This is a genomic window from Nocardia sp. NPDC060259 (assembly GCF_042728775.1).
Taxonomy (GTDB): Bacteria; Actinomycetota; Actinomycetes; order Mycobacteriales; family Mycobacteriaceae; genus Nocardia.
In genome coordinates, this window is the sequence record NZ_JBHXAY010000064.1 from 1 (window position 1) to 40743 (window position 40743).

Consider the following 40743-nt stretch of genomic DNA (forward strand, 5'->3'; position numbering starts at 1 on the left):
GGCTCGGAGTCTTCGGACTCCGAGCCCTTCGCTGTATCTGCGCAGGTCAAGATTCGGTTTCGTCTTGGCGAACAGCCTCTGTAGACTCGCCATCACCTGTAGGGTGATGAAGGGGGAACGGAGTGCGACTCGAGTTCGCGAAAGCCGAGCTTCGCTCCCTCTGGGAAGTGGACAAGTTCCGGATCAACGGGCTGGACCCGGAGGCTGTCATCGCCTACCGGAAGAAGGTTCAGCTACTCCAGGCAGCCTCGAGCGAGATCGAACTTCGAAACTTCCGCTCACTGAATCTGGAGAAGCTGAAAGGCGATCGGCAGGGGCACTACTCGATCAGACTGACCCGAAAATGGCGCCTGATCCTACAGTTCAAGACCGATGACGAGGGACGCGCAGTAGTGATCCTCGAACTGTGCGACTACCACTGATCTGCCGTGAGGGGAGGCCTGAGAAATGAATGAAGATGCCGGGCTGCCTGCGCAGGCGTTTCCGGCTGGCGAGTACCTCCGGGACGAGATCGAGGCACGCGGCTGGACCGTCGCCGAGTTCGCCCAGATTCTGGGTAGGCCGACGCAGGCTGTTTCCGAGATCCTCAACGGGCACAAGGAGATCACTGCGGAGACTGCGATGGAAATCGCGGCAGCGACCGATACGGAAGCTGCCACGTGGCTACGGCTGCAGAACATCTACCGCTTGTGGACGCTGTCTCGCACCGCAGGGTCGGAGCGAACAGCCGTGGTTTCGAGGCGTGCCCGTCTCGCACAACTCGTGCCGATGCCCGAACTTCGGCAACGAGGGATCGTCCCCACCGGCGCGGGAATCGATGAGGAGGAAGCCGCGGTCTGCGAATTTCTGGGCATAGACGACCCGTTGTCGATGCCGGTCATCGAGTTCGCGGCACGACGATCCGACGAGGGCAGGCCGATTTCACCGGCGCAGTTGGCTTGGATCTCGTGCGTTCGGCGCACCGTCCGGCTGAATCCGTCGGAGGTAGCTTCGCTGGGAGATACTCGGAAACTCGCGGGCGAAGTCGTCCGGCGCGCTCGCGTACCTTCCGCACTCGCCAGCTTGCCTGACCTGTTCCGACAGTATGGAATTCGATTGGTCTACGTAGCGCCTTTCAAGTCGGGAAAGATCGACGGCGGCGCCTATCTGGACAAGTCGGGGGCGCCAGTAGTCGCACTATCCGGCCGCATTCAGCGCATCGACAGTGTCGTGTTCACACTGCTGCACGAACTTGCCCACGTGCACTTGGGACATCTGGCCAGTGGCATCGCCTTGGACTCGGACGTGTGCACCGCCACTCAGAACGAAACCGAACACGCAGCAGACAAGCTCGCCATGGAATGGGCACTGCCCGGCAGACTCGAGTTCTCCACACCGATTTCCAAACGCGCGGTCACCGCCCGCGCGGCATCCATGGGTGTACACCCGGGGCTCATCGTCGGCAGGCTTCAGTACCAGGGCAGACTGCCTTGGTCGCACCTACGAGACCTGACCCCCAACGTCAGGAGCTATCTGAGCGCCTGGGTGTGACGTTTCGAAGGCCAGGTCCCGAACCCGGCGTACCCTGGGAATTGCCGTCGGTCGGGGTGAGGCTCGGGGGTTGTGATGGGTGAAAATACTGCGCTCAGTGTGTATTTGCGCGAGCGACGGATGGCGGCGGGTCTGGCGCGCACCGAGCTCGCGGTGCGGGCGCAGATGGCGCCGCTGCTGATCAGTCAGATCGAGTCGGGCGCGCTGGTGCCGAATCCCGCTATGTTGCAGCGGCTTTTCGACTCGCTTGATGTGCCGCACTGGTATCGCAAGCACATTCTGGTACTCGCCTTGCCCGCTCTCGATTCCGGCACCGCGCCTGCCACACCGTCCGCGGAGGACCTGACCGATCTGGCCAGCCTCAACCATCCGGCCTGCCTACAGCGGTTCCCCACCATGGACCTGCTCGCCGCGAACGCCGACTACCAGCGCCTGTTCCCCGGCCTCGGCGCCGGCGTCAACATGCTCGAGTGGATGTTCCTCGACCCGGCGGCGAAGAAGGTCTTCATCGACTGGACTACCGAAGCTCAGCTCCTGGTCCACGCCTTCCGCATGCTCGCGCCGCTCGCGCCGACCCAGCGTGTCACCGCGATCACCGAATCCTGCGGTCAATCCCCCGACTGGGATCCCGTGTGGACCAGCGACGTCCGCCCCCAGGACATCGCCCGCAGGCACCTGCGCGTGCGCGAGCGCAGCACCGGCATCGAACGCCGCATGCTCCTGCGCATCTACGATCCGGCCTTTCCCACCCGCCCCTGGTGGCTCTACCGCCTGATCCCCGCGCGGTAGAGCTACCGCCGAAACGAAGAAACCGCCGCGGAGAGATGCCAGGAGGCACTCACCGCGGCGGCTTCGCACGCGTGTGGCTGATTACGGCAGCGGCTTGGTCTCGCCCGAGCCGGAGCTCAGCAGGTTGCTCAGGCCGGTAACCAGGTTCGCGGAGCCCGAAACGACCTCGTCGTCGGCAACGGCGGTCGGCAGCGGCTTGGTCTCACCGGAGCCGGAGCTCAGCAGGTTGCTCAGGCCGGTAACCAGGTTGGCCGAGCCCGAAACGGTCTCGTCGGCCGAGGCGACACCCGTGCCACCGAAGATGATGCCCGCCGCGATGGCGACAATGCCGAGGGTACGCATCTTGCGCATTGATAATCTCCTGAAGTTCTGTCACCGAACCGGAAATCGGCTGGCGCGAATATGTTTAGCAGACCAGATGTTCGGGTACATACGTGTCTATGAACACAAGTGAAACGTGAGGCGTCTAATTACCTTCGCTCACTTTCGCCGACCAGCGAATACTCCGCCAGAAGTAGACCTGCGTCACACCTGGAAATTTCGCGCATAACAATCGCCGTGCGGAAAACTATCGCCGGAATCCATCCCGAGCGCTATCGGGCAGATTTCCCCCTGCACACAGCACGGCGCCCGCCGAGTAATCGACGGGCGCCGGTGGACACCGACTCAGGCCAGCAGAAGGCTGCCCGAGGCCGAGGACATCAGACTCAGGAAGTTGACGATGTCCAGCAGTTCGGTTGCGGAACCGGCGTCGGCGATGATGGCGTTGTTCACATTCTCTCCTTCAGACGTATCGCCGAATTTATATCACGAGAGAATTACCGAATCCGCGCCTGAAGTGAACGGCAGGAAAACTCGGCGTATCCGAACTACTCGGCCGGAGCCTCACCTGAGCCACTGCTCAGCAGTTCCAGCAGCGCGGCCAGATCCAGACCCTCGGCGGAACTCGCGGGCTCGTCCGCGACCGGCTCGGCCTCACCCGAGCCACTGGACAGCAGCTCGAGCAGCGCGGCCAGATCCAGACCCTCGAGCGAGCCCGCCGGCTCCTCGGCGACCGGCTCGGTCTCCGCCGTGCCCGTGGTCAGCCCGGACAGGAGCGCATCGGCAGAGCCGCTGGTCGGCTCGTCCGCGGCGGCCGCGACTCCCGCGCCCAGCATCGCGATGCTCGCCGCCGCTGCCACAGCCGCCCCGAAGACACGAATCTTGCTCATTGTGAACCCCTCATCTTTCAGATTTTCGGCGGAGTATGTTCCGCCCATACGAGATGTCTAACAGCGGCCTGACGGCCCCCGGGAGACCGATGAAATGGGGGCAAGACAGCCGGAACCGAGCCGACGCTCAGCCGTCCTCGCCCGACCAGCGTCTATACGACATGTCAACCACCCGGCAACGACTCACGAGCCCGACCACCCTGACCGTTCGCCGATTTCCGAACCTGCCTGCCCGAACCGTCGATACAGTTCACAGCACTTCTGTGCCTATCGCTCGAGCCACAAGGCGCCGATGTCATCCGCCGATTCGAAACCTGGTGCGATACTCCGTCGGAGTCGTATCCAGCCGTCGCCGGAACGCCCGCGTCAATGTGTCGACAGTATTGAAACCACAAGCGGCAGCGACACGTTGGAGTGTTTCGTCCGTCGTTTCCAGCCGATGCCGGGCCACTTCCACCCGCGCCGATTCGATGTAGGCGGCAGGCGTCATACCGAGCTCGGTGCGAAAGATCCGCGTGAGTTGACGTTCGCCGACATGCGCGTGCTCAGCCAGATCCGTCACCGTGAGCTGACGCGCGAGATTTCCGGCGATGTAGTGGCGGAGGTCGTCGATGCGCCGCGTAGTCGAGACCGGCTCGAGCGAAACACTGAATTGGCTTTGGCCGCTCGGCCTTTTCAGATACATCACCAACTGCCGCGCCACCCGCAGCGCGATCTCGTCCCCGAAATCATCCGCGACGAGCGCCAGCGTGAGATCGAGACACGCCGTGAGACCCGCTCCGGTCCAGATGTTCTCGTCCCGGATGTAGATCGGATCGGCATCCACCTCGACCGCCGGATGCTCGGCCGCGAGCTGCTGCGCGGTCGACCAGTGCGTGGTGGCCCGCCGCCCGTCGAGCAGCCCGGCAGCGGCCAGAATATGCGCACCGACGCACACCGATGCCACCCGCCGAGCCCCCTTCGCCAGCACCGCCACCGCATCGACAACCTCGGGATCGACCACCGCCCGCACCCGGCGACTACTGTCCGTCTCCACCGCCCCCGGAACAACCACCGTGTCGATCCGCCGCCCCGAAACCTCCGCGAACGTCACATCCGGCAGCACCCGAACACCCGCCGAAGTGGTGACCGGCTCCATGCTCTCGGCAGCCAGCACCACCTGATACCCCGTCGGCCCGTCCATCTCCCGCTGCAACAACGAGAAGACCTCGGGAGGCCCGGTGACATCGAGCAGATCGACCCGATCGAACAACACGATCACGACAAGCCGACCCGCCGCCATCAGACCTCCTCGCCATGTCCGAATCTGCAGGTTACATGACATTGCCGACATTCCCGCCGATCCATACCGTGAAGATCATGACTTCGACGACCCTCCGCCAGCTCAACGGCTTCGACGAAACCCCCGCCACCCTCGCCGACTCCACCCTGATCCTGATCGACTACCAGAACACCTACACCCAGGGCGTCATGGAACTCACCGGCTGGTCCCCCGCCCTCGACGCCGCCGCCGAATTGCTCAGCAAGGCAAGAGATTCCGGCACCACAGTCATCCACGTCATCAACGACGGCGGCAAAGACACCCCCTACGACATCACCGCCGAAATCGGCCGAATCCACCCCAAACTCGCCCCCACCCCCGACGAAAAAGTAGTCGTCAAAACAGTCCCCAACGCCTTCGTAGGCACCGACCTCGGCGACCTGGTCGACGCCGCAGGCAACGACACCGTCATCATCGCCGGCTTCATGACCCACATGTGCGTCACCTTCACTACCGAAGGCGCCTTCCTCCGCGGCAACAAACCCACCGTCGTAGCCAACGCCTGCGCCACCCGCCCCCTCGGCAAAGTCCCCGCCGACCAACTCCACGCCAGCGCCCTCGCCACCCTCGCCGACCTCTACGCGGTAGTTGTCCCGACGCCTACTGACCTGAGCGCCTAGCCTTCGGCAGATTCAAGTTGGGCAAGAATCTCGCGGACGACTGCGGCTTCGCTGGGCAGCCGGTTCACGAGGAGGTTCCAGAGGATGTTGTGGTCGACGGCGTCATTATTGTGCGCGACCAGATTCCTCGTCGCCTTGACCCCGCGCCACGAAACCTCGGGATGCGCGACGATGAATTCCTCGGGCAGCCGGGCCACCGATTCGCCCAATCGGTGCAGCACCGCCTCGGCCGCCAGCCTGGTGATCTCGTCGGAGTCGTAAGCGGACTTGCCGCCGCTGACGATTCTGGCCGCCATCTCGCTGAAGGCGAGGAAGTCTCGCAGGCTCCTGGCTGTGCGTTCGCCGGTGTCCCGGCCGCTCACAGCGGCTTGGCCTCGTCCCGGATCGGGTGTGGCCCCGCGGGAAGACCACCTTCGGACACCAGATCGACATGGAGGCCGGTGAGCTCCTCCAGGTCGAGCATCAGCTCGGCCATATCGAGCAGATCCGCGTCGGCATCGAATCGCACCAGCAGATCGATGTCGCTCCCCGAGACATCCTCACCCCGCGACACCGAACCGAAGACACGCACACGGTTTGCCTTGTGCCGCAAGGCGAGCGCGATGATCTGATCGCGGTGCTCGGCGATCACGCGGGAGGGGCGCGGCTTGGCCGCGTCCCGCAGCCGACTCAACATCGTCGGCGAAGGCCGCCGTGTCCCACTCTCATAGGCGGCGATGTTGGACTGAGCGACACCGGACCGCTGCGCCAGCTCAGCCTGGGTCAGGCCAGCCATCGGCGCGGCGCAGGTCACGCACGGTTTCCATGACTCGATGATATCGGATGATATATCGCTCGGCCAGGGCCGCATGCCCTCGTCACGGCGTAACCAGGCAGAGGGTGAACTCGTCTGTGGTGTAGATGAACTCGGTTGCCCAATAGCTGGCGCACAGGTAGTCGTTCTCGTAATCCGAGTGCCCTTTGCTTCCCCTGGCCTTGGCTATGACCTTGCCGGTCGCGCGCGGGTCCGAGCAGGAGATCTTCTCGACATTCGGATTGTCGTCCTCGGTCCGGTTGCCGTGGAGGTTCACCACACAATCCCCGACTTCAGCACTGCTCGCCGACCGCTCCTCGGCCCTCATACCGGCGACCACCAGCAACGGCCCGAGTATCACCGGAATGAGTAGCCCGAGCATGCCGGCCCGCCGCCACAGTGGCTTGCCCGGATCGAGAGGCACCCGCGGACCACCAGGAATCGGAGCAGGCAACCGCCGCAAACGCTTGGCCGCCCCGATGTTCTGCAACATGATCACCGGATTCGCCACCACCGAGATCAGCCCATACCACCCGAGCAACGCACTCTCGACAGTCAACCGCCGATACGTCGCCGTCCCACAATCCCGGCAGAACGGTCCCGGCTGGGTGATGAACTGCATGAACACAAAGAATCCACGATGCGCCCGAATCGACGTGCGCACCGCGGGCGTAGCACCGCACACACAGCAATAGATCCCATTGGCCGTACTGAAGTCGGCCTGCACCGACCGAATCTCTCCTGGCGTCGACACGCCTACCCCTAAATCTCGCTCGAGCCCGCATAGACGCGGGCAACCGGCGATCGTAGCATCGACCAACGATCCAGATGGCATCGAATAGCGTCGCCGCATAACACTATTCGACAACCAAGGGGCCCACTACGACAAAAACAGCCCACACCCCATTTGGGGTGTGGGCCGTTTCAAGCCAGGACCTCGGGTCAGCTACGAGCCGAGCCTAGTTCGCCGGGTAGTTTCCGCCGGTGCCGAAGAGATCCCGGTACATCCAGAAGAACACGCCGTTGTCCGCGAAGAACGTAGTAGCACCGGTCATGCCGGATTCACTCGGCCAATCGTGCGGCGGCTCACCCGGACTGGACACCGGGTCGGGCAGGACCCCACGCCGGATCAGGGTGAGCGTGCCGCTGATCGACCGTCGCCACACCAACCTGCTGGGGCGGATCGAATTCCGGCAACAACCGCTCCACCAAACTCGCACCTCGTCATGTGCCGCCCGCTGCGACAGCACCTCCAACACGACCAGACATCATGCAGCACAATCGATCACGAAAATGAGAGCCGCACTCCCTTAGACCTCGCTGTTGCTGCCCGATAGCGAGTCGTCGATCTTATCGAGAAATCTCTGATAGTCCGGGTTGACGAGCTTTATGGAGACTGCCACCTTGCTGATGAAGACCGTCACCACAAGATTCGGACGGTCCCATCGCAAACCACGAGTAGGCTCGATCCACCATCGGTTTGCTTGTTCCCCGAAGGTTTGAAATACACCTTCAGCGATAGCATTGAAAGCGCTAACAAGCTCCGCTGCCGATGTCGAATCGACCGTGTCAACGCCCGCCACCTCGAATATGATCCGATTAAGCGACTCCCGGCCGGCCTTGCCACCGATAGGACCAATATTTGAATGCACATCGCGGAATTCAACGTCGAGATCTGTCGACAATCGCAGCGGTTCCGCGCCGATCTCGGCCACAGCCCAGCCGGCCGCGGAAGCGAACCTGATCAAATCGCCTTCAGTCCACGACCAATCAAATTCTCTCACTACCCCAAGAGCCCTCATTGCGCCATCAAGGTCGAATCGCATGATCGAATAGTTCCCAACGTTTGCAGCGGAAGACTGCACCTACATTGGCGCGCCTTGATCAGACATCATACGTCAAAGAACTCAAGTACTCGCGTCTAGCGATCGCCGCCTCGCCAGAATTGGTCAGCGACACGTTCACTGGCAGTGATTGATCGATCGTTCGATATCCATTCATTCACAGCCGGGTAGAAGCTGACGGCCATGGGAGTACCTCGCGTAATTCGGCCGGAGACGTAGATGTTGGCAATAGGACTCGAAATCAAGCCAACGGCTGCGCCACCCGCCCCCTCGCCGACTTCTACGAGGCCGATGCTTGGATGCTCATCGGCATCGGCATCGGCTACGGGGTCGGAGTGACGATCTCGTCGGTGTAGCGCGCGTAACGGGCCATATCGTTCTGCCAGACCACGCCGAGGTCGATGGCGTTCGCGGGCAGCTCCCGGTCCGGCGCCGTCGTGGACACCGTGATCTTGTGCAGCGCCGAGTCGTTGGGCCGGTAGCGCACAACGACATCCAGGCGGTCCCAGTCACCTCGTGGCTGGATGGCGTCGATGGCCACGAAGCCCTTGATGTATGCCTCGATTCCCCAGGTTCGCCCGCTGATCACCACGGTCTTCTCGACGTTCCACGACGGAGCCGGATTGGCGGTGTAGTACATGTACATAGGGCTGTCACCGAGGAGAGCTTTGCCGAGCGGAATGTTGCCGGGGAACTGATCTGCCGGCGTATCGGCAGTGTTGCCGATCGAGACTACCGATACCTCGTCGAGCGCCTGGTCGTCGATCACAACATCGTATTCGGAGGCGTGGCCCCACCGTCCGGTCTGCCGCATCGCGTCGATCTTGACGAAGCCGGGCATATAGAACTCGGCGCCACCAGTGGACGCGACGACGGTCAGTGTCTTCTGCATGTGCGAACTTTCTGTTTGGTCGCCGATCAGTGAAGGTCGGCGATGTCTGAGGCGCGGTCGGCTGCTCGCGGGCAGCTCGGCAAGCGCCGGGTGAACTCGAACAGCGAGGGAGCCCAACCCATCCGGGCCTGAGCTCCCTCGCTGAATATTCGGATGATGTTCGGATAGCGTGCTGACCGGTCAGCTCACTCGGACGTAGGTCCCCGCGCCACCGGAAACTGATGCCCGCCAGGCAGCCTGAACGCTGGTCTGCGTTTCAACCGTCACCACGTCACCGGCGTTCACCGGCACAGTTGCGCTCACTGTCAACGTGCCGCTGGTTCCGGACACCGCCGCACCGGTGGCCACAACCACACTGCCGACTCGCAACCTGGCCTGATAACTGCCCGACATCGCGCCACCGGCAAAGACCACCGCACACACCAATTGGGCTCCACCATCACTCGACTGGGTCTGCAGACCGTTGCTGGACACCGCTGACCCGGGATAGTTGGCGGTGTCCGCGATCCACCCCGGAACCACGGTCCAGTCAGTGGTATCACCCATCGTGCTGGTGCCGTCCTTGGTCATACCCGACGGCAGCTTGGCACCGAGGCCCGCAAAAACGTGCGGCATCGATTACTCACCACCCGTCGAGCCAGGTTCCGCAGGATCCGGCTCGTCCGAAGGAGGTTCAGTGGCGGGATCGGGTTCGGTCGGTGTTTCGGTGCCGGGGTCTGGCTCGGGATCAGTGGGTTGTTCGATCGCGCCGGGATAGCCGGACTCCGGACTCTGCCAGTACGGCGTCCCGTCGGGACTCTCCGGCTCCGGGCTGGATTCGAGCGGTGTCCAGAACACGATCGGCCCGCCGAGGAATACTGTCGGCATCACACGGTCACCCCCGCCAGACTCGCCTGCAAGCCCCGTCCGGCGGGATTGTCGGCCGTGGTCACATGGACCGTCACCCGGTCACCGGCGGCAAAGTTCCACGAGCCGTTCACGCTGGTGTCCAGCGCGTGGTTCGCTGCGGCGATGGTTGCCGAGGTACCTGCGACCGCGACGCCGTTCTTCCGCAATTCGACGACCAGGTTTCCGGTGCCTGCGGTCTCGCCGCGGTAGGTCACCTTGGACACGGACAGTGCTCGTTCGATCCGCAGCCCTTCCGGGATCGTGTTGCCCGCGCCGACGGCACGCACACCGATATGTGACTTGAATGAGATGTCGTACGCCTGGCCCGCCGCGGTGGGGGTGCGGGCGTTCGACAGTCGGGAGTCGTTGTCGGACACGGCCTGGATGGCGGTGCGTGCTGCGGCCTCGTCTGCGGCGGCGAGCAGGGTGCTGACAGCTGCACTGGTGCCCGTCACCTGGCCGATCGGGTGGGTGTGCGACGTGGGCGTACGCGCATTGGTCAATCGCGGGTCGTCGCCGGCGACGGCGGTGGTTGCGGTGTCACCGATCACCGGAAGGAAGGTCGTCGGTTTCCCGGAGATTCCACTCCACAGCGTTGTACCCGCGGGACCCCGCACGACAACACCCTGACCGTTCGGCGTCCAGCCGGAACCGGTGCGATAGATGTACAGCAGCCCATCGCTTTTGACGATGTACTGACTGCCATCCGGCGGAGACGACGGGAGCTGCGGGTAGGTGTCGACCTGACCGTCGATCTGGATGCCGTGACCCGCCGGCCCGACAACAACGGCGTTGCCGGACGTCGCGGGCACTGGGGCGGCCAGAGTCAGGTCGACCAGGCCGGTCGAGCCGTTGTCAGGGGTCTCCGGGTCCGGACCTGCCGAAAACTTCGGAACATGGAAGCTGAAGGAGTCCATAGGGATTCGTTCGCCGTCGTAGGACAGGTCGAACGAGACGCGCCAGGTCCACTCGGACGGGTTCGTCGCCGCGCTCGGCGCGACCAGCCGCACGCCACGCTTACCACGCCACGTCAGGTAACCGAACTCGTCGAGCTGACATTCATAGTGCTTCGGGAGCTGCACGTACGTGGCTGGCGCGGGCTGCGCGTCGCGAACGAGCACCTTCGGTGCGTCCGCGGTGAAGGTGATGGTGCCGCTCAGTGGCGGGAACTCGGGCAGGTCGCCCAGGTCGGGGCCGTCGATCACGTTGGCGAGGAATCGCCCGACGACCTTGCCGTAGTCGAGCGGAGGCAGATCAGCCATGGCTCAATACCTTTCGGGAGTATTGCGGGGGTGGGCCGGATCAAGCCGGCAGCGCACGAACCTGCAAGTGGGAGTAATTGCCGTTGACCGTGTACGTCCCGCCACCTTCCGCCCGAGACGCGACGACGTAGAGGGTGACGGTCTGATTGGCCGGCACGATTCCGAACTGGGCACCGGGCATGACCGGATACTCGAAACCAGGCGAGATCAGTACGTGCGCGAATCGCGATACCCAGTGACCCCAACCCGTGGCAACCATGTCGCCGTCCGGCGCACCGATGCGCACCGTGACATCGCACCGGGTCGGTGTATCGGACGCGATACCCACAGCGCCCTCGATCCACGGCCGCCAAGCGTTCGGTTGGGCCGGGATCGTGATGGCCGCCAGAACCTTGCTGTCTTCCTTCAGATTCTGTGCGGTGAGGAACTGGTTGTTGCCGATCGTCCACGGACCGCGCAGACGGGGTGCGGGGATAGGCCGGAATTTCCCGGCCGCGCTGTCGAAGCCAAGGACGTAGCCCTGGCCGAGCGGCTGGTCTTCGGTGACCAGAACGTCGGAGGCGTCGGCGATTCTCCCAGCGCTACCGGGATCGCCCTGCTCCCCCTGGGCGCCACGGGGAAAGGTGATCTCGAGCTGCTGGTTCGGCGCTGAACCCAGGATGCGGGCCGTTGCGGCGGACCCGGTCGCGCCTGCCAACCCGATACCGGTGAGCGCATTCACCGCTCCGCGTCGTCCCGGCTGCCGGAACGCATCGGCGAAGGCGATGAACTCGGTACCGGTCCAGTAGAAGATCGCGTTCTCGGAAACCACACGCCAGGCCTTGCGGGCATCAGCGGTGGTGAGACCGAGCGCTGTCAGCGCGGCGACATCGGCAATGTCCCCCTGCCAAGCCCACGGCCACGCCGCAGCGCCCTCCGGCCCTGGCCCGCCCGCGGGTCCTTCGCGCAGTTCGATCAACACTTCACGGTCGACGACTTCGACCGGGTTCACGGTGTAGGGCAAGCCGACGGAGTCGGCCACACCGCGCATGGTGATCATGACGTCCTTGTCGTACACGGTCGTCACGTCTTCGCTGTTCACAGCACCCCCACGGGCCGGGCCGTGCACACGATCTGCGCGTCGGCCATCTGGTAGTCGTAATTCGCCGAGCCCGCGCCGCGACGCACGACCACAACGAGCGTCGCCGCCTGACCTGCCGGGATGACGCCCACCGCGCTCGCCGGGGTCACGTTCCGGGTCGCCAGATACGGCTGGAACCGAACTCGTGTCCGCACACCCGTCACGTAGCCACTCCCCAACGCGACGATCTGACCCGACCCCGAGCCGATCCGGACCTCGGCGTCGATCCGCGTGGTGAACTGGTCGGAGTTCTCCAGCGGTCGGAGAACGACGCCACCGGTGATCATCGGGCGCCAGTCGGTGTCTTGGGCGGGAACCTGGAGTTGCGCCACGACCATCGACGCGGCCGAAACCCCCGACTGCGAGGGCGCAAAGCCGGGACCGCCGTCCCACGCGCGATCCTCGACGATCGTCCACGGCCCACGCAGCCCTGGATAGGGTTGTCCCGACCACTTACTCGTAGTCGCGTTCCAGACGGGCACAGCCCGGTCGGGGTGGGCACCGTCGGCGTAGTCCGTGGCCTGGCGGATCGGGCCGGGGCCGCCTTCTGTGCCCTTGCTGCCCGTAATACCCCGCGGCACAACGATGTCCAGCACGAGATCAGGCGCTGCACCGGTGACCGTCACCTGCAGATCGGAGTCCGGCGGCCCGGTGGTCACACTGCCGATCGACACCGAGCACGACTCACCATCGGGGCCCGGCGCTCCGAAGGCGTCTGGAAAGGTGTCCAGCCCCGTCCCGTTCCAGTACGCGAGCCCACCGGTCGAAAGCACCCGCCAGGCTTTGCCTGCATGGGCGCTGCTCAGCTTCGCGGTGAGGGCGGTCAACGCGGCCTGATCGGCGATGTCGCCTTCCCAGCGGAACAGTCGCGCGGCTTCGCCCGCCGGGCCCTGGGGTCCGACGGCGCCGGTCGTCAGTTCGAGGCCGCCGTCACGCGGCGTTCCCTGGAGTGCCTGTACGAGTCCGGGGGTACCGACTCCTTCGTCCAGACCCCGAACCGCGGTGGCGTCGAAATAGTTTCCTACCGAAGTCATTTCATCTCATTCCGTGGGCTCGGCAAAAGCGATGATCGATGCCCGTGTCGGCATGAACCCGACCTTGTCGGAGCTGGGACCGGTGCCGATTCGCTCAACCGACACGACGAGGGTGGTCGGCTGGCCGACGGGAACGGTCGCGAAATCGGACGTGGGCGACAGCACCCGGGTGGTGGTTCCGTCCCGCAGGCACGGGAAGACCGGCACGTACATCCAGGCACCGGGTGACCCGACGCCGAAAGCGGTGCCGGTTGCCACGATCGGCCCCTGCGAACTTCCCAGCCGCACCGTCACCTCGGCAGCTTGACTCGTCGTGTTCGAGTGCGCGTAGATGTGTCCGTACACCTGCGGTCGCCACCGAAACGGCTGAGCCGGAATCGTGAAGGTGCCGCCGTCGACGCGGCTGGCTGCGGCGATCTGCTCCGCGGGGAAGTCTTCCTGATACCAGCCCCACGGGCCGGAACCCAAAGGCGCGGGCGTCGATCGGAATCGCCGGGTGGCGCGGTCGTAGGCGAACACACCGCCGTGACTGGGGCCGGTCGCTTCCTCGTAGTCGTCGGCTTCGGTGATCGTGCCGGAATCTCCAGGCGGCCCGACCGGGCCGCGCGGACCTGCGGGCACCGTCGCCCGCAGCTGCTGATCGGGACCACTGCCGAGGAATTCCAGCGCCGGTTCGGTCAGTGTCGCTTCATGGACGGTGTCCAGGACTGTGATGCTGTTGGCTGCCCCTGCAGGGCCCGCCGGCCCGACGGCGTCGACCGAGTGCACCCAACCGGCGCCGGTCCACACATCCATGCCGTTGTCGTCGAGCCGGTGCCACCACTTGCCCCGGTCCTCGGGACCGAGTCCCGACGGTCGCGCGGCACTGTCTGCCAGCACGCCCATCTTTCGGAACGAAGTCCGCGGCCGCCCACGGCCTCCCGCGACACCGGCAGGACCACCGGGCAGCGGCAACTCCGCCACCTCGGGTGCCAGCTCGACCTCCGCGGTCACCAGCGGCAACCCGTCGATATCCGGCTGACGATGGACCCGCAGCCGTGCGGGAAAGCTGATGTCTCCCATTGAATTCTCCTTTGTTTCGGACTGCCTCAGAAGATGAGCAGGTCCAGGTCGGCGCCTACATCCGTCGACAGGTCCTTGATCGCCGAAGCCACACGGCCGAGCCGCTGCCACGCCTTCACGACGGAGTCCTCTTCGTCGGAGCCATCGCCGACGGTGATCTGCCAGCTCGCCGCGGTTTCGCGGTCGTCGATGAAGGTGAGCTCGGTGACGAAATCCGTGAAGACTTTCTGGCCCATGGCGAAGCCGATCTGGTCGCCGAGGCCGAAATCGCGGCCGATCAGATAGGGAGCGTTGTCCTGGATCGTCACCTTGTGGCTGGTGTAGCCACGGGTCAGATGCAAACCCTGCCGAGCAGCGACGAAGCCGTCGAGCGTGAACGCCTTGTCGCTGCCGGTGATATACAGCTCGCGGAAGGCGTAGGGTCCGGCTTTGCCCACCCGTTCCATATCCCGATAGACCATCCAGGCCAGGAACACATCATCGAGCTGGCCGCGGTAGAGCCAGTCCATGCCGATCAACGACAGCAGCGCCTTGATCGCCATCTCGATGCCCGCGTTGACCCAGCCCGGCGAGCGACCACCGACGATGATGTCGGTCGCGGTGGGCTTGTGCAGCGCCACCTCGGACGCGCCGATCCCGGAGTACTCGCCTTCGAAGTACCACACCCACGGCAGATTCCGCATGGTGCCGAACTTCCCCGGCGTTCCATAGACCGCCTCGTACTCCGTGGTCGAGTCGAACTTCGGGTACCGCATCGGCGTGGTGCCGTCGTCGGCGAATTCCTCGAACCACGAGATGATCCCGTCCAGCAACGAACCGGTGGGCCCGGTGACACCCGATTTGTCCACGGTCTCGAGGACCACAGTCGGCTTGTCGAGGTAGTACCACTCCGGTGCCGGCTGTTCGTCCTCACCGGGCAGGAAGAACCGCGCCGTCAACATGACGCCCGAATCCTCGAGCATCGGCTGGAACAGCTTGTCGGCCATGTCGAATCGGGCCGAGGCCGCGCTCCACCGGCTGGTATCGGTGCGCGGATCAACCGGCACGACCGTGATCGGGAAGGTCGTATTCCCCTGCAGCCGCATCAAATTCATCGTGAGATAGGTCGTCACCAGTGTCCGCACCGGACCGAACAGGATGTGGTGGCGCGGGAACTGGGCCAGCACCGGCGCGAACGGGCTCGCCCAGCAGCAGATGGTCGAGATGTGGTTCCAGGCGTGAATCGCCTCGATGTCCACCGTCTCGACCCCGTTGTCATCGCGGACGATCGACGCCTTGGTGATGTACCCGTCCCACCGAAAACCCCTGGTGTTCACAGTGATCGGCAGCGTCGTGTCGGCATGATTGCCGAACAGGTGGTCGAAGTGCACCATGTCCCGCGGACAGATCATCTTCAACCCGCCGGCCGAGTTCCGCGGAAAACTCATCTGCAGCGACAGATAGCTCCGCTCCTCCCCCACCTCCTGCATGTCCTTGTCCCAGTACCGGACCAGAACCTCTTGATCCCGAGCATCCTCCTGCTCGACCCGAAACATCTCATCCATCCGCCGCGATTCCGCGTGCGGGTCCCAAACACCCATCCTCCACCACCTTTCGTTGATTTGGGCATAAAAAAACCCAACCCGAACCGGGTTGGGTTTCAGCTGACCAGTTATGTTATTCGAGAATCTGTCGAACACGCTCCGCGTAGGACGCGCGAAGGAATTTCTTTATCGTGGATAGAAATCGTGACATTCGAAGCCCGACAAGGCGTTTGCACGGAACGGTTGAATCAACCTCTCCAGATACCAGCTAAAGTCCGTGAATTCCGTAGGACCGATAACCGCGCGGTGGTTGGGTAGAATGAAGTAGACAACCGTCGATTCGGCCGGAATGAGCAAAGAGCCGCCCAAAGACGAATCATCGAAATACACATCCACCCCCACCGCATCCCCAGCTTCGGAGTGCACTTGAAGGGCCGCCATGACCTCCTGAATATCACCCTCGGGCCTGGTTTCCCAATCGAAATCATCGTTCAAATGAAACCTGATCGACCCGTCCGAAACGAGCGACACCCCGGACTTCAGGAGAGACTGGATCAATTCAATTGCGTCTACAACTCCACCAAAATGGAAGTCGATATCTATCATTCGCCCCATAGCCCACTCCCACATTTGCTCAATCCGAACACCAAGGCACCTCCGCCTTCCGTCCATACTGGTGCTCGAATCGCTCAAGAGCTGAACGCAAATCACCCTGAATTCCGATTCGGACCAAGGCGTCCCAATACTGACGCACCACGTCTAAGACGTCGTCATGCGAGACAATTCCGGATCCGAGATTGTCCACATAATGATTCTCTACCGATACACCGTTGGAATCGACAGAAAGAAACCACGCATTGCCAGATCGTTCGAAGTCCGCACCGCCGAGCCGCGAAGATCTCCTGATCGCGTCAGCGACCATCACCAGACTATCGAGGCCGCCTTGAATATCCTGATACAACCAGGCGGCGATCACAGTTTCGGCACTGCCGATAGGGCCCGCGTCTCGGACCCAATCTCCATCCGCCACAAACAAGCCATCTCTAATCATCTATTTCCCCGGTTTCAGTAGGATCAGCGCTGTCACTTGTTCTTCAGTATAGGATACGCGGTAATTATGCGCCCGGTACTCAAATCAAAGTACCCACCTATCCGAAGGCCTCGATAGTACCCCTCCCAATAGTTGCCGTCCACACGCTTGACGTTGCGGCTCGCCGCTTCGACAGCACGTTGGACCTGCGCCTTGGTCCAACTATCGGGAAAGAATGTCGAAATGCCCCGCTTTGTTACCCATTCACTACCGGTCCACCGATCCATATGAACAGTTCCCTCGTAGACTCCTTGCCTATTCGGCGCCGTTCTATTAGTTACCCGCACACCATAGCGGTCTTTTCCATCTGGGCGATGGTGATACCCCGTCGCCCTACCTCCATGCTTCAGTTCACCTCTGTCTATGTGGAGCCAAGTCTCAGCATTAGGCCACAGGTTTGGACGTCGCCCAACCGGGCCACTGCTTTTCGGAGAACTTGTGTTGTTTGACGGAATACTATTCGTCTGCTTTCCCGAATATCCGACCTTGCCAGATCCAACACCGCTAGTTGCCGACGCATTCGAAGCAGACACAGAAGTTGTGCCAGGTCCAGAGCTCAAAGAACTGCTCAGTTGCGATCTCGGCGATGTGTTACGCGCACCCGCATTAGCTAATGTCTTCGCTCTGGCCTCGAACATCAGCAGCTGCTCAACCTGCATATTGAGGTCTCGAACTGCCTGTCCAATCTGGGCTTCGGACTTCAACGTTTGAGACAGCGGAACACCCATACCAGGGCGCAAGTAGACGTCGCGCGGCACACTTACCGCGACAGATATCGGGGATTGCGCCGGGCTGCTTGGTCGTAGCTTCGGCGCGTTCGCCGACAGTTGTGCCTGCTGAGGCCGGCCTGGTGCTGGGCTTGGCCGTAGTGCCTGAACTTGGGGAGTTGAAGATGGGAAGGTCGGATTCTTGGCCGCTCGCGCTCCGCCCGCAAGACCCGTGAGGGCATCGCCTGCGCCCAACCCGGCAACCGCGAGTTCCCGTCCGGTCAGAGATGCGCCATGGCCAGCGAGTTGGCTCCCGAAGTATCGGCCACCAATACCGACACCGAGTCGCGTACCGAGGATCGCCAATTCAGGGATACCGAACACGACCATGACCGCGTCGTAAACAAGCTGCCGATTATCTATCGCGTTTCCGGCGTCAAGGTCGAGCGTGTCGGTCGGCACGAATATGCCGTCAATGGAACCATAGGATGTGTACTTGATTCCTTTGGAATCAGAGTTTCCGATACCTCTGAGGTTTCCCTGTTCATCGAAATAGGCATCGAGTTCATACTTGGAACCGTCGGGCTTTCGTCCGTACCATTTCTGGATCGAGGTCCCATCGGGAACTCGGACCATGGGCCCACGACTCGTGATCGGATCTGTAACCCAGGTGGCGCTCGATGGGTCGAATTTGTTGCCATGCCAGGGTCCGCCGAGAGCCTTGTTGTATTTGTCAACCGCTGTTGTCGTACCATCGGGCTGTACCACCGCCCGGTTGCCCATCGCATCGGTTACGATGCTGATCGGCTGGCCATTGCTTGCGGGAACTGTCAGGATTTCGAGCGAAGAACCGTCGCTGCTGGTGTACTCAGTGACCGGTGTTCCAAACAGGCTCGGCCTGAAGTCGGCGCTGCTGGTGCTACCGTCGCTATGCCACATCGTGACGTGGCCGCTGGTCCCATCCGGGCTCAACTGAATAATCTGAGTAGGTGTAGATGATCCCGGCGCGGGTTCGACCACGATAATGTTCGACTTGTGGTAGTGCACCGAATGCGAACCATCGGGATTCGCCGTCCAGGTAATGAGATTTCCCTGCCCGTCGTCGACAGTTCGTATTCTAGAAACTCCGGACTTGTCGATAATCGTGGTATCGCGAGTCAAGCCACCGGTGCCTGGCACGATTTTGGAGTGGCTCTCAGATGCCGGCGCGCCGAACTTGTCTCGGACCTTTGTATCGATGTCACCGGTAACCGGGTTGTGGGTGCTGGTGATGGTCGTGTGGTCGTTTCCGATGGTGACGGTCGCGACTCCCGCGAAGCTGGTGGAATCACCCGGATTCACCGGTGCGTGCTGGGCGAAGTCCACAACATCCGGCAGGCCAGAGTTCAGGGTTTGGCTGACGACTGGCTGTTGCACACCGAGCATCAAGCTGGTCAACGATGACGGCTGGCTGACCGGTGTTGTGGCAGTAGGTGCCGGCGTCACGTCCGGTGCGGTTGTCGGCGCCGGCTGCGGGCTGGTTGTCGCAGGTGCCGATGCTGGATTGGTCGGTGCGGTCTGAGGTTGGGACGCAGACGGTGTAGGCGCCGCGGCAGGCACAGAGGGAACGGGTCCCGGAGCGGTTGGTTGCGAGGGGTTTGGGCCGGCGGCAAGTCCGTCGGCACCGCCGGCCTATCCGACAACCTGGGATCGTCAGTGGTCAGACCGGGGATCATCGGCAGGCCTTGATCCTCGAGCGGGGCAGCTACGAACCGCGCAGTCTGAACACGGTCTTGGGAACGGCTGTCCATGTCACGAACCCCGAGCACCCGCTCATACGCCCGCGCCGCCGAAGCGGCCGTCATCCCATTTCGGCTGTGCACCCGCTGTTCTCGGGAAGAACTCGCGTTGGACGTGGCTCCCAACGGTGTCAACGACGCTAGCCAGTCGGAGAATTGGGAATGGTCATACGCCACGACCGGCGCTGGCACCGGCATGGCGATACCTCCTTCGGAATGGAGAGAGCCCAACCCCTGCAAAGGGATTGGGCTCTCTCTCGATCGATCTTCAGTTGGAACGCAGAATCAGAACGGTCGTGACGACCGCGGTGTCACCGCCCCGATGATGCTCGACTCGGTGTTCCCGTCCTCGACCTTTACCACGATGTCGGTGCTGGTCCACGGGTCCAGCGAGGCGAGCCAGCGGCGGCCGGCGAGCTGGCCCCAGACATTGACGCCGACGGTATTGCCCTCTGTGTAGAGACGGGCCGTGCGATGGCGCGGATGGGTGTCGATGCGCAGGGTTTGACCGGCCGTCAGGCGCGGGGTCTGCACCATGCGCGGCTGGCCGGTGTCGCTGGGGACCGGGTCGAGGATCGACCAGCGCCCGGGGCCGTTCATGGTGTAGCGCGGCCACGCCGGCTGGTCGGCTGCGTTGCGCAGGCGGAGGACGCCCTCGCCGGTGCCCGAGGCATTGGTCCAGACCTGCGTCTCGTCGAAGTGGCGTTCGAGCGGGTCCATGGCGGTCGCCGAGATCTTGTACATGGCGAAACCGTTGCGCGCCGGATCGATATCGCCCGAAGGTTCGGGAGCGCTATCGAGCTGGAACTGCTGGAATCGCCAGCCCTGGTGACGGGTGAAGTAGCCGACCGTCACCGGCTTGTCGGTGGACCAGCCCCGGAACCACGCGTCGTGGACGGCGAGGAATTCACGGACCGGGTTGGATTCCCGGGCGCCGGCCGCGGTGGAGATGATGGCGAGGAAGTCCCACTCCTTCTTCCAGCGAACCGACCGGGCGAAAGTGGCGCCATCCTGGCGGGCACCTTCGGTGGTGAGCAGCTGAACGGGTGCGAACATGAATCCTGTTTGGGCTGAGAGCCTTACGCCCTCGCGCCCGGCATTCTGGCCCGCCAGATGCCAGACCCGGCCGTTGACGTCCCACACCACGATCTTGGTGTCCTGCGTACTGAGCAATTGGTGGGTCATCGCCCGAGCCCTCCTCCGCGTTGCTGCGCAAACGATTGACGGCGCTGGACGCGGGCGATGGACATCGCGACGCTCTTGGGGTCCATACCGTTGAAATTGAAAATGTCGCCGCGGGCGGTGTGCCCGCCGGGGCCCTCGGCCAGGTCCGTCAGACCGAAGCCGGTGCCGACGAGTTCCTTGGCGGTGCTCGCCACCCATTCGATGGGTTTGGCGACGAGGTCGACCGCCTTGCCCGCGACGACCGAGCCGGCGAGCGAACCGAGCACGGAACCGATCGCGGCACCGGCCGGTCCGGCGATTGCCGTACCCAGACCCGCGCCGAGGAAGCTGCCGACCTGTCCTGCCGCGTCCTGGGCAAGGCCCTTGGCGGCTCCGGTGACGCCCTTGACCAGGCCACCGGACGAGGCGCCGGACAGAAATCCGGAAATGCCCGCGGACAGATTGTCGCCTTCGCTGAAATCGAAGGCCTTCTGCTGCTCGAACGGCAGGAAGAATTCGTCGTCCGGATTGATGCCGAGTTGCTTGGCGAGCTCGCCGTCAGCCGCGAGCGCGTCAGAGATGGACGGGATACCCAGGGCACCGACCAGAGCTCCTACCGTAGAACCGGCCTCACGCAGGGCAGTGGTGTCGCTCAGACCGAGCGATTTGCCGAAGTTGCTCGCCAGCTCGCTGCCCACGATCGAAGCGCGATCGATATAGTCGGCGCCGCCGTATGTGCTCAGATATTGGGGTTCAGCCAGACTCGTCCCCGTGAGCCCCTCACTGAGACTCGGGGTTCGCGGTGTGGTGGACGCGCCACTCGCCGTTGTTCCTCCGGTGCTGAGGATTGTCACACCGCCAGATGACCCGCCGGACACGACGACACTGTTGCCGCCACCGGTCGACCCGCCGTCACCACCACCCCAGCTGGTCACCGTTGTCGGCGAAGCACCACCGGGCGCGACCGCGCCACCAGCCCCTCCGTCGACCGACATATCGGTCGGCATCGGCTCGATCTGGGTCTTCAGCGACATGGAGGCGGCGAACCCGCCCCCGAACCGGGATCCGATCGACTCACCGAGAGATTTGCCGATCTCCGGTGCCAGCTGACCGGCCGGTCCCAATGCGGGAGCGATCGCCTCGCCCAGCGCCAAGCCCACCCGTCCGCCGGCTTCTGTCGCCGAGGACATGATCCCCGCCGTCAGTGCCTCGGACAGCGACGCCAGTGGCGCCACCGATCCGGTGTTCGCGGTCGTCGACGGTTGTGCAAAGGCAGGCGCCACGTTCATGACACCCTGCGGCTGGACGTTCAGCTCCGCCGACAGGGGCGGAGCGGCACTGAGGCCCGATGAATCCTGCGGACTCAGATCAACTTTCACCGGGTCGTTGGTGCGTCGGGTGAGCGGCCCACCCATTCCGAAGACAGGCCCCAGCGCGCCGCCGAGCGCGGCCCCGACCGCACCTGCCGCGTCGATGGCCGCACCGCCGACGCCGCCGAGCACATCCGCGATCAGCCCGGTTCCGAGCAGATCGCGCCAACGCTGCGGATCACCCATCGATGTGCTGCCGACCAGTCCGCCGTCGGCGAAGCCCGGCAGCATCCCGGCCAGATAGCCAGGCGAGGGAACCCAGCCGGCGTTGATCGCTTCCAGCAGCGGTAGCGCGCCGGCCGTTGCGGCCGCGTTGACCACGAATTCACCGGGCGAAAGCCGGGCAACCACAGCGTCACCGCGGGAGGTGCCCTGCCCGCGTACCGGCCCGCCTGGTTCGTAGCCGGCCGGTCCACTGCCGTTGCCGACCAGGACGTCTGTGACCGGATCTTTCCTGGCCGGATTCAGAAGCGTTGTCTTCGAGGAGAACTTGACCAAGCGGGTCGTGGTATCCGTCTCGGCCACGTCGGGGCGGAGCAGGTCCATTGCCTGCCCCGCCACCCGTTCGGCGATAGCACCCGGCTGAGTGCCGAGAATGTCGGACAGCACGCTGTCCAGAACCCCCAGCGCACCCGCCCCGATCAGCCCGTTCGGCGGAATTCGACCATCCTCACCGAGGGTGACCGGGCTCTCGTCAGGGAGAGTGATCGTCGAGGTTCCGGAACCGGAGCCGCCTTTCCAGACGGCTCCGCTCGGCAGAGTGATCCGCTTTCCCGGAGCCGGTTGGCCGCTCGTGGTCATCGCAAGAACGTCCGGCAATGTCATCGCCGTTGGGCGTTTCTTCTTCACAATTGGTATCCACTTTCTGCGTTCGACCGCTCCGGGGCTGCAGCCACCTACTGTTTCCAGCCGAGGAAGTCGTTCATCTGATCGAGTTCCGTTGCCGTGCCGACACGTTCGCGATCCGACTTCCTGCCCGGACGAGCGATCGGCTCGGGTCGATTGCGCCCACGCCGTCCGTCGTCGGTACGGGCCCAGGCCAACCAACGCAGACTGTCTGCGACATCTGCCAGCAAGTGCTCAGCGGTTTGCCATCGACTGCCCTCCGGATACATCGTCCGAAGGAGCGCCGACTCGAGCGGAAGGTGCTTGACGATCGCTCGCAGGTCAGCCCAGCTGAGTACATCGGTGCCGAGCATCCGCAGCCGGAGCCCAAAGGCGATCAGGTCGTATTCGATGGCCTCGCTGTGCTCTTCGAGAAGAGCATCGAGGCTTAGGATTCCCCCAGGCTCAGCCCCGAGTGCGCGCGCCACGCCTCGAGCAGCTGGTGGTAGGAGTCCGGATCCATCTCGTCGAGTACTGCCAGCGCGTCGGGCGTCAAGCTCAGCTCGAGCAGGGTGTACATCGCGTCGACATCACCGAGTCGGCGGATCCGGCGAACGAGACCGGGCTTGAGGTAGGACAGCGACGGCAGGACGATATCGGCACCGTCGACGGTGTAGGTGAAGTCGTCCTTCACAATGGCCGGCTGGGCGACCTTGATGGGAGCAGCAGGAGAAGTCATGGGTAGCAGACCCTTTCGTTGTTCGAGTTGAGCGGGTTCAGAGATAGGAAGGGCCCAACGGGCGGCGGGCGGGCCTGCGCATAGGTGTTTTACCCGCCGCCGTTGGGGGCTTTAATCAGGCAGTCTTGATGCCGTCGTCGAGGTAGCGGTACGCCTTGACGCCCGAGTCATCCTTGAATGCCTCGACATTGATGGTGAAGCCGGCCAGTTCGTTGGACACGAACTTCTTCTCGGTGATGGACGAGATCTTGGCGTTCGGCAGAACGATGCGCAGCTTCTTGTCCTCGGTCTTCATGTCGAAGACCCACGAGCGGCGCGGAAGAACCAGGCCGGTCTCCTTGACATTGATCAGCTTGCCCGAGGTGGAGGTGGCCGCGGTGGCGGTCACGTTGTTCTCACCGAAGATCTCGCTGAGCACATCCTGGTCCCACACCGCGTACAGGGTGAGGCCGAAGCGCACCGAGTGCTCGGTCTGCAGCTGGGCGATGATGTCGGCGTTCCAGTCCTTGACCGTCTCGACCTTGCGCTCACCGAGCGACTCGATGCCGTCCTCGGAGACGTAGCCGAGAGCCTTGAACGCGGGGTCGATGACGCCGGCCGCGGTGGTGGGCAGGCTGGTGGCGAGCGGCGCCACCAGGACGCCGCCGGAAACGGCCAGGTTCGGGGTACCGGCGCCGATGAACTTGCTGGAAGGCAGAGCCATTGTTGTTATCTCCCTTGGGATTGTTGCGCAGGCCCTCGGGATGGGTACTTCAGTTCGACTCCGGTCGGAGTCAGGCGAGGACGGTTCCTCGCACAATCAGGTCGGCGACGAGGGTGTACCGCGGAGCGGCGGTCGCCGGATCGGTGTCGTTCTCCATGCCGGCATCCTCGACCTGGTCGCACCAGACGGTGCCCAGGTAGCCGGGAGCGGCTGTACTCAGGATCGAACGCACAAGCGCGGCAAGGTTTGCCGCCGCGCCGGCGTCGTCGGTGCATTCTAGAACGACGCGAGGACGATCGAGAATCAGCTGGGCGCTACGGCGGCCCTCGCGGTCTTCGACGTCGACTCGGGCTTTTCGGTCGTTTCTGGTTACTCGCACCATGCGGGTCGGGCGAGGGTCGGGGACCCGGGTGACCACAGTCGCGGTATCGGAAACCGCGACGAGTTGCGCCGTAAGGTAATCGACCAACGTTTGTTCGATATCAGAAAACAGGATTTTTTCATTCACGTCAAGTCCTTGAACGGAAATTGATTGAGACAAATATTTGGGCATGAAGAATCCCGACCGGCCGACCGATCGGGACATTCATGTACGCAGGCGAGACAGGTAGCAGTTACTACTGCAACGGCACTTGATTAACCTGCTATCCCTTTTCCAAGCCCAGCGCCAATGGCAGATAGCCGGATTCGGGCACAACCGCGTACCCCTTACCGAGTGCCATACATGCGATAGCTGTCAAGGGCAGCGAAACCCACCCTTCCGAAGCAAGCTTGCGCTCCCCTACAGAACTCCAATAGTAGTTGTGGCGCACGAGCGCATCTTCAAGCTCGTAATTGAATTCACCCTCCGTGCCAGAGATAAGAGTGTAAAACAGTTTAATCGGCGGATACAGCAAGTAGTGAAGAGCGTCAGTTGAGGCCACCTCCACGCGTGCTGGGTCAGAGAAGTAGATCGTGTCACCCAATAACTGAACCCATTGCCTATCCCGAGAATGGAAGCGCTGGAGTGTCTCGATCCAGATGTAAAGGAATCTATCCGCTTCCACCCCGGGTGTCACAAAGTTTTCAACCGGGGTTTCAGCCAGCAAGCTCAGCCGTCTTGAATCGCCGAGTATAGTCGCAATCCAGTATGCGGTAAAAAAATCCGAAGGCGTCATAGTTGCGCGATAACGACGATCCGGCTGCGGCCAATCTGCACTATCGACCAGGCCAGGCCCCCTGCTACCACTGTTTCCACCGCGGTCCCTGCCGACTAGATGCACAAGCGTTTCATACGCATCAAGGACATTAGCTGCCGCTTTTTCAGCGACGCGCCAGTCTTGCTGCCGAGAAGCAAGCAAGTGATTCAGCCGAGTCAGCATTAGAGCAGGGAGCTGCCTCGCTGCTCTAATGTTATTGGGAGCATCTAGGCTGCACTCACGGATCTGTTGATCGAGAACCGAGATCCTATCCTCGACATACTTTTGGTCAATATTTGGGCGTTCGACAATCACAGGGAGTACCCCATCCTCTAAATATCGAACCGGCGCATCTTGTATCCGTCGTGAAGTCCACCAGTGCCCGGCCTACCGTACACGACACCATACCAAAGCCTCTCCTCGTTCAAAGCCTTCCGTAGCTCAGCGGCCAACCATGCTTCACTCGACCACATTGGTCCACGGTCCTCCATCATTCTTAGGATATCGAGAAAGTACTCCACGGTACCTTGAGAAACCCTAAGCCCGGATGGCAATGCGCGGCTATTCAACCCTGTCCTTTCCTGGGACTTGGCCTCGCCCACGATATAAAACTCCGGTCCTGGATCCACCCAGACCTGATCAAATTGGTCGTTACCGTTACTTGGGCCATGCAATTCGAGTTCCACTGCACGCGGGAAGTTGACAGGCATTGCGTGGCGACGGAGCGCCCCTTCTCCATACCGTTCAGCTGCCTTCGACATCCTACCCTGAGCAGTAGAATACCCTGGGATATCCTTCGATCGGGGAACCGCCTGAATAGACTGCGCTCGATCAAGAGCTAACCCATTCATCAACGCTCTTTGAGACGCAGACAGCTCATCCGCCGCTCCCAAGACGTCTTCCTCTTTGTAAAGAGGACGAGCAGCTTCGGGTACCTCACTTGCGGCGACCCAACTTCCCGACGGATTTTCCTTAAGCTGCGGCGGAACCAGCCCTGTATCATCCGTAGCCCTGACATTCTTCCTATGGCCGAGCGTATTATAAAACTCCGCGCGATACTTCGAATCAATGTTCGCGCGACGAACCTGGTATTCATGAACCCGTTCGGGGGGCATGCTGCGAAGTTGATCGACTGAGACACCTACATGCAGCTCCCATGAGTCACCACTACGACTAGACAATTGCGAATCGGCAGATTGCGGACGACGCGAGTTCGTAGTGCTGCTTGTATCTGGAAGCACACCACGATCTCTCGATCCAACATTTGACTGCTCAACCGAATGCCGCGCTCCCGCGTTGGCAATCTCGGCTGGCAAGAGCGGCGCTGCGTTCGAGCCGCGGTTCGCGGTCGTTCCCGAAGTGCTCGGAGCGATATTCGGCGTACTGCTCGGCCGGCTGCCAGAAGGGGTGTTACCCGCATTGGTCGCGAAACTCGTCGGCCCAGGCGTACGAGCCATACCCGAGAAGCCGTGTCGACCAGCTTCAGCAAGTGCTGGTTGGCCAAAGGTTCGCCCGATGTTGCCCAAGCCGACTGATGTGTTCTGGAGCGCGGTATTTGCCGCAGTCTTTATCGCAGTGTTTACTGCGCTCGGAGGCGGGAGTTTACCGGTTGCCGTGTTGATTCCCTTGGGGCCCAGCAGGAACATCGAACCGAACAACGCGCGCCCAACTGTCTCGCCAGGGTCTTTGCCAGCTCGCGTCCAGTCTGCACCGATCGCGAAGATCGAAAGTTCATTTCCGGTTCCCAAAACATCGCGACCCAGCTGTTCCCAGCTTCCTTGCCCCATTGAAATCGCCGCAATATCAATCGCGGTAAACGCCAACCCCGCGCCTATACCTACCCCACTCGTCGCCAAGCCGAGCCATGCATCTTTAAGGCTGCCATCCATGACACTCAGCACCAAGCGATTGGCCCAGCCATCAACGCCGCGTTCCTGCTGGCCTGCGAGCGCTGCAATTCCGGATTTCATCTCGTCGTATGCGAGCTCAAATCCAGTAGCCACATCACGGCTGAACGACGTGAACCTTTCGTAGTTGCTACGGAGGTCCGGTTTAGGATCCTTCATAGTAGGCTCGCGAGATTCTATCAATCTCCCCAGAAGATCGTATTTGGCACGCGACCCATCATCACCATCTACGGTTATGCCATCAGCATTTGTCGATACAAGGTAGCCACCTACTCCGGATTTCGAGTAGAACTTGTCCGTCTTGCTTTCATTGCTTGGGTCCCAGACGCGAATATGCGTTCCACTGTTTGTTGTTTCAGTGTTTGTGTACAGGCTCGAGCCATCCAGCTTTGGCGAAATCTCCCAAAGCGGCCCACCCGACGGATTACCCGAGTACCAGCCCCGACCGGAATGGTCCTGGTATTTGATCGGATTGGTTACCAGTCCACCATGCTCGGTTTCATTGGTCCGCCAAGTGGATACGTCGCCGTCTTTGTTTACATACGCCGTGTGGATGAGACCCGGCTCAGTACTGATTGTCTCCAGACTGCCTACCGGAACGCCATTGTCGACCAACGTGAATGTCGTCTTCAGATCAGGCAAAGTCCCGAAACTGCTATCCGGAGCACCGGAGGTGGACGTCCCGGCATTGAACATTTGGGTATACTGATTCGCTCCTGCGGACTCCTGCTCGGCATAGAGGGATGCACTGCCAACGATGTCGACCCACTGCTGCACACCACCGTTCTCGCCATATGCAAGTCTCGACGACCCGATCAGTACACCGTCACGAGTGACTTCTTGGTCGACGCTCTTGTTGCCATTGCCGACTGGGATCGTGTAAGTGTGGGTGAATCCATCGCGTACTTCGGTCCAGCTTTCGCCCTCCTTTTTCCCTGAAATATCGGGACGGTCGAAGAGTGGGCCACTGTTTTCCGATCCCGATGGCGGCACGGGAATCGGCGAGGATGACGCAGGAACCTCGCCCAATTCAATAGCAGGCGGAGGCGGAGGGGTCGTCGTCGACGGTACCGATTGGGTAGCCGCTGGTTGCGAAGCCGGGGGTGGGGGCGTTGCCGCTCCCGGCTTCGGCGTCGTGACGCCCGGCTGCTCCGGCTTCTTTTCCGGCGGCATACCACCGGCGTAGTTATGTCCCCCGTAGTCGATTTTGGGCTCCTCGGCGATCGGATCCGCAACCTGGACTGACGGACCCGGGAAGTCGCTGGACGGTCCCTGATCGTTGACGAATTTTGCGACTGAACTCTCGGCATGTACCGCTTGTGCTGTCAGCTCACGCTGCGCGAGCACCCGGTTGTATGCTCGCGCGGCAGCAGCCGGAGTCATCCCGGAGTGGTTGAACACCCGGGAGTGACGCTCCTGATCAGCCGCCGACTCGGCACCCAGTGGGGTCAGCGAAGCGCGCCACGCCGCACCGGCAGTCACCCAATCCGACGCGACGGTCATTTCGAACCACCCGACGCATCGTCGATCCGGCGACGCAGCTCCGCGACCATCGCCGCATACGCCTCCGACTTCGTCTTCCCCTCACATGCGATCCCGCGGGGATGGGTCGCGTACCACGCACTCCCCTCGACCTGCTTCACCGAGATCTCGTCGAAGTCGTAGAACTCCTCGGCGTCGGGGGTTGGCCAGTTGCCATCGGCATCGGGGGTGATGTGGGCGCCGGTGTCGAACGCGCCGGGGGCGCCCGCTGGGGTGGGGACCCACCTAATCTCTTCGAGTTCGGGATGCACGCGCACGCCGCGCTTGATCAGGTATTCGGCGACTCGGGTTGCCTGCTTGATCGAGGTGACGGTCGGCTCGGCGAGCTTGCGGCCGACGGGGCTGGTCCACTCGGGGAGGTGGATGACCGAAAGTTCCTCTGCCAGTGCGCGAACCTGCGGGTCGAGTTCTTCGTCGTGGTCCGGCTCGGCGAGCTTGCCGGACAGGGTCTGCTGGAGGAGTGCCAGAAACTCGGGAGTGACCAGCTGTCCGGATTCGGTCTGAACGTATTCCGGTGTCGATGCTTCGTTGGTGCTGAAGTCGACCGAGCCGATGATTTCCTTGCCGGACATGTGGTGGAGCCTCCCGAGCTTGGGCATGAAAAGAGCCCGCACCTACTGGGCGGGCTTCGTGTGGTTGCGGGTGTGGAGTTAGGACAGGCCGAGCAGCGGCAGGATCACCGGGGCAAGGACCACGGCCAGCTCGAGCAGTTCGAGAAGGACAGGAAGCATGGAATTCACCTCCTTCCGTCGTGCGAGGTGACGGGCAGGGCGCGTCAGGTGCGGGGAGCTTCGAGGGCCTTCAGGCGGTCCAGCACGTCGGCCAGGGCGTCGACGACGGTCATGCCGTCGAGCTGTTCCCAGCCGGCGAACATGCCGGCGTCGCGCTGCTGGCTACCGCACAGCTGCTCGCGAATGTCCTTGACATCGGTACCGATCGGGCCGCAGAAGGCGGTGATGAAGTCCTGGATCTGGGCTACTTCGGATGCGCTCATCGGAGCGTCCTCTCCGTCGATGAATGCCTGCACGTCACGGCGGAATTCGTCCATGTCGATACCGGCGGGGTCGATTTTTCCTTCGTGCGAGTACTCGCGGTGGGCCACGCAGTCCTCGGCGGAGCGGCCGATGCGGGCCAAGATGGCTGCGCAGCCGCGCTTGTAGGCGTCGAGTTGGGCTGGGGTCCAATCACTTCCGTCGCCACGCGATACCGCCTCTATGCCGATCACGTGGTAGTTGGCGTTGTCGGTGGGCCAGCCGGGCCAGGAACCGCGGCCCGCGTGCCAGCAGACGCCTGCGGCGATCACACGGTAGGTGCCGTCGCGTTCGAGGACCAGCTGGGCGAGCGGGCCGGGCAGGTCGGCGCGGCCGTCCTGGACGATGCGCCAGTCGTTCTTGCCGCCACCTGCGGTGTGGTGGCACAACACGCCACGTAGGTCACGGAAGTCGCCGTGGCCCCGGTCGCGCCAGCCTTCGTGTTCGATCACATCGAGCCCGGCGTCGCGCAGCACATCGGCCAGCCATACCGGGTCTCCTGTCCAGCTCATGGACTTGCTCCTTGCTTGGTGGAGGTTTGTGGTCCCGCCCTCGCCGATGAGGGGAAGTGACGAGGGCGGGACGTGCGCCCCTGACGCAGCGACGGCGTCTTCGACCGCAGACCACCTGCGGGAGACGGGCGCATCAGGGGCGCGGCATGCGGCGGGCTCGAATCCCGCACCGTATCGAGTGTTCTCCGGGGGCTCGCCGCATGCAGTTCAGGAACGGCACCGGGGTGGTGTCGTCAGATTTCTTCTTGGAGGGTGGCTGGAATCTTGTATTGCGCCACCGGGGGTTCCTGGCCGGGGACGTGCAGGCGCAGGAAGCCGAGCAGTTCGTCGATGTGGCGTTGCAGGGCGCGGATCAGGCGGATCGCGTCACGGAATCGCAGTTTGTCGTCGGCGGCCTGCTCCTCGAGGGCGACCACGCGCTCGCGCAACTTGGCGACTTCTCTGGCCTGCCAGGCCGTCACCGCGCCGATCACGGTGGCGACGGCCACACCGGTTGCTTGGACGAACTCAGGGCTTAGCCACGACGCCATCCGATTCACCCGCCGATCCCGACACCGGGGTGACCGCGGGTCTGATCACCGCCCCGGCGATCACCGGTGTGGCCAATCCGTACAGGGTGAGCAGGGTCTCGACCCAGGCGGTGTCGACCTCTCGGCCGATGAGAAACGCGACCACACCGGTGATTGCGACGAGTACCGACCGGATCAGCGCGGGCTCTGGTACCTTGCCGATTCGCATTTGGAGGTTCCTTTCCACAGTTCGCGAATGTCAGATTCGCCCTTCGGCGACATCGCGGTTCAGGGCCTGGGCCAGCGCGCGAGCATGGCCGTAGCGGACGTAGTCATCGGTGTGTCTGCCGTCGAACAGGTATCCGCGGGCATAGGCGACAGCGCCCGCCCAGTGCCGCCAGTTGGCCGGTGACCACCAGCGCTGCAACTGATTCCGGGTGGCGGTGTCCAGCATTCGCTGCGCCCACCGGATAGCCGCGGTCGCGCTGGCGAAGCTGAAGAAGGCGCTCAGGTCCGCGATGGTCCGCAGGGGGTTGCCCGCGGGCAATGCGGTGATGGGGTCGCCGGGGGCGGCGGCCCAGTAGGCGGGGACGCCGTCGATCGGGCGTTCTCCGACCACGCCGTAACCGCCAGGGTCGGTGTCGCCGAGGTAGTGGCCCGCCGGTCTGCGTGGATCGGCGATCAGCGCGCACGCGATCACCTCGCGACCCGGATGCTCACCGCGGCCGATTTCCGCGGCGAGATCACCGGCGACAGCGGCTCCCTGCGAATATCCCGCCAGTACCACCGGGTTCGGTGTGCGATCGATCGCGGCGAGCAACGCCCGCCTGCCCTCCGCGACACTGTCGGCATAGCTCACGTGCGAGCCGTAGTCGGCGGGGTACGGGACCATGCGCGGGCGGAACATCGACTTGTTCAGTGCGTCGGTGAAGGCGGCGGTGACTCCGTCCCCACCGGGGTTCCAGGTTCCGCCGACGACCAGCACATCGATGACGCGCGAGTCACGGCTGGGACGAGGCGATCCTTTCGGAGACCACAACGACATGTGAAGTACCTCTTTCGGATATGACGTGGGTGGTCCCGCTCCGGACGGTTGTCCGGAGCGGGACCAATTCGCCCCTGCGCGGCGTCGACGTCTGCGACCACAGCTGTGCGGTGGGAGACGGGCGCGTCAGGAGCGGGCATGCGGCGGGCTCTGAACCCGCTGGCGATCGAAGTGTTCTGTTCGGGGGCCGGCCGCATGAGTTCGAAGGTCGGCGCGGGTGCGCTGACGACGAAGCCCTCGTTCCGTCTCGGAACGAGGGCTGAGAAGTGTTGTCGTGGTGGCTATTGGTGGTGTCGGCCGGGGGCCAGCCTGCGCAGCATCTCGCCTGAACTCGAGGTCGGCCACAGGCAGAGATACGGGTACTCGGAAGCCATGCCGGGTAGCCAGCCGAGACGGTTCAGCAGGTGGACCGGAATCATCGCGAACTCGTCGTCCGTCAGGTGCTGCATGCGCCACCCGAGCAGGAACTCCGTCACGCCGAGCACGGCCGCGACGTCGGAAAGGTTATTGCCTATCTCCAGCGCGTCACGCAGGTCACCGAGCGGGATCAGTCGCTGTGCGACGACGTGGTGCACCTTCATCTCGATCCGGCCGCGCCACAGTTCGCCGTCGAGCGCCGCTGCCAGCTCGAGTGATTCAGCCATCTCGATGTGTGCCACCGAGTGCGCGATCACCTCGTTCCTGACGTGACCGGACAGATCCGCCTGGATCAAGACAGCACGATCGACAACGGACCAATACGAGACGAAGTCGAACACGACGACCGAATCGACCCTGATGCCCTGGTTGAACGCAACTTCCTGGGCATTGAACCCATTGCGCTGCACCGCGATACCTTGTCGGTCAGGCATCACCGCATCCGACTCACCTTCAACACCCATGGGGACACACAACTCTCACCCTTACCGATGACCACCATCTGCCGCATCCGGACCGCCCGACCAGACCGGATGCCAGAGTTCACTTCACCGCGAGATGTGCTGTCCCACAACGACCGGCGGGCGTAGTGACCGCCACCGGTCCACCGCGCCTGCGACCACTTGAAGGTCTTCTACGCAGATGTCCGCCAGGTCGACGTGTCCGGACCGGTTCCTACTGACCGGCACCGAGTTGTCCTCGCTCCGGAAGGGGCCACCATCCTCGTGCCGGGGCCGCTCGTCCGCCGGGTTGCCCGAGTCGTCGGGAGTGAACGCGTCGAATGCACCTGACACAAGAAAACCTCACCCAGCAGCCGAAATGTACAGACCCTCGGTCGAGAGCACCTACCCACTCTACCGTCGAGGGAAACCTGAGCCTTGCTCAGGAGTTGATGTGTCAACGGACACTGAGAATGAAATCTGGTGTGATTGCCCAGTTTTGGGCATGCGAATCCCCGCTGCCACTATCTTGCAACATCGTTCGCCCTGTGTCAACCCAACGCTTTACAATCACCGAAATCGCTGGTGAGAGATGCCTTCTCGGCTAGAGCCGCCGCGCCGATGTAGCGAAATAGCCCTTGGCGTAAGGCATTCGAGTGGCCATGACCGCAAGGGCGCCGCGTCGGCGGATCTCCGAGAACAGCGGCGGGGCGCCGGCCACAATCGGCCGACGCCCCGCTCGGGTACTCAGTTCGCTACACGTCTTTCGCACGCTGCCGCGCCGGGAGAGCGCGGTGCGCATCCAGAACCTCTCCGACCACGAACAGCTCGGGCCAGTCGCGCGACCAAGGGCCGGGCACTGGCTGGATCAGGCCCGCCGCACGGAGTGTGCGCACCCGCCGGGCGTTCAAGTTGCCGTACCCATCCCCCAACTGCGTTGCCAGCTTGGCGATCCCAGAGGCGTTGAGGCGCACAGCCCTGGCGCGCAGTACCAACGCGGCATCAACGCTGGACGCCTCGGCGGGCGGGCACACGACCGACACCGCCGCCTCGATCGCGGCGCCGATCTCGGCGGGCGCGTCCTCGACACCTTCGGTCATGACGAAGGCGATGATGTTGCGCTGCAGCCACTCCGCCAAGCCCGCGATGCTCGTAGCGCCGTCGTAGGCGAAGTCGCGTTGCTCGCAGACCAGTCGGACCCACGACACCAGGACGGCCCGTAGCTCATCCTCCACCCGTGCCGCGGCCGGATTGAACGGGAGCCGCTGCTCCCTGGCGCCATTGCGGGTTCGGAAGTCCACGGCGCCGAACCGGGTCTGCCTCGTCCGCGCATCCGCCAGATCCTCGGCCAGATCGGGGATGTCGCCGAGCATTCGTGCCAGGTCGCGGGCCGCGTTTCGATCCAGGAACAGGTGCGTATCGTCGATCCACCTGTCCAGCGGGGTCACACCGCATGAATCCTCCAGCATGCGGTTCGACGCCATACCGGCATCGGTCGTGCCCATGTATTTGCTCCTTCAGTCGATAGCAGGTCAGAACCCCGGCCGCACCCGGCGCCGAACGGCCGGAACGGTTGCGCGCCGGGGCGGCGTCGAGTGGACCCCCCTTGCCGAGACCCACAAGTTCAACACTCGTTGTATGCAACGTTGTTGCAACCCCGCTGTCAAGCTGAGACGAAACTCAGGGGTACCCAGTTAGGTTGCGCCACAATCGCTATCCTAGCGTCGCTAGTGTTGTGAACTATGCTGCGGGGCGCCCTCGACCTCCCGCCGTCGCACGATCATCGCTACATACACTTCATGCATCACTGCAAACAATCTGCTAGCATCTCAACATGGTGAGACAACGGAGCGCGGTGGTCCCGCCCGAGGTCAGCGCCACCCTGCGGCTTGCTCGCAAGGAGCGCGAGATGTCGATGGACCGCGCCGCGAAGGCAGCACGGATCAGTACCAGCCTGTGGACGCAGGTCGAGAACGGCACCCAGTACAAGCGCGGACAGAAGGTCCCTGCCAGCACCACGGCCGAAACTCTGCAAGCAATGGCGGAGGCCGTCGGGATCGATGCCGAGCCGCTGCTCACGCAAGCGGGATTGGAGCCTGTCGAGGTGGAACAGTCTGCGCCGCAGCAGTCTGCGGGCATCGTCGACCTTTCCGGCCTCTCCGAGGGCGACCTCCGGATCGTGGCCGCCTATGTCAACGGGATTCGCGCAGCCCGACGCAGCTGATCGCCACTGAAACGAACGAATGCCCCGCCGGTGGCGGGGCATTCGGTGCGTTACCGTGCTCTAGGACGGGCAGTTGACCGTGTACTCCCACTGGGTGTCGTCCATGCCGCTGACGCGGACGGTCACTGTTGTCGCCGAGCCCGCGGGGAGGGTGACGACCGCGGAGCCGGTGCCCTGGTTGACGTTGTCGCCGATGTAGCCGGTGTCGAGTACCTGGCCGCCCTCGTAGAAGACCTGGATTCGGTCGGGGATGTTCAGGGTTTCGTAGGACAGGACGAACGAGGTCGGGCCGGTGACGCCGAGCTGGTGGGTGGTTGTGGTGACGCCCTCGCCGCCGGACTTGGTCGATGTGTTGCACGGCTGGACAGTTTCCGACGAGCCGCCCGAGCTTCCGCCGAGAATGCCGCTGCCGGTATCGAGTAGGTCACCGAGAATGCCGCTGCCGGTGTCGATCACGCCGCTTCCGGTTGTGCCGCTGCCCGTGTCGGCGCCGGCCAGGCCGGGCACCATCATCAGCGACCAAGCCGCCGCCAGTGCGATAGCTGCTGTCTTTTTCAACGCTTCCTCCACACCACTTCTCGCCAAAGGATCATCAGGTGAAACGCGTTGGGCGGCCGCATGATCGCCGCCCGAGCGGGGGTTTGGAAATCCCCGGTTTGCCAGTCGCGTGGACTGGGCACAGAAGTTCTAACACGCGTTTCGGGGGACGAGGAGCGACTGGAATTCGGGCAGCAGGCTGTTCAGATGCCGGTGAGTTGCCGCCTTTTCCTAGCCGGAATGTTGGCGCCGTGGCAACACTGAGATCGGCAGCCCAGACCAGCGTAGGCAACTTCTTAGCCCGTGGAACAAAACACCGGTCGGTAGACCAAGTTCGCGCGAAATCGACTGCGTTGCAATAGTTCAGCAAACTGCTATGTCGAAAATGAGTAATCTCACAGCGAATTGACGTAACGGAGGGTGGGCACCCGCCGATCGGGGCACAATGAATCCGCTGCCCGGAAACGACGAATGCCCCGCCTGGCGGCAGGGCATTCGGTGTGTCACCGGTAATCAGTCGACCGGGTCGGTCTCCGGCTCCTCGGCACCCGCCGAGCCCGAGGTCAGAGCCTCGAGCAGGGCGGCAAGACCGGAAGCGGAACCGGTGTCGGCGCCGGTCTCGTCCTCGTCCTCGTTGATCGCCGTCGCATCCTCGGTCGCCGGCTCCTCGGCACCCGCCGAGCCGGTCGCCAGAGACTCGAGCAGCGCAGCCAGGCCGTCCGCCGAACCGGTGGTGGTCTCCTCCTGGCCGCCACCGGTCTCCGGCTCCTGGGCGGTAGCCACGCCGGTACCGAACATTGCCAGACCTGCCGCGATGGCGATGCCGAAACCGAGCGTCCGGAACTTCTTCATGAAGTGAAACCCCTTGGTAGTAAGCATGATTGTCGACGTTATTGCCGACTGGAAAGTTTTAACACGACCCACCGACGCCACCCCAGCCCGTGTAATTCGGGGCATTAGCCAGCCGTATGCCGAAAGTTTGCCGGGACCGAGCACGGCGACCAACCCGGAGTGAGGATTTCACTGCGGTCCTTCGCCCTGTGATGCTCGGAGCCACCCCGACCGGCGCCGACCCCGGCAAACCCGCTGGACAATCAGTCGGGAGTGAAGTTGCGTGGACTACACGCGCGGATGAACGGCAGAGGCAAAATGTCGACTCGGAGCCGAACATTGGTGATTACCCAGCTATCCGAGTTCTATGTCATGATTGATCTCACGTCGAAAAGGTGTAACGCGGCCGCCGCGAAAACGATTGCGCCGCTGCGGTTTGAACGCCAGACGACGAGGGCCGATAGAGCCCCGGAGAAACTCCGGCGGGGCAGTTCCTATCGATTCAGAAGACGTTGCTCAGCGTAACGATTGCCGCGTTCAGCGTGCGCCCGATTGAAACCTTCTTTAGCCACGGGCACAGAAATCACAACGGGCCGCACACCCTTGCGGATGTGCGGCCCGTGGAAACCCGTGGCTCAGCGCAGGGTTGCGGTGAGGTGGGGGTAGCCCTTCTTGGGGTTGAGCATGGAGAGGTCCCAGCCGGACCCGACCTGGTCGGCGTAGACGTTGACCGAGGACGGCAGAAAGACCGGCTTGCCGAATTTGACCGTGTAGATGGTCTTTTCGGGGACGCGGCCCTCGATGGTGGCGAGGATGTTCGCGGCCGACCACATGCCGTGAGCGATGGTCTTCGGGAAGCCCATGGCCTTGGCGCCGAGTCCGGAGACGTGGATCGGGTTGTGATCGCCCGAGGCGGCGGCGTAGCGGTTGATCATCTTCTGATCGACGCGCTGCACGCGCAGCGGCGGCGGTGGGACAACGTCGGCGGGTGGCTCCGACTTCGGGCCGCCCGACAGCGAGGTGCGCTGCTGGTGCAGGAAGGTGGTCACCTGCCGCCAGACCAGCTCGCGGCCGACACGGATCTCCGTGATCGCGTCGACCAGCAGGCCTTTCGGGTGCTCGCGCAGGTTCTCGATGTGGGCGGAGAAATCGAGCGGCTCGGCGACCGAGATCTCGCGGGTGCGCTCGATGACATTCTCGAAATGCACAGCGCCCACCGCGCTGAACGGGAAGTCCCGGGCGACAACCAGTTGCATCGCCAGCGGGAACGCCAGGATGAACGGGTACGTCAGCGGCAGGGTGTCGCTGAAACGCAAGCCGGTGGCGTGGCAGTACGCCGCCAGGTGGTCGGGGTCGACCTGGAAACCGTCGAGGACGACCCGGCGGTCCGGCAGGGTCGGCTTGCGACCCGACAGCGGGCCGGGCAGCGGGACGGCGCCCAGCGCCGCCTTCGCGTACAGCCCGCCGTTCTTCGGAACCTCGGAGAGGGTGATCGTCTGGGTCATCAGGCGCCGATCAGGCTCTGTCCGCAGACGCGAACCACGTTGCCGCTCACCGCGTTCGACGCCGGGCTGGCGAAGTAGGCGATGGTCTCGGCGACGTCGACGGTCTGGCCGCCCTGCAGCAGCGAGCTCATCAGGCGGCCTGCCTCGCGGGTGCCGACGGGAATGGCGGCGGTCATCGCGGTCTCGATGAAGCCGGGTGCCACCGCGTTGATGGTGATGCCCTTCTCCGCGAGCAGCGGGGCCTCGGCGTCGACCATGCCGATGACACCGGCCTTGGAGGCGCCGTAGTTGGTCTGGCCACGGTTGCCCGCGATGCCCGCGATGGAGGACACGTCGATCACGCGGCCCCCTTCCTTGAGCACACCCTTGGCGACGAGGCCGGAGGTGATGCGGTGCGGGGCGGCGAGATTGACGTTGATGACCGAGTTCCAGCGGCCCTCGTCCATGTTCGCGAGCAGCTTGTCGCGGGTGATGCCCGCGTTGTGCACGACGATGTCGATGCCACCGAAACGCTCGGTGGCGAACTCGGCGAGGCGCTCGGCGGCGTCGGGGGCGGTGACGTCGAGGGCGAGCGCGGTGGCGCCGACCTTGTTGGCGGTCTCGGACAGGGCCTCGCCCGCGGCGGGGATGTCGGCGACGATGACGGTGGCGCCGTCACGGGCGAAGACCTCGGCGATGGTGGCGCCGATGCCGCGGGCGGCGCCGGTCACGACGGCGACCTTGCCCGCGAGCGGCTTGTCCCAGCTGGCCGGGGCGACGGAATCGGCCTTGCCGACCCGGATGACCTGGCCGTCGACGAAGGCCGACTTGCCCGAGAGCAGGAACCGCAGGGTCGACTCGAGGCCGGTCGCGGACGCGCCCGCCTCGGGGTGCACGTAGACCAGCTGGCCGGTGGCGCCGCGCAGCAGCTCCTTGGCGATCGAACGGCTGAAGCCCTCGAGCGCGCGCTGGGCGATCTGCTCGTCGAGCGAGCCGGCCAGTTCCGGGGTGGTACCGACGACCACGACACGCCCCGAAGGTGCGAGGTTGCGCATCGCGGGCTGGAAGAATTCGAACAGCTGCGACAGCTTGTCGATGGAGTCGATGCCGGTGGCGTCGAAGACCAGCGCGCCGTACTTGGTACCCGAGTCGAGCGAGTCCGCGACGGTGTAGTCCGACAGCAGCGCGCGGATCGGCTCGGCGAGACGGCCCTTGCCGCCCAGCAGGACCGGGCCGGGAAGTGCGGGCTCGCCTGCCTTGTAGCGGCGCAGCTGCGCCGGCTGGGGCAGGCCCAGCTTGCTCGCCAGGAACGCGCCGGGGGCGGAGTGGATGAAGGATCCGTAGAGGTTGGGTGCACCCTTGCTCTTGGCTGCCACTGTTCCTACCTTCACATTTGCGGGTTCGGTGTCGACAATGAACTTACTCCAGAGTAAGTTATATGTAAACCGATCACCCGACGAGACCATGGAGAACTCGAGTGACAAGCAAAGCCCGCTCGGCGAAGACCCCGGCAAAGACCGCGAAGACCCAGCGCCCGGTCGCGATCGTTGGCGGTAATCGAATCCCGTTCGCTCGCTCCGACAAGGCCTACGCGAAGGCGTCGAACCAGGACATGTTCACCGCCACCCTCGACGGGCTGGTCAGCCGGTTCGGGCTGCAGGGTGAGCGCCTCGGCATGGTCGTCGGCGGCGCTGTGCTCAAGCGCGTCGGCGAGCACAGCCTGATCCGCGAGAGCGTGCTCGGCTCCAAGCTCTCGCCCTACACCCCGGCCCACGACCTGCAGCTCGCCTGTGGCACCGGCCTGCAGTCGGTCGTCACCGTCGGCGACGCGATCGCCATGGGACGCATCGAGTCCGGCATCGGCGGCGGCGCCGACACCACCTCCGACGCGCCGATCGGCGTCAGCGAGGACATGCGCGAGTGGATGCTCACGGCCAACCGCGCCAAGTCCAACAAGGACCGGCTCAAGCTGGTCGGCCAGCTGCGTCCCTCGATGCTCGGCATCGAAATCCCGCGCAACGCCGAGCCGCGCACCGGGCTGTCGATGGGTGAGCACGCCGCCATCACCGCCAAGGAGTTCGGCGTCGCCCGCGAGGCGCAGGACGAGCTGGCCTACCTCTCGCACAAGAACATGGCCGCCGCCTACGACCGTGGCTTCTTCGACGACCTGATCACCCCGTTCCTCGGCCTGACCCGCGACGACAACCTGCGTCCCGGCTCGACCGTGGAGAAGCTGGCCACCCTCAAGCCGGTGTTCGGCACCAAGCTGGGCGACGCCACCATGACCGCGGGCAACTCGACCCCGCTGACCGACGGCGCGTCGGCGGTGCTGCTGTCCAGCGACGAGTGGGCCGCCGAGCGCAAGCTCCCGGTGCTGGCGCATCTGGTGGACTCCGAGGTCGCCTCGGTCGACTACATCCACGGCCCCGACGGCCTGCTGATGGCGCCCACCTACGCGGTGCCGCGCATGCTGGCCCGCAACGGCCTGACCTTGCAGGACTTCGACTACTACGAGATCCACGAGGCCTTCGCCTCCGTGGTGCTCTGCACGCTGGCCGCGTGGGAGTCCGATGCCTACTGCAAGGAGCGCCTGGGCCTCGACGGCGCGCTGGGCTCGATCGACCGCAGCAAGCTCAACGTCAACGGCTCCTCCCTCGCCGCGGGCCACCCGTTCGCCGCGACCGGCGGCCGCATCGTCGCCTCCACCGCGAAGATGCTGGCGGAGAAGGGATCCGGCCGCGCGCTGATCTCCATCTGCGCCGCGGGCGGCCAGGGCGTCGTCGCGATCATCGAGCGCTAGTCACTCGCTGACAACGGCGGG

Annotated in this window: 43 protein-coding genes; 6 read left to right on the forward strand and 37 right to left on the reverse strand. The window is 63.6% G+C overall.

Annotation, left to right across the window (positions count from 1 at the left end):
* Positions 1 to 122 precede the first annotated feature (122 nt).
* The 3 genes from ACFWF2_RS22010 to ACFWF2_RS22020 all read left to right on the forward strand — a co-directional run bounded on the left by ACFWF2_RS22010 (position 123) and on the right by ACFWF2_RS22020 (position 2319).
* Positions 123 to 422, forward strand: coding sequence for a type II toxin-antitoxin system RelE/ParE family toxin (locus tag ACFWF2_RS22010; protein ID WP_379309306.1), 300 nt, complete (start codon positions 123 to 125; stop codon positions 420 to 422).
* A 25-nt stretch (positions 423 to 447) separates the two neighbouring features.
* Positions 448 to 1530, forward strand: coding sequence for a HigA family addiction module antitoxin (locus tag ACFWF2_RS22015; RefSeq protein WP_379309307.1), 1083 nt, complete (start codon positions 448 to 450; stop codon positions 1528 to 1530).
* A gap of 75 nt (positions 1531 to 1605) precedes the next feature.
* The gene (locus ACFWF2_RS22020; RefSeq protein ID WP_379309308.1) at positions 1606 to 2319 is read left to right on the forward strand and encodes a helix-turn-helix domain-containing protein; all 714 of its coding nucleotides are present in this window, start codon (positions 1606 to 1608) and stop codon (positions 2317 to 2319) included.
* Positions 2320 to 2400: 81 nt separating this feature from the next.
* Here the strand turns inward: ACFWF2_RS22020 and ACFWF2_RS22025 are convergent, their stop codons facing one another.
* From ACFWF2_RS22025 to ACFWF2_RS22035, 3 genes are all read right to left on the reverse strand, one after another.
* Positions 2401 to 2670, reverse strand: a complete 270-nt coding sequence (locus tag ACFWF2_RS22025) for a hypothetical protein (protein WP_189034419.1) — start codon at positions 2668 to 2670, stop codon at positions 2401 to 2403.
* 518 nt (positions 2671 to 3188) lie between these two features.
* Positions 3189 to 3530, reverse strand: coding sequence for a hypothetical protein (locus tag ACFWF2_RS22030; protein WP_379309309.1), 342 nt, complete (start codon positions 3528 to 3530; stop codon positions 3189 to 3191).
* A 295-nt stretch (positions 3531 to 3825) separates the two neighbouring features.
* Entirely contained in the window at positions 3826 to 4812 is a 987-nt protein-coding gene (locus tag ACFWF2_RS22035; protein WP_379309310.1) for a GlxA family transcriptional regulator, read from the reverse strand.
* Positions 4813 to 4889: 77 nt separating this feature from the next.
* On the opposite strand from ACFWF2_RS22035, the gene ACFWF2_RS22040 reads away from it, so the two are divergent.
* Positions 4890 to 5471, forward strand: a complete 582-nt coding sequence (locus tag ACFWF2_RS22040) for a cysteine hydrolase family protein (protein ID WP_379309311.1) — start codon at positions 4890 to 4892, stop codon at positions 5469 to 5471.
* Here the strand turns inward: ACFWF2_RS22040 and ACFWF2_RS22045 are convergent.
* The 30 genes from ACFWF2_RS22045 to ACFWF2_RS22190 form a co-directional block, all read right to left on the reverse strand.
* Positions 5468 to 5833, reverse strand: a complete 366-nt coding sequence (locus tag ACFWF2_RS22045) for a DUF86 domain-containing protein (RefSeq protein ID WP_379309312.1) — start codon at positions 5831 to 5833, stop codon at positions 5468 to 5470. The genes ACFWF2_RS22040 and ACFWF2_RS22045 overlap by 4 nt on opposite strands.
* Positions 5830 to 6264: a helix-turn-helix domain-containing protein gene (locus ACFWF2_RS22050; RefSeq protein ID WP_379309313.1), complete on the reverse strand. Its 435-nt coding sequence runs from the start codon at positions 6262 to 6264 to the stop codon at positions 5830 to 5832. The genes ACFWF2_RS22045 and ACFWF2_RS22050 overlap by 4 nt, the downstream gene beginning before the upstream one ends.
* A gap of 64 nt (positions 6265 to 6328) precedes the next feature.
* The gene (locus ACFWF2_RS22055; RefSeq protein ID WP_379309314.1) at positions 6329 to 6886 is read right to left on the reverse strand and encodes a hypothetical protein; all 558 of its coding nucleotides are present in this window, start codon (positions 6884 to 6886) and stop codon (positions 6329 to 6331) included.
* Positions 6887 to 7574: 688 nt separating this feature from the next.
* Entirely contained in the window at positions 7575 to 8090 is a 516-nt protein-coding gene (locus ACFWF2_RS22060) for a DUF6301 family protein (protein ID WP_379309315.1), read from the reverse strand.
* A gap of 340 nt (positions 8091 to 8430) precedes the next feature.
* Complete coding sequence (locus tag ACFWF2_RS22065; RefSeq protein WP_379309316.1) at positions 8431 to 9000, reverse strand: hypothetical protein; 570 nt, start codon at positions 8998 to 9000, stop codon at positions 8431 to 8433.
* A 180-nt stretch (positions 9001 to 9180) separates the two neighbouring features.
* On the reverse strand, positions 9181 to 9615 hold the full coding sequence (locus tag ACFWF2_RS22070; protein WP_379309317.1) for a hypothetical protein: 435 nt from the start codon (positions 9613 to 9615) through the stop codon (positions 9181 to 9183).
* Positions 9616 to 9618: 3 nt separating this feature from the next.
* On the reverse strand, positions 9619 to 9867 hold the full coding sequence (locus ACFWF2_RS22075; protein ID WP_379309318.1) for a hypothetical protein: 249 nt from the start codon (positions 9865 to 9867) through the stop codon (positions 9619 to 9621).
* On the reverse strand, positions 9867 to 11150 hold the full coding sequence (locus ACFWF2_RS22080) for a hypothetical protein (protein ID WP_379309319.1): 1284 nt from the start codon (positions 11148 to 11150) through the stop codon (positions 9867 to 9869). The genes ACFWF2_RS22075 and ACFWF2_RS22080 overlap by 1 nt, the downstream gene beginning before the upstream one ends.
* Before the next feature lie 40 nt (positions 11151 to 11190).
* Entirely contained in the window at positions 11191 to 12231 is a 1041-nt protein-coding gene (locus ACFWF2_RS22085; protein ID WP_379309320.1) for a hypothetical protein, read from the reverse strand.
* Positions 12228 to 13304: a hypothetical protein gene (locus tag ACFWF2_RS22090; RefSeq protein ID WP_379309321.1), complete on the reverse strand. Its 1077-nt coding sequence runs from the start codon at positions 13302 to 13304 to the stop codon at positions 12228 to 12230. Before ACFWF2_RS22090 ends, ACFWF2_RS22085 begins: the two co-directional genes overlap by 4 nt.
* A 6-nt stretch (positions 13305 to 13310) precedes the next feature.
* Positions 13311 to 14366 carry a hypothetical protein gene (locus tag ACFWF2_RS22095; RefSeq protein ID WP_379309322.1) on the reverse strand — a complete coding sequence of 352 codons (1056 nt, stop codon included), beginning with the start codon at positions 14364 to 14366 and terminating at the stop codon, positions 13311 to 13313.
* A gap of 26 nt (positions 14367 to 14392) precedes the next feature.
* Positions 14393 to 16045 (reverse strand): phage tail protein, encoded by a 1653-nt coding sequence (locus tag ACFWF2_RS22100; RefSeq protein ID WP_379309323.1) that lies wholly within the window; start codon positions 16043 to 16045, stop codon positions 14393 to 14395.
* 30 nt (positions 16046 to 16075) lie between these two features.
* On the reverse strand, positions 16076 to 16504 hold the full coding sequence (locus tag ACFWF2_RS22105) for a hypothetical protein (RefSeq protein WP_379309324.1): 429 nt from the start codon (positions 16502 to 16504) through the stop codon (positions 16076 to 16078).
* A 19-nt stretch (positions 16505 to 16523) separates the two neighbouring features.
* Entirely contained in the window at positions 16524 to 16940 is a 417-nt protein-coding gene (locus ACFWF2_RS22110) for a hypothetical protein (protein WP_379309326.1), read from the reverse strand.
* Between the two features lie 32 nt (positions 16941 to 16972).
* Positions 16973 to 19123 carry an EndoU domain-containing protein gene (locus ACFWF2_RS22115; protein WP_379309327.1) on the reverse strand — a complete coding sequence of 717 codons (2151 nt, stop codon included), beginning with the start codon at positions 19121 to 19123 and terminating at the stop codon, positions 16973 to 16975.
* Positions 19124 to 19749: 626 nt separating this feature from the next.
* Positions 19750 to 20649, reverse strand: a complete 900-nt coding sequence (locus ACFWF2_RS22120; RefSeq protein WP_379309328.1) for a phage tail protein — start codon at positions 20647 to 20649, stop codon at positions 19750 to 19752.
* Positions 20646 to 22799, reverse strand: coding sequence for a hypothetical protein (locus ACFWF2_RS22125; RefSeq protein ID WP_379309329.1), 2154 nt, complete (start codon positions 22797 to 22799; stop codon positions 20646 to 20648). The genes ACFWF2_RS22120 and ACFWF2_RS22125 overlap by 4 nt, the downstream gene beginning before the upstream one ends.
* A gap of 95 nt (positions 22800 to 22894) precedes the next feature.
* On the reverse strand, positions 22895 to 23311 hold the full coding sequence (locus tag ACFWF2_RS22130) for a DUF5361 domain-containing protein (protein ID WP_379309330.1): 417 nt from the start codon (positions 23309 to 23311) through the stop codon (positions 22895 to 22897).
* Complete coding sequence (locus tag ACFWF2_RS22135; protein WP_379309331.1) at positions 23272 to 23562, reverse strand: hypothetical protein; 291 nt, start codon at positions 23560 to 23562, stop codon at positions 23272 to 23274. Before ACFWF2_RS22135 ends, ACFWF2_RS22130 begins: the two co-directional genes overlap by 40 nt.
* 115 nt (positions 23563 to 23677) lie before the next feature.
* Positions 23678 to 24265: a hypothetical protein gene (locus ACFWF2_RS22140; protein WP_379036828.1), complete on the reverse strand. Its 588-nt coding sequence runs from the start codon at positions 24263 to 24265 to the stop codon at positions 23678 to 23680.
* 70 nt (positions 24266 to 24335) lie between these two features.
* Positions 24336 to 24773, reverse strand: a complete 438-nt coding sequence (locus tag ACFWF2_RS22145) for a hypothetical protein (protein WP_379309332.1) — start codon at positions 24771 to 24773, stop codon at positions 24336 to 24338.
* A 136-nt stretch (positions 24774 to 24909) separates the two neighbouring features.
* Positions 24910 to 25758 (reverse strand): immunity 49 family protein, encoded by an 849-nt coding sequence (locus ACFWF2_RS22150; RefSeq protein ID WP_379309333.1) that lies wholly within the window; start codon positions 25756 to 25758, stop codon positions 24910 to 24912.
* Positions 25759 to 25775: 17 nt separating this feature from the next.
* Entirely contained in the window at positions 25776 to 28853 is a 3078-nt protein-coding gene (locus ACFWF2_RS22155) for a hypothetical protein (protein WP_379309334.1), read from the reverse strand.
* Entirely contained in the window at positions 28850 to 29464 is a 615-nt protein-coding gene (locus ACFWF2_RS22160; RefSeq protein WP_379309335.1) for a hypothetical protein, read from the reverse strand. The genes ACFWF2_RS22155 and ACFWF2_RS22160 overlap by 4 nt, the downstream gene beginning before the upstream one ends.
* 203 nt (positions 29465 to 29667) lie before the next feature.
* Positions 29668 to 30435 carry an N-acetylmuramoyl-L-alanine amidase gene (locus ACFWF2_RS22165; RefSeq protein ID WP_379309336.1) on the reverse strand — a complete coding sequence of 256 codons (768 nt, stop codon included), beginning with the start codon at positions 30433 to 30435 and terminating at the stop codon, positions 29668 to 29670.
* A 233-nt stretch (positions 30436 to 30668) separates the two neighbouring features.
* Complete coding sequence (locus tag ACFWF2_RS22170) at positions 30669 to 30923, reverse strand: hypothetical protein (RefSeq protein ID WP_379309337.1); 255 nt, start codon at positions 30921 to 30923, stop codon at positions 30669 to 30671.
* A 19-nt stretch (positions 30924 to 30942) separates the two neighbouring features.
* Positions 30943 to 31173, reverse strand: coding sequence for a hypothetical protein (locus ACFWF2_RS22175; RefSeq protein ID WP_379309338.1), 231 nt, complete (start codon positions 31171 to 31173; stop codon positions 30943 to 30945).
* Positions 31174 to 31203: 30 nt separating this feature from the next.
* Entirely contained in the window at positions 31204 to 31989 is a 786-nt protein-coding gene (locus tag ACFWF2_RS22180) for an alpha/beta fold hydrolase (RefSeq protein ID WP_379309339.1), read from the reverse strand.
* A gap of 281 nt (positions 31990 to 32270) precedes the next feature.
* A complete protein-coding gene (locus ACFWF2_RS22185) occupies positions 32271 to 32840 on the reverse strand; it encodes a hypothetical protein (RefSeq protein ID WP_379309340.1) in 570 nt (189 codons plus the stop codon).
* Between the two features lie 761 nt (positions 32841 to 33601).
* Positions 33602 to 34351, reverse strand: a complete 750-nt coding sequence (locus ACFWF2_RS22190; RefSeq protein WP_379309341.1) for a hypothetical protein — start codon at positions 34349 to 34351, stop codon at positions 33602 to 33604.
* 329 nt (positions 34352 to 34680) lie between these two features.
* On the opposite strand from ACFWF2_RS22190, the gene ACFWF2_RS22195 reads away from it, so the two are divergent.
* The gene (locus tag ACFWF2_RS22195; protein ID WP_379309342.1) at positions 34681 to 35070 is read left to right on the forward strand and encodes a helix-turn-helix transcriptional regulator; all 390 of its coding nucleotides are present in this window, start codon (positions 34681 to 34683) and stop codon (positions 35068 to 35070) included.
* Between the two features lie 60 nt (positions 35071 to 35130).
* On the opposite strand, the gene ACFWF2_RS22200 is transcribed toward ACFWF2_RS22195, so the two are convergent.
* The 4 genes from ACFWF2_RS22200 to ACFWF2_RS22215 all read right to left on the reverse strand — a co-directional run bounded on the left by ACFWF2_RS22200 (position 35131) and on the right by ACFWF2_RS22215 (position 39298).
* A complete protein-coding gene (locus ACFWF2_RS22200; protein WP_379309343.1) occupies positions 35131 to 35628 on the reverse strand; it encodes a hypothetical protein in 498 nt (165 codons plus the stop codon).
* Between the two features lie 492 nt (positions 35629 to 36120).
* Positions 36121 to 36486, reverse strand: coding sequence for a hypothetical protein (locus ACFWF2_RS22205; RefSeq protein WP_379309344.1), 366 nt, complete (start codon positions 36484 to 36486; stop codon positions 36121 to 36123).
* Positions 36487 to 37073: 587 nt separating this feature from the next.
* On the reverse strand, positions 37074 to 37943 hold the full coding sequence (locus ACFWF2_RS22210; protein ID WP_379309346.1) for a MaoC family dehydratase: 870 nt from the start codon (positions 37941 to 37943) through the stop codon (positions 37074 to 37076).
* The gene (locus ACFWF2_RS22215; protein ID WP_379309347.1) at positions 37943 to 39298 is read right to left on the reverse strand and encodes a 3-oxoacyl-ACP reductase; all 1356 of its coding nucleotides are present in this window, start codon (positions 39296 to 39298) and stop codon (positions 37943 to 37945) included. The genes ACFWF2_RS22210 and ACFWF2_RS22215 overlap by 1 nt, the downstream gene beginning before the upstream one ends.
* Before the next feature lie 101 nt (positions 39299 to 39399).
* Here ACFWF2_RS22215 and ACFWF2_RS22220 point away from each other — a divergent pair, with 101 nt between their 5' ends.
* The gene (locus tag ACFWF2_RS22220; RefSeq protein WP_379309348.1) at positions 39400 to 40722 is read left to right on the forward strand and encodes an acetyl-CoA C-acetyltransferase; all 1323 of its coding nucleotides are present in this window, start codon (positions 39400 to 39402) and stop codon (positions 40720 to 40722) included.
* Positions 40723 to 40743 lie beyond the last annotated feature (21 nt).

Coding starts and splice junctions, on each gene's coding strand:
- ACFWF2_RS22140 (WP_379036828.1), bottom strand. CDS start 24,265: ATGGCTCTGCCTTCCAGCAAGTTCATCGGCGCCGGTACCCCGAACCTG.
- ACFWF2_RS22095 (WP_379309322.1), bottom strand. CDS start 14,366: ATGGGAGACATCAGCTTTCCCGCACGGCTGCGGGTCCATCGTCAGCCG.
- ACFWF2_RS22040 (WP_379309311.1), top strand. CDS start 4,890: ATGACTTCGACGACCCTCCGCCAGCTCAACGGCTTCGACGAAACCCCC.
- ACFWF2_RS22190 (WP_379309341.1), bottom strand. CDS start 34,351: ATGGGCACGACCGATGCCGGTATGGCGTCGAACCGCATGCTGGAGGAT.
- ACFWF2_RS22080 (WP_379309319.1), bottom strand. CDS start 11,150: ATGGCTGATCTGCCTCCGCTCGACTACGGCAAGGTCGTCGGGCGATTC.
- ACFWF2_RS22025 (WP_189034419.1), bottom strand. CDS start 2,670: ATGCGCAAGATGCGTACCCTCGGCATTGTCGCCATCGCGGCGGGCATC.
- ACFWF2_RS22125 (WP_379309329.1), bottom strand. CDS start 22,799: ATGACCACGAGCGGCCAACCGGCTCCGGGAAAGCGGATCACTCTGCCG.
- ACFWF2_RS22195 (WP_379309342.1), top strand. CDS start 34,681: ATGGTGAGACAACGGAGCGCGGTGGTCCCGCCCGAGGTCAGCGCCACC.
- ACFWF2_RS22060 (WP_379309315.1), bottom strand. CDS start 8,090: ATGCGATTCGACCTTGATGGCGCAATGAGGGCTCTTGGGGTAGTGAGA.
- ACFWF2_RS22065 (WP_379309316.1), bottom strand. CDS start 9,000: ATGCAGAAGACACTGACCGTCGTCGCGTCCACTGGTGGCGCCGAGTTC.
- ACFWF2_RS22105 (WP_379309324.1), bottom strand. CDS start 16,504: ATGGGGCGAATGATAGATATCGACTTCCATTTTGGTGGAGTTGTAGAC.
- ACFWF2_RS22110 (WP_379309326.1), bottom strand. CDS start 16,940: ATGATTAGAGATGGCTTGTTTGTGGCGGATGGAGATTGGGTCCGAGAC.
- ACFWF2_RS22185 (WP_379309340.1), bottom strand. CDS start 32,840: ATGCCTGACCGACAAGGTATCGCGGTGCAGCGCAATGGGTTCAATGCC.
- ACFWF2_RS22180 (WP_379309339.1), bottom strand. CDS start 31,989: ATGTCGTTGTGGTCTCCGAAAGGATCGCCTCGTCCCAGCCGTGACTCG.
- ACFWF2_RS22030 (WP_379309309.1), bottom strand. CDS start 3,530: ATGAGCAAGATTCGTGTCTTCGGGGCGGCTGTGGCAGCGGCGGCGAGC.
- ACFWF2_RS22165 (WP_379309336.1), bottom strand. CDS start 30,435: ATGAGCTGGACAGGAGACCCGGTATGGCTGGCCGATGTGCTGCGCGAC.
- ACFWF2_RS22035 (WP_379309310.1), bottom strand. CDS start 4,812: ATGGCGGCGGGTCGGCTTGTCGTGATCGTGTTGTTCGATCGGGTCGAT.
- ACFWF2_RS22055 (WP_379309314.1), bottom strand. CDS start 6,886: ATGCAGTTCATCACCCAGCCGGGACCGTTCTGCCGGGATTGTGGGACG.
- ACFWF2_RS22135 (WP_379309331.1), bottom strand. CDS start 23,562: ATGACTTCTCCTGCTGCTCCCATCAAGGTCGCCCAGCCGGCCATTGTG.
- ACFWF2_RS22120 (WP_379309328.1), bottom strand. CDS start 20,649: ATGACCCACCAATTGCTCAGTACGCAGGACACCAAGATCGTGGTGTGG.
- ACFWF2_RS22020 (WP_379309308.1), top strand. CDS start 1,606: ATGGGTGAAAATACTGCGCTCAGTGTGTATTTGCGCGAGCGACGGATG.
- ACFWF2_RS22075 (WP_379309318.1), bottom strand. CDS start 9,867: ATGCCGACAGTATTCCTCGGCGGGCCGATCGTGTTCTGGACACCGCTC.
- ACFWF2_RS22160 (WP_379309335.1), bottom strand. CDS start 29,464: ATGTCCGGCAAGGAAATCATCGGCTCGGTCGACTTCAGCACCAACGAA.
- ACFWF2_RS22175 (WP_379309338.1), bottom strand. CDS start 31,173: ATGCGAATCGGCAAGGTACCAGAGCCCGCGCTGATCCGGTCGGTACTC.
- ACFWF2_RS22070 (WP_379309317.1), bottom strand. CDS start 9,615: ATGCCGCACGTTTTTGCGGGCCTCGGTGCCAAGCTGCCGTCGGGTATG.
- ACFWF2_RS22205 (WP_379309344.1), bottom strand. CDS start 36,486: ATGCTTACTACCAAGGGGTTTCACTTCATGAAGAAGTTCCGGACGCTC.
- ACFWF2_RS22015 (WP_379309307.1), top strand. CDS start 448: ATGAATGAAGATGCCGGGCTGCCTGCGCAGGCGTTTCCGGCTGGCGAG.
- ACFWF2_RS22155 (WP_379309334.1), bottom strand. CDS start 28,853: ATGACCGTCGCGTCGGATTGGGTGACTGCCGGTGCGGCGTGGCGCGCT.
- ACFWF2_RS22210 (WP_379309346.1), bottom strand. CDS start 37,943: ATGACCCAGACGATCACCCTCTCCGAGGTTCCGAAGAACGGCGGGCTG.
- ACFWF2_RS22090 (WP_379309321.1), bottom strand. CDS start 13,304: ATGACTTCGGTAGGAAACTATTTCGACGCCACCGCGGTTCGGGGTCTG.